65 protein-coding genes and 1 pseudogene (1 of these 66 cut by a window edge) are annotated in these 55,504 nt (G+C 40.2%); 39 read left to right on the forward strand and 27 right to left on the reverse strand.

What is annotated here, in order from left to right; genetic code table 11:
- Together H0913_RS08425 and slyA are read left to right on the forward strand one after the other, a co-directional pair.
- A protein-coding gene (locus H0913_RS08425; protein WP_154638913.1) for a DUF1289 domain-containing protein crosses the window boundary here: on the forward strand, positions 1-114 show its 3' portion. 126 nt of this gene lie to the left of the window's left edge; 114 of the gene's 240 nt are visible here — the last part of the coding sequence; its start codon lies beyond the left edge, outside the window; it ends in the stop codon at positions 112-114.
- 507 nt (positions 115-621) lie between these two features.
- A complete protein-coding gene (gene slyA, locus H0913_RS08430; protein ID WP_154603994.1) occupies positions 622-1,056 on the forward strand; it encodes a transcriptional regulator SlyA in 435 nt (144 codons plus the stop codon).
- A 467-nt stretch (positions 1,057-1,523) separates the two neighbouring features.
- Here slyA and H0913_RS08435 read toward each other — a convergent pair whose 3' ends face one another.
- Complete coding sequence (locus tag H0913_RS08435; RefSeq protein ID WP_036953512.1) at positions 1,524-1,991, reverse strand: glycine zipper 2TM domain-containing protein; 468 nt, start codon at positions 1,989-1,991, stop codon at positions 1,524-1,526.
- 525 nt (positions 1,992-2,516) lie between these two features.
- On the opposite strand from H0913_RS08435, the gene anmK reads away from it, so the two are divergent.
- From anmK to pdxY, 4 genes are all read left to right on the forward strand, one after another.
- Positions 2,517-3,641: an anhydro-N-acetylmuramic acid kinase gene (gene anmK, locus H0913_RS08440; protein ID WP_230088636.1), complete on the forward strand. Its 1,125-nt coding sequence runs from the start codon at positions 2,517-2,519 to the stop codon at positions 3,639-3,641.
- Between the two features lie 20 nt (positions 3,642-3,661).
- A complete protein-coding gene (pdxH, locus tag H0913_RS08445) occupies positions 3,662-4,315 on the forward strand; it encodes a pyridoxamine 5'-phosphate oxidase (RefSeq protein WP_132494870.1) in 654 nt (217 codons plus the stop codon).
- Positions 4,316-4,475: 160 nt separating this feature from the next.
- The gene (gene tyrS / locus H0913_RS08450) at positions 4,476-5,750 is read left to right on the forward strand and encodes a tyrosine--tRNA ligase (RefSeq protein WP_132494872.1); all 1,275 of its coding nucleotides are present in this window, start codon (positions 4,476-4,478) and stop codon (positions 5,748-5,750) included.
- 111 nt (positions 5,751-5,861) lie between these two features.
- Entirely contained in the window at positions 5,862-6,725 is an 864-nt protein-coding gene (gene pdxY / locus H0913_RS08455) for a pyridoxal kinase PdxY (RefSeq protein ID WP_181478514.1), read from the forward strand.
- An 86-nt stretch (positions 6,726-6,811) separates the two neighbouring features.
- Here the strand turns inward: pdxY and gstA are convergent, their stop codons facing one another.
- On the reverse strand, positions 6,812-7,426 hold the full coding sequence (gene gstA, locus H0913_RS08460) for a glutathione transferase GstA (protein ID WP_036953499.1): 615 nt from the start codon (positions 7,424-7,426) through the stop codon (positions 6,812-6,814).
- A 290-nt stretch (positions 7,427-7,716) separates the two neighbouring features.
- Between gstA and H0913_RS08465 the strand changes: the two genes are divergently transcribed.
- Positions 7,717-8,583, forward strand: coding sequence for a DUF817 domain-containing protein (locus H0913_RS08465; protein WP_220127910.1), 867 nt, complete (start codon positions 7,717-7,719; stop codon positions 8,581-8,583).
- 50 nt (positions 8,584-8,633) lie between these two features.
- Here the strand turns inward: H0913_RS08465 and sapF are convergent, their stop codons facing one another.
- From sapF to pspF, 6 genes are all read right to left on the reverse strand, one after another.
- Entirely contained in the window at positions 8,634-9,437 is an 804-nt protein-coding gene (gene sapF, locus H0913_RS08470) for a putrescine export ABC transporter ATP-binding protein SapF (protein ID WP_154603991.1), read from the reverse strand.
- Positions 9,437-10,432: a putrescine export ABC transporter ATP-binding protein SapD gene (sapD, locus tag H0913_RS08475; protein ID WP_036953491.1), complete on the reverse strand. Its 996-nt coding sequence runs from the start codon at positions 10,430-10,432 to the stop codon at positions 9,437-9,439. Before sapD ends, sapF begins: the two co-directional genes overlap by 1 nt.
- Positions 10,432-11,322 (reverse strand): putrescine export ABC transporter permease SapC, encoded by an 891-nt coding sequence (gene sapC, locus H0913_RS08480; RefSeq protein WP_154603990.1) that lies wholly within the window; start codon positions 11,320-11,322, stop codon positions 10,432-10,434. The genes sapD and sapC overlap by 1 nt, the downstream gene beginning before the upstream one ends.
- On the reverse strand, positions 11,309-12,274 hold the full coding sequence (sapB, locus tag H0913_RS08485; protein WP_154603989.1) for a putrescine export ABC transporter permease SapB: 966 nt from the start codon (positions 12,272-12,274) through the stop codon (positions 11,309-11,311). Before sapB ends, sapC begins: the two co-directional genes overlap by 14 nt.
- Positions 12,271-13,956 carry an ABC transporter substrate-binding protein SapA gene (gene sapA / locus H0913_RS08490; protein WP_181478516.1) on the reverse strand — a complete coding sequence of 562 codons (1,686 nt, stop codon included), beginning with the start codon at positions 13,954-13,956 and terminating at the stop codon, positions 12,271-12,273. The genes sapB and sapA overlap by 4 nt, the downstream gene beginning before the upstream one ends.
- 372 nt (positions 13,957-14,328) lie before the next feature.
- Positions 14,329-15,330, reverse strand: coding sequence for a phage shock protein operon transcriptional activator (pspF, locus tag H0913_RS08495; RefSeq protein ID WP_181478518.1), 1,002 nt, complete (start codon positions 15,328-15,330; stop codon positions 14,329-14,331).
- A 285-nt stretch (positions 15,331-15,615) separates the two neighbouring features.
- Here pspF and pspA point away from each other — a divergent pair, with 285 nt between their 5' ends.
- From pspA to H0913_RS08535, 8 genes are all read left to right on the forward strand, one after another.
- Positions 15,616-16,281 carry a phage shock protein PspA gene (pspA, locus tag H0913_RS08500; RefSeq protein WP_006660058.1) on the forward strand — a complete coding sequence of 222 codons (666 nt, stop codon included), beginning with the start codon at positions 15,616-15,618 and terminating at the stop codon, positions 16,279-16,281.
- A gap of 74 nt (positions 16,282-16,355) precedes the next feature.
- Complete coding sequence (pspB, locus tag H0913_RS08505; protein ID WP_006660057.1) at positions 16,356-16,586, forward strand: envelope stress response membrane protein PspB; 231 nt, start codon at positions 16,356-16,358, stop codon at positions 16,584-16,586.
- Positions 16,586-16,942 carry an envelope stress response membrane protein PspC gene (pspC, locus tag H0913_RS08510; RefSeq protein WP_154603985.1) on the forward strand — a complete coding sequence of 119 codons (357 nt, stop codon included), beginning with the start codon at positions 16,586-16,588 and terminating at the stop codon, positions 16,940-16,942. Before pspB ends, pspC begins: the two co-directional genes overlap by 1 nt.
- 92 nt (positions 16,943-17,034) lie before the next feature.
- The gene (locus H0913_RS08515; protein WP_154638908.1) at positions 17,035-18,432 is read left to right on the forward strand and encodes a YcjX family protein; all 1,398 of its coding nucleotides are present in this window, start codon (positions 17,035-17,037) and stop codon (positions 18,430-18,432) included.
- The gene (locus H0913_RS08520) at positions 18,429-19,484 is read left to right on the forward strand and encodes a YcjF family protein (protein ID WP_154638907.1); all 1,056 of its coding nucleotides are present in this window, start codon (positions 18,429-18,431) and stop codon (positions 19,482-19,484) included. The genes H0913_RS08515 and H0913_RS08520 overlap by 4 nt, the downstream gene beginning before the upstream one ends.
- Before the next feature lie 231 nt (positions 19,485-19,715).
- On the forward strand, positions 19,716-21,281 hold the full coding sequence (gene tyrR / locus H0913_RS08525) for a transcriptional regulator TyrR (RefSeq protein ID WP_181478721.1): 1,566 nt from the start codon (positions 19,716-19,718) through the stop codon (positions 21,279-21,281).
- Between the two features lies 1 nt (position 21,282).
- Entirely contained in the window at positions 21,283-21,714 is a 432-nt protein-coding gene (locus tag H0913_RS08530; RefSeq protein ID WP_181478520.1) for a hypothetical protein, read from the forward strand.
- A gap of 273 nt (positions 21,715-21,987) precedes the next feature.
- The gene (locus tag H0913_RS08535; protein ID WP_181478522.1) at positions 21,988-22,362 is read left to right on the forward strand and encodes an ATP-binding protein; all 375 of its coding nucleotides are present in this window, start codon (positions 21,988-21,990) and stop codon (positions 22,360-22,362) included.
- An 87-nt stretch (positions 22,363-22,449) separates the two neighbouring features.
- Here the strand turns inward: H0913_RS08535 and tpx are convergent, their stop codons facing one another.
- The gene (gene tpx / locus H0913_RS08540; RefSeq protein WP_154603979.1) at positions 22,450-22,950 is read right to left on the reverse strand and encodes a thiol peroxidase; all 501 of its coding nucleotides are present in this window, start codon (positions 22,948-22,950) and stop codon (positions 22,450-22,452) included.
- 462 nt (positions 22,951-23,412) lie between these two features.
- Between tpx and H0913_RS08545 the strand changes: the two genes are divergently transcribed.
- Together H0913_RS08545 and zntB are read left to right on the forward strand one after the other, a co-directional pair.
- Positions 23,413-25,035 carry a peptide ABC transporter substrate-binding protein gene (locus tag H0913_RS08545; RefSeq protein WP_154638904.1) on the forward strand — a complete coding sequence of 541 codons (1,623 nt, stop codon included), beginning with the start codon at positions 23,413-23,415 and terminating at the stop codon, positions 25,033-25,035.
- A 360-nt stretch (positions 25,036-25,395) separates the two neighbouring features.
- Positions 25,396-26,379: a zinc transporter ZntB gene (zntB, locus tag H0913_RS08550; RefSeq protein ID WP_108479002.1), complete on the forward strand. Its 984-nt coding sequence runs from the start codon at positions 25,396-25,398 to the stop codon at positions 26,377-26,379.
- A 268-nt stretch (positions 26,380-26,647) separates the two neighbouring features.
- On the opposite strand, the gene ttcA is transcribed toward zntB, so the two are convergent.
- The 4 genes from ttcA to H0913_RS08570 form a co-directional block, all read right to left on the reverse strand.
- Complete coding sequence (gene ttcA, locus H0913_RS08555; RefSeq protein WP_154603977.1) at positions 26,648-27,562, reverse strand: tRNA 2-thiocytidine(32) synthetase TtcA; 915 nt, start codon at positions 27,560-27,562, stop codon at positions 26,648-26,650.
- A gap of 404 nt (positions 27,563-27,966) precedes the next feature.
- The gene (locus tag H0913_RS08560) at positions 27,967-28,617 is read right to left on the reverse strand and encodes a DUF421 domain-containing protein (protein WP_154603976.1); all 651 of its coding nucleotides are present in this window, start codon (positions 28,615-28,617) and stop codon (positions 27,967-27,969) included.
- Between the two features lie 8 nt (positions 28,618-28,625).
- Positions 28,626-28,985, reverse strand: coding sequence for a DUF3290 family protein (locus H0913_RS08565; RefSeq protein ID WP_232368844.1), 360 nt, complete (start codon positions 28,983-28,985; stop codon positions 28,626-28,628).
- A 102-nt stretch (positions 28,986-29,087) separates the two neighbouring features.
- A protein-coding gene (locus H0913_RS08570) for an IS5-like element ISEc68 family transposase (protein WP_000082736.1) occupies positions 29,088-30,069 on the reverse strand; the annotation gives its coding sequence in 2 pieces (ribosomal slippage) (positions 29,088-29,609 and positions 29,611-30,069; 981 coding nt in all).
- Between the two features lie 972 nt (positions 30,070-31,041).
- Between H0913_RS08570 and cspE the strand changes: the two genes are divergently transcribed.
- The 3 genes from cspE (at position 31,042) to H0913_RS18990 (ending at position 32,250) form a co-directional block, all read left to right on the forward strand.
- Positions 31,042-31,254, forward strand: coding sequence for an RNA chaperone/antiterminator CspA (cspE, locus tag H0913_RS08575; protein WP_036954791.1), 213 nt, complete (start codon positions 31,042-31,044; stop codon positions 31,252-31,254).
- A 334-nt stretch (positions 31,255-31,588) separates the two neighbouring features.
- The gene (locus H0913_RS08580) at positions 31,589-32,044 is read left to right on the forward strand and encodes an Hsp20 family protein (protein WP_154603971.1); all 456 of its coding nucleotides are present in this window, start codon (positions 31,589-31,591) and stop codon (positions 32,042-32,044) included.
- 119 nt (positions 32,045-32,163) lie between these two features.
- Entirely contained in the window at positions 32,164-32,250 is an 87-nt protein-coding gene (locus H0913_RS18990) for a hypothetical protein (RefSeq protein WP_420720244.1), read from the forward strand.
- A gap of 616 nt (positions 32,251-32,866) precedes the next feature.
- Here the strand turns inward: H0913_RS18990 and H0913_RS08590 are convergent.
- Both H0913_RS08590 and H0913_RS08595 read right to left on the reverse strand, forming a co-directional pair.
- Positions 32,867-33,100, reverse strand: a complete 234-nt coding sequence (locus H0913_RS08590; protein ID WP_181478526.1) for a DUF1161 domain-containing protein — start codon at positions 33,098-33,100, stop codon at positions 32,867-32,869.
- A gap of 170 nt (positions 33,101-33,270) precedes the next feature.
- Positions 33,271-33,402: an entericidin A/B family lipoprotein gene (locus tag H0913_RS08595; RefSeq protein WP_036954779.1), complete on the reverse strand. Its 132-nt coding sequence runs from the start codon at positions 33,400-33,402 to the stop codon at positions 33,271-33,273.
- Between the two features lie 243 nt (positions 33,403-33,645).
- On the opposite strand from H0913_RS08595, the gene H0913_RS08600 reads away from it, so the two are divergent.
- A complete protein-coding gene (locus H0913_RS08600) occupies positions 33,646-33,852 on the forward strand; it encodes a DUF4113 domain-containing protein (RefSeq protein ID WP_181478528.1) in 207 nt (68 codons plus the stop codon).
- A 45-nt stretch (positions 33,853-33,897) separates the two neighbouring features.
- Here H0913_RS08600 and H0913_RS08605 read toward each other — a convergent pair whose 3' ends face one another.
- Entirely contained in the window at positions 33,898-34,242 is a 345-nt protein-coding gene (locus H0913_RS08605) for a two pore domain potassium channel family protein (RefSeq protein ID WP_154603968.1), read from the reverse strand.
- Between the two features lie 180 nt (positions 34,243-34,422).
- Here H0913_RS08605 and H0913_RS08610 point away from each other — a divergent pair, with 180 nt between their 5' ends.
- Entirely contained in the window at positions 34,423-34,782 is a 360-nt protein-coding gene (locus tag H0913_RS08610; protein WP_181478530.1) for an MmcQ/YjbR family DNA-binding protein, read from the forward strand.
- 88 nt (positions 34,783-34,870) lie between these two features.
- Here the strand turns inward: H0913_RS08610 and ivy are convergent, their stop codons facing one another.
- Complete coding sequence (gene ivy / locus H0913_RS08615) at positions 34,871-35,317, reverse strand: Ivy family C-type lysozyme inhibitor (RefSeq protein ID WP_181478532.1); 447 nt, start codon at positions 35,315-35,317, stop codon at positions 34,871-34,873.
- A gap of 178 nt (positions 35,318-35,495) precedes the next feature.
- Here ivy and H0913_RS08620 point away from each other — a divergent pair, with 178 nt between their 5' ends.
- From H0913_RS08620 to H0913_RS08630, 3 genes and pseudogenes are all read left to right on the forward strand, one after another.
- Positions 35,496-35,945 (forward strand): carboxymuconolactone decarboxylase family protein, encoded by a 450-nt coding sequence (locus tag H0913_RS08620; RefSeq protein WP_181478534.1) that lies wholly within the window; start codon positions 35,496-35,498, stop codon positions 35,943-35,945.
- 128 nt (positions 35,946-36,073) lie between these two features.
- Positions 36,074-36,296: pseudogene (locus H0913_RS08625) on the forward strand (YdcH family protein).
- 133 nt (positions 36,297-36,429) lie between these two features.
- Positions 36,430-36,573, forward strand: coding sequence for a hypothetical protein (locus tag H0913_RS08630; RefSeq protein WP_181478536.1), 144 nt, complete (start codon positions 36,430-36,432; stop codon positions 36,571-36,573).
- A gap of 77 nt (positions 36,574-36,650) precedes the next feature.
- Here the strand turns inward: H0913_RS08630 and H0913_RS08635 are convergent, their stop codons facing one another.
- Both H0913_RS08635 and H0913_RS08640 read right to left on the reverse strand, forming a co-directional pair.
- Complete coding sequence (locus H0913_RS08635; RefSeq protein ID WP_154603964.1) at positions 36,651-36,887, reverse strand: helix-turn-helix domain-containing protein; 237 nt, start codon at positions 36,885-36,887, stop codon at positions 36,651-36,653.
- A gap of 131 nt (positions 36,888-37,018) precedes the next feature.
- The gene (locus tag H0913_RS08640; protein WP_154603963.1) at positions 37,019-37,717 is read right to left on the reverse strand and encodes an aspartate/glutamate racemase family protein; all 699 of its coding nucleotides are present in this window, start codon (positions 37,715-37,717) and stop codon (positions 37,019-37,021) included.
- Between the two features lie 391 nt (positions 37,718-38,108).
- On the opposite strand from H0913_RS08640, the gene sra reads away from it, so the two are divergent.
- The 5 genes from sra (at position 38,109) to H0913_RS08665 (ending at position 41,383) form a co-directional block, all read left to right on the forward strand.
- Positions 38,109-38,327: a stationary-phase-induced ribosome-associated protein gene (gene sra / locus H0913_RS08645; protein WP_230088637.1), complete on the forward strand. Its 219-nt coding sequence runs from the start codon at positions 38,109-38,111 to the stop codon at positions 38,325-38,327.
- Positions 38,328-38,594: 267 nt separating this feature from the next.
- A complete protein-coding gene (locus tag H0913_RS08650) occupies positions 38,595-39,374 on the forward strand; it encodes a YaeF family permuted papain-like enzyme (RefSeq protein ID WP_154603962.1) in 780 nt (259 codons plus the stop codon).
- Positions 39,375-39,860: 486 nt separating this feature from the next.
- The gene (locus tag H0913_RS08655) at positions 39,861-40,289 is read left to right on the forward strand and encodes a universal stress protein (protein ID WP_006660028.1); all 429 of its coding nucleotides are present in this window, start codon (positions 39,861-39,863) and stop codon (positions 40,287-40,289) included.
- A gap of 116 nt (positions 40,290-40,405) precedes the next feature.
- Positions 40,406-40,744 (forward strand): hypothetical protein, encoded by a 339-nt coding sequence (locus H0913_RS08660; RefSeq protein WP_036954745.1) that lies wholly within the window; start codon positions 40,406-40,408, stop codon positions 40,742-40,744.
- 189 nt (positions 40,745-40,933) lie between these two features.
- Positions 40,934-41,383 (forward strand): universal stress protein, encoded by a 450-nt coding sequence (locus H0913_RS08665; protein ID WP_036954742.1) that lies wholly within the window; start codon positions 40,934-40,936, stop codon positions 41,381-41,383.
- A gap of 71 nt (positions 41,384-41,454) precedes the next feature.
- On the opposite strand, the gene H0913_RS08670 is transcribed toward H0913_RS08665, so the two are convergent.
- The gene (locus H0913_RS08670; RefSeq protein WP_154603961.1) at positions 41,455-41,748 is read right to left on the reverse strand and encodes a DUF5339 domain-containing protein; all 294 of its coding nucleotides are present in this window, start codon (positions 41,746-41,748) and stop codon (positions 41,455-41,457) included.
- A 246-nt stretch (positions 41,749-41,994) separates the two neighbouring features.
- Here H0913_RS08670 and H0913_RS18880 point away from each other — a divergent pair, with 246 nt between their 5' ends.
- A complete protein-coding gene (locus H0913_RS18880) occupies positions 41,995-42,402 on the forward strand; it encodes a hypothetical protein (RefSeq protein WP_232368845.1) in 408 nt (135 codons plus the stop codon).
- Here the strand turns inward: H0913_RS18880 and H0913_RS08680 are convergent.
- Complete coding sequence (locus H0913_RS08680) at positions 42,397-43,035, reverse strand: TetR/AcrR family transcriptional regulator (RefSeq protein WP_154603960.1); 639 nt, start codon at positions 43,033-43,035, stop codon at positions 42,397-42,399. The genes H0913_RS18880 and H0913_RS08680 overlap by 6 nt on opposite strands.
- Before the next feature lie 148 nt (positions 43,036-43,183).
- On the opposite strand from H0913_RS08680, the gene H0913_RS08685 reads away from it, so the two are divergent.
- The 4 genes from H0913_RS08685 to phoH all read left to right on the forward strand — a co-directional run bounded on the left by H0913_RS08685 (position 43,184) and on the right by phoH (position 47,019).
- Complete coding sequence (locus tag H0913_RS08685) at positions 43,184-43,996, forward strand: threonine/serine ThrE exporter family protein (RefSeq protein WP_181478538.1); 813 nt, start codon at positions 43,184-43,186, stop codon at positions 43,994-43,996.
- Positions 43,996-44,457, forward strand: coding sequence for a threonine/serine exporter (locus H0913_RS08690; RefSeq protein WP_080675670.1), 462 nt, complete (start codon positions 43,996-43,998; stop codon positions 44,455-44,457). Before H0913_RS08685 ends, H0913_RS08690 begins: the two co-directional genes overlap by 1 nt.
- A 323-nt stretch (positions 44,458-44,780) precedes the next feature.
- Positions 44,781-45,746, forward strand: coding sequence for an endonuclease (locus H0913_RS08695; protein ID WP_220127914.1), 966 nt, complete (start codon positions 44,781-44,783; stop codon positions 45,744-45,746).
- 487 nt (positions 45,747-46,233) lie between these two features.
- Positions 46,234-47,019 (forward strand): phosphate starvation-inducible protein PhoH, encoded by a 786-nt coding sequence (gene phoH / locus H0913_RS08700; RefSeq protein WP_154603958.1) that lies wholly within the window; start codon positions 46,234-46,236, stop codon positions 47,017-47,019.
- Between the two features lie 68 nt (positions 47,020-47,087).
- Here phoH and H0913_RS08705 read toward each other — a convergent pair whose 3' ends face one another.
- The 4 genes from H0913_RS08705 to H0913_RS08720 form a co-directional block, all read right to left on the reverse strand.
- Positions 47,088-47,927 (reverse strand): siderophore-interacting protein, encoded by an 840-nt coding sequence (locus H0913_RS08705; protein WP_181478542.1) that lies wholly within the window; start codon positions 47,925-47,927, stop codon positions 47,088-47,090.
- Positions 47,928-48,081: 154 nt separating this feature from the next.
- Positions 48,082-48,261 (reverse strand): DUF2474 domain-containing protein, encoded by a 180-nt coding sequence (locus H0913_RS08710; RefSeq protein WP_071992173.1) that lies wholly within the window; start codon positions 48,259-48,261, stop codon positions 48,082-48,084.
- The gene (gene cydB, locus H0913_RS08715) at positions 48,218-49,228 is read right to left on the reverse strand and encodes a cytochrome d ubiquinol oxidase subunit II (RefSeq protein WP_181478544.1); all 1,011 of its coding nucleotides are present in this window, start codon (positions 49,226-49,228) and stop codon (positions 48,218-48,220) included. The genes H0913_RS08710 and cydB overlap by 44 nt, the downstream gene beginning before the upstream one ends.
- On the reverse strand, positions 49,218-50,555 hold the full coding sequence (locus H0913_RS08720) for a cytochrome ubiquinol oxidase subunit I (RefSeq protein ID WP_154603956.1): 1,338 nt from the start codon (positions 50,553-50,555) through the stop codon (positions 49,218-49,220). Before H0913_RS08720 ends, cydB begins: the two co-directional genes overlap by 11 nt.
- Positions 50,556-50,799: 244 nt before the next feature.
- Here H0913_RS08720 and H0913_RS08725 point away from each other — a divergent pair, with 244 nt between their 5' ends.
- Positions 50,800-52,218, forward strand: coding sequence for a PLP-dependent aminotransferase family protein (locus H0913_RS08725; RefSeq protein WP_154603955.1), 1,419 nt, complete (start codon positions 50,800-50,802; stop codon positions 52,216-52,218).
- 46 nt (positions 52,219-52,264) lie between these two features.
- Here the strand turns inward: H0913_RS08725 and H0913_RS08730 are convergent, their stop codons facing one another.
- Positions 52,265-52,876 (reverse strand): LysE family translocator, encoded by a 612-nt coding sequence (locus H0913_RS08730; RefSeq protein ID WP_154603954.1) that lies wholly within the window; start codon positions 52,874-52,876, stop codon positions 52,265-52,267.
- 150 nt (positions 52,877-53,026) lie between these two features.
- Here H0913_RS08730 and H0913_RS08735 point away from each other — a divergent pair, with 150 nt between their 5' ends.
- Positions 53,027-53,551 (forward strand): Lrp/AsnC family transcriptional regulator, encoded by a 525-nt coding sequence (locus H0913_RS08735; protein WP_154603953.1) that lies wholly within the window; start codon positions 53,027-53,029, stop codon positions 53,549-53,551.
- A gap of 128 nt (positions 53,552-53,679) precedes the next feature.
- On the opposite strand, the gene H0913_RS08740 is transcribed toward H0913_RS08735, so the two are convergent.
- Positions 53,680-54,138 carry a hypothetical protein gene (locus H0913_RS08740; RefSeq protein ID WP_154638235.1) on the reverse strand — a complete coding sequence of 153 codons (459 nt, stop codon included), beginning with the start codon at positions 54,136-54,138 and terminating at the stop codon, positions 53,680-53,682.
- 116 nt (positions 54,139-54,254) lie between these two features.
- Between H0913_RS08740 and H0913_RS08745 the strand changes: the two genes are divergently transcribed.
- Positions 54,255-55,073 (forward strand): PD-(D/E)XK nuclease family protein, encoded by an 819-nt coding sequence (locus tag H0913_RS08745; protein ID WP_181478546.1) that lies wholly within the window; start codon positions 54,255-54,257, stop codon positions 55,071-55,073.
- Between the two features lie 33 nt (positions 55,074-55,106).
- Positions 55,107-55,490, forward strand: a complete 384-nt coding sequence (locus H0913_RS08750) for a hypothetical protein (RefSeq protein WP_181478548.1) — start codon at positions 55,107-55,109, stop codon at positions 55,488-55,490.
- Positions 55,491-55,504: the final 14 nt, after the last annotated feature.

Consider the following 55,504-nt stretch of genomic DNA (forward strand, 5'->3'; position numbering starts at 1 on the left):
ACTAACGCTGAAAAACGTCATGTCATCCGTTTATGTCGCCAGCGATTTTTAAGAGCAAATAATAAGAAAGTGGTTCAAGAAGACATGAATGACCCTCAACAGTCTCTGTTTTGATTGATAATAAAACCATTCCATGCAAAATGATTCAATAACAAATCAATTCACTTAAATTAATTTCAATGGTTACATTTCAATAAAATTTTATTTATTCAAAATGATGATGAAATTCATATAAATCAACTGTAAATGACATAATTTTAAGAATAACTATATTGCTTTGTTTTTAAAGAGTTTATTTGCTGTTGCATTTTTTATTGTTAGTTGTAATTACTATAAGGGTTAAAATAGATAGATTCGAAAGAAGAGTAAGGCTATTCTTATTAATAAGATAATTGATAGGTTGTCTTATTAAGTGATTATATTATTTTTATATGAAAAAGCATGGAGGAAAACAAGATATATATCACTCAATGATTTATTGATGCTCACTATATATAGGTATTTATTAGGTATTGGATCAATAAAAGGTTGTAAAGATAAAAGGGAATTAATATATAATTTAAAAAATAATATGTATTCGGTATATTTTTTAGACATTATAATTATATAAAGGAGGGTAAATTGGAATCTCAAATTGGAACTGAATTATCTCGTGTAGTCCGTATGTGGCGAGCATTGATTGACTATCGCCTCAAGCCACTTAAACTCACGCAAACACATTGGGTAACACTGCATAATATTAGCCAGTTACCGCCCGAGCAATCACAGATTCAATTGGCAAAAGCAATCGGCATTGAACAACCTTCTCTGGTCAGAACATTAGATCAATTAGAAGAAAAAAGACTCATTTCACGTCATACATGTGCAAATGACCGACGCGCTAAGAGAATCAAACTCACAGAGGAGTCGGAGCCTTTTATCAAAACGGTTGATCAAGTGATTAATAATACTCGGACAGAGATTTTAAGTAATATTAGTCATGACGAGCTAAGCCAGTTATCTTTATTGCTATTAAAACTGGAGAAAAACATTCTACGTTTACAGAACGATTCATAGACTACTAATTATTTTTTCTCATTTAATTTTATTACTATGAATATAATTAACCTAAATATATATTAAACTAATAACTATAGCCACCATGCACGTAATATGTGTTTCTATATAGATGCATGATTTTTTACGTGAGGCGGCTTTGTGTTCTATCACTATGGGTTAATTATTAGAAACATACGGTATTAAGAGGGATTAGAGAGTGAAAATATGAATAAAAAATTTGCTTCAAGAAAAATAGAGAATACATACGGTGTAAATTACATTTTACTTGAATAGATATCAATCAAAATTATTCAATAAAGTTCTGCTATGGAACCCATAAACGAAAAGATAGCGAAGTGCTCAGGGCGATAAAAATATTATTACTAATAAGCTAAAAAAATAAAACACTAATCATGATTTAAATAAAAAATGCGTTCATCGATTAATTAGTCGGTGAACGCATTTTATTTTGAATTTATGTCAAATTAGCGAGGTGATACAGTCACTGTATTTCCGCTGTTTGCGATCATAACACGCTGACCTACACGGAAAGCGGCAGGATCTTGTTTCTGAACAACAACAATGTTTTTACCACTGTCTAAACGGATTTCAAGCTGCACACCTTGGCTTTTGTTTAGAGCCCCTTGTGCTTGTTGACCAGCTAAACCACCTGCGATTGCCCCAGCCGCTGTTGCTAGCGTTTTACCAGTACCACCACCGACGGTATTACCTAACAGGCCACCGATAACTGCACCGCCAATTGCACCAATCACGTTACCATCTTCACCCGCTTGAATGGTCACTGGGCGTGCATTGAGTACCGTACCATAAGTCACAGTTTGGACTTGTTTAGCATCTTGAGCTGAAATAGTATCACCAGAAAGCGTACTTGTATTGACACAGCCAGATAACGCAACAACCGCAGCAACACCTACAAAAACTTTCTTAAGCATAATAACTCCTATGAGACTTGCTGTTCGTGGCAGTAACGTAGCATCGAAGATTTGTTCTTACCATAAGCACAACAACATCAAAAATTTATTTTTAGATAACAGAGCCTAGACTACTAATTTTGAATTAAATAATGCATCAACACTAGGTAAAATATCTCAAATTCCACCGAAAATCCCAATTCAAAGCACCCTTTGCTAAAGAATTATCTATTTTTTGACTATTTTAGAACATCAATTTATAGCAAAGGCTAAATAGGGGATTTTTACCTGTAATAAGAACTACTCACCTTAAGGTGTAGCAGATAATTACAGAATAAACCATTATAAATCAAATAAAATAATCAAGAGATAAAAAAACGATTTATTGCTGCTATTTTGCTCACTATTTTCATCTCTTCTATCAATTATTTATTATTCCTGCGAAGCGCTACGAGAAATTGAATCGATCAGTTGACAAATTTTTCTCTAAAAGCACAATCTTTCCTAGTTTATCTCAGCGGGTGAATAGACACGTTAAAGGGAATAATGATGATTAAATCGGGTCGCTATATCGGTGTTATGTCAGGAACCAGCCTAGATGGTGTTGATGTCGTATTAGCTGCAATTAATGATAAGTTTGTTGCAGAACAAGCTAGCTTGAGCGCCTCATTTCCGATTGAACTAAAAAAGCGCATTCTCAATATTTGCCAAGGGCAAGAAACAACACTTTCTGAATTGGGAAAAATAGACAGAGAACTTGGCACAATATATGCCGATGCCATTAATCAGCTTCTTCATCAAACGGGTCTATCTCCTGAAGATATCATTGCGATTGGTTGTCACGGGCAAACGGTTTGGCATGAACCTGATAGTGAAACACCGTTTACTATGCAAATTGGTGATAACAACCGTATCGCGGCATTAACGGGAATAACGACAGTAGGTGATTTTCGCCGTAGAGACATGGCTTATGGTGGGCAAGGTGCTCCGTTAGTTCCTGCATTTCATTTAGCCGTATTAGGGCATCCGACTGAAAAACGTATTGTGCTAAACATTGGCGGGATTGCTAATGTTACCGCATTGCTACCAAATGCATATGTAAAAGGCTATGACACAGGGCCTGGCAACATGTTAATGGATACTTGGGTCTGGCGTAATAAGCAACAAGCGTATGATAAAGATGGCGAATGGGCAAAAACAGGGACGGTGAATCAGGCATTATTAAATGCGATGCTTAATGATAGCTATTTTAAACGTTCAGCTCCTAAAAGTACTGGGCGTGAATATTTTAATATGCAATGGCTAGAACAGCATTTGGCGCATTTTCAATTGCTATCTCCTGAAGATGTGCAAGCAACATTGTGTGAATTGACCGCCGTATCTATCGTAGATCAAGTTAAGTTATGTGGTGGCTGCGAGCGTTTAATTGTTTGTGGCGGCGGCGCTCAAAATAAATTCTTAATGTTGCGATTAGCGACATTACTGCCGGGGATTGAAGTCGCGCCAAGTGATAAATATGGGCTGAGTGGTGATGATATGGAAGCACTGGCATTTGCTTGGCTTGCCGCTCGTACAGTTTCAGGCTTATCAGGTAGTCTTGCATCCGTAACGGGTGCAAGCAGAGATAGTATATTAGGTGCGATATACCCCGCAAATATTGATATAAAATAACCGCTTGAAAGGACAGTAAAATGAACGAACTTGAAGAGATCGATCTTGCTGCGGTACGACGTGAATATACAAAAGGTGGATTGAGACGCAAAGATTTAACGCCAGATCCTATTCCACTATTTGAGCGCTGGTTAAAACAAGCTTGTGAAGCGCGATTAACTGACCCGACAGCAATGTGTGTGGCAACAGTCGATGAAACGGGGCAGCCTTATCAACGGATCGTGTTATTAAAGCACTTCGATGAAAACGGATTAGTCTTTTATACCAATCTGGGAAGTCGTAAAGCGCAGCATTTAGAGCATAATAATAAAATCAGCCTGCATTTCCCGTGGTATCAACTGGAACGCCAAGTTCATTTTACAGGTGTTGCTGAGCGTTTAAGCCCGATTGAAGTACTGAAATATTTCCATAGTCGCCCAAAAGATAGCCAAATCGCGGCTTGGGCGTCCGCTCAATCTTCACGGATTTCGGCACGTGGAATCTTAGAAGGGAAATTTTTAGAACTTAAGCAGAAATTTCAAAATGGCGAGGTTCCATTACCGAGTTTTTGGGGGGGGTATCGCGTTGTTTTTAATAGTGTCGAATTTTGGCAAGGTGGCGCTCACCGCCTGCATGACCGCTTTCTATACCAAAGAGAAGGGGATGGCTGGGTAATTGACCGATTAGCCCCGTAATAAATGGTTTTTTAGCTGGCACTTAATTGATATGCGCTTTATGCTATAGCCTCGTTTAAGAAAATTGACAAACCATACTGGCGAGCCTTTGAGCGACGTCTCATTCTGCCAATTTTCTACATTAAAATAGATAGACAAAATTCAACTGATGGAGTCATTGATGTCTAGCAATAACCTGATTAAACAATTGCAAGAGCGGGGCCTCGTTGCCCAGGTAACGGATGAGGATGCGTTAGCAGAGAGACTGGCGCAGGGCCCTATCTCTCTCTATTGTGGCTTCGACCCTACCGCCGATAGCTTGCACTTGGGACATCTGGTTCCTTTGCTGTGTTTAAAACGATTCCAACTAGCCGGGCACAAGCCTGTGGCGTTGGTCGGTGGCGCAACGGGCCTTATTGGTGACCCGAGCTTCAAAGCTACTGAACGTAAATTAAACACCACAGAAACCGTTCAAGAGTGGGTAGAAAAAATCCGTAACCAAGTTTCACCATTCCTTAGTTTTGATTGTGGTGAAAACAGCGCACGCCTAGCTAACAACTATGATTGGTTTGGCAAAATGGACGTGCTGACATTCTTACGTGATATTGGTAAACACTTCTCTGTTAACCAAATGATCAACCGTGAGTCTGTTAAACAGCGTTTAAACCGTGATGATGTTGGTATCTCTTTCACTGAATTCGCCTATAACCTATTACAAGGTTACGATTTTGCGAACATGAATAAAGAGATGGGTGTTGAGTTACAAATTGGTGGCTCAGACCAATGGGGTAACATCACTTCAGGTATCGATTTAACTCGTCGTCTGCATCAAAACCAAGTGTTTGGTTTAACTGTTCCACTGATCACCAAAACAGACGGTACCAAGTTTGGTAAAACTGAAGGTGGTGCGGTGTGGTTAGATCCGAAGAAAACTAGCCAATATAAATTCTATCAATTCTGGATTAACACCGCGGATGCTGATGTTTATCGCTTCCTGAAATTCTTTACTTTCATGGAATTAAGCGAAATTGATGCGTTAGAAGAAGAAGACAAAAACAGTGGCAAAGCTCCTCGTGCACAGTACGTATTAGCTGAAGAAGTGACTAAATTAGTTCACGGCGAAGCGGGTCTAGCGGCTGCAAAACGCATTACTGAAAGCTTATTCTCTGGCGCAGTATCTGATTTAACTGAAGCTGACTTTGAACAGCTAGCTCAAGACGGTATGCCATGCATCACCCTAGAAGATGGTGCAGATCTCCAGCAAGCATTAGTTGATTCAGAGCTGGTACCTTCTCGTGGTCAAGCAAGAACGGCAATCAGCTCAAATGCAGTCTCTGTCAATGGTCAGAAACAAACTGAACCAATGTATGTATTCACTGATGCTGACCGTTTATTTGGTCGTTATACACTTATCCGCCGCGGTAAGAAAAATGACTGCTTAGTTAACTGGAAATAGCTCTGACGAACCTTTGTAATATATAGCCCGGAAATTTCCGGGCTATTCATATTGGCAAATGGCTACTCACTGATTTCTCTTCATTCGACATAACAATTCTCTGGGTTTTCAATGAAAAGCGTATTATCAATTCAATCCCATGTTGTTTTCGGCCATGCAGGAAACAGTGCTGCTGCATTCCCTATGTGCCGTATGGGCGTAGATGTGTGGCCACTTAATACAGTGCAATTCTCCAACCATACTCAGTATCCACAATGGACGGGCTCAGTATTTCCTGCTCAGCATTTGACAGATATTGTCGAAGGATTAGCAAAAATCCATAAACTGGCAATATGTGATGCCGTGTTAAGTGGCTATATTGGTTCTGCTGAGCAAGGCAATGATATTCTAGCGATTGTTCAAAAGGTTAAAGCGGCGAATCCGCAGGCACTCTATTTTTGTGACCCTGTGATGGGGCATCCAGAGAAGGGATGCATTGTTGCACCAGGTGTTGCTGAGTTTCTTTGTCAACAAGCGCTAGCGGCGAGTGATGTGATTGCTCCTAACTTGTTAGAGTTAGAAACGTTAGCGAATGAGAAAATAGCAACGGTAGAGCAAGCTGTTCAAGCTGCACGTCGACTATGTCAGCAAGGCCCTAAAACTGTATTAGTTAAGCATTTAAGCCGTGCAGGCTATCGTGCAGACCGCTTTGAAATGATTTTAGTCACTGCGGAACATAGCTGGCATGTTAGCCGCCCATTAGTAGATTTCGGTGAAAAACAGCCTGTGGGAGTTGGTGACTTAACGAGTGGTTTAATGTTGGTCAATATCTTAAAAGGTGAGCCACTAGATAAAGGCTTAGAGCATGTTGCTGCGGCAGTCTATGAAGTCATGCTGAAAACCAAAGAAATGGGTGAGTATGAACTTCAGTTAGTTGCAGCTCAAGATTTGATGGTTAACCCTCAACATAAATTCTGCGCCACTCAGTTAGACTGATTGAGCATAGTAGTAACTTATTAAATATAGTAATAAAAAACAGCGCCGAATAGCGCTGTTTTTGTAAATGCATTTCATACAATAGATTACTTTTTCAGTAACCCTTCCGCTTCTAATGCTTCTTGTACTTTTGGGCGCTTCGCAATCTTCTCACAATATTCGTTCAGATGGCTCAATGCGCTGATATCAACGCCAACTAAACGAGTCCAGTTGGTGACGGTAAACAGATACGCATCAGCAACACAGAAGTCACTTTTAGCGACAAAATAAGGCTGATTTTTCAGAATATCATTCACATACTGGAATTTTTTCAGTAAATTTGCGCGAACAACATCTTTATATTCTTCAGGGGTATTTGGCGCAAATAATGGGCCAAAATTCTTATGCAGCTCAGTAGAAATGAAGTTTAGCGCTTCTAACTGATGGTAGCGCTTCATTGAACCTGGCAGGGCAATTAAGTTTCTATTTGGGTTTTGATCTGCAATATATTGGACAATCACAGCACCTTCAGTTAATTGCTCATCATCATCTAAAACGAGAGTAGGAACTTGACCTTTAGGGTTAATTTCTAAGAAGTTTTCACCCGTTTCTGTGATTTTCTCTTTTAAGTTAACACGAACAATACTGAAATCTAATCCTGCTTCACGCAGAATAATATGAGGAGAAAGTGAGCAGGCACCGGGAGCGTAATACAATTTCATCATAAAACTCCTAAGTCATAGAATGGTCATCATTATTGTTCTTTCAAGTATACACTAGATTTAAAAAGAGAATTGCCAAAGGATGCGGGGCGGCTCCCAATATCTAAAATCACTCTAATGTATGGCAAGATTACGGGAGACGAGTATTTCTCAGGGGAATTATCTATTTAATTGATATTCCATTAAAATTAAGAATGTTACGGGATAGGTATCTGAGAGGGTTTTGTTATAATTTTGCCTCACATTGAGCTATTCTCTCAATCCTTAGCCACATTTTATGAGCTGTCAAAATGGCATCCATTTTTCACAATCTTAATTACTTAACCAAGCTAGATGCCATCTTAATGGCTCATAAACCGAATAGTAGTAAAGGATTAAAACGCTTTATTCTTGAATTTTGGTTTTTTGGTTTAATTAATGCTCGTTCTTGTCTGTTTGCTGGTTTCTTCTTTTTGGCTTTATTCCTAGTGCCAGCGAAAGGGATTCTAGGTATTCCTCGTTATGATGTTTTACTGATTTTCGCAGTCTCTTTTCAAGCGCTCTTGGTATGGTCAAAATTAGAAACATGGGATGAGCTAAAAGCCATTTGTGTATTCCATTTAGTGGGTTTTATGATGGAATTATTTAAAACCTCAGCGACAATTGGTTCATGGCAATATCCTGATGAGGCGTACACCAAACTTTGGGGAGTTCCTCTGTTCACAGGGTTTATGTATGCGGCAGTTGGTAGCTATATCATTCAATCTTGGCGTTTTTTTAATGTCAGGATTGAACATTATCCACCTTATTGGATGGCGACATTAGTGGCTTTAGCCATTTATATTAACTTTTTTAGCCATCACTATATTGATGATTATCGTTGGTACTTAACGGCGTTTATATTTGGTTTGTATGCCCGCAGCGTGGTGTTTTATACCCCGTTAGATAAAGAACGTAAAATGCCGCTATTGCTTGCATTTATGCTGATAGGATTCTTCATTTGGCTGGCGGAAAATTTCGGAACGTTCTTTGGTGTTTGGCAATATCCAAATCAAATCGGAGCATGGTCTATGGTACATGCAGGGAAGTGGGGGGCATGGTCGTTACTGGTGATCGTGACTTTCACGATTGTGGTACACCTCAAACACATAAAAAGTTGTGTATCCATAGCGCGCTAGCAACAAACAGTTTGTTAAAGACGGAGGTTATTTCCCCCGTCTTTTGGTCATTACAAATCTTGTCGCCACGCATCAATGGATAATGGCTCTCCAAAGTGACTTTCAATCAGACGACGCGTCACGTCATGAAGTGGAGCCGCTAAAACCTCCGCTGTATTTCCTCGCTCAACCACTTCGCCTTTATCCATTACGAGCATTTTGTCACTAATATGCTTCATCATGCCTAAATGTTGGGTGACGTAAATATAAGCGATATCTTGCTTAGCTTGTAAGTCGAGCATTAAGTTGATTATCTGTGAGCGCATCGACATATCCAGCGAGGCAAGTGCTTCATCAGCCACGATAATTTCTGGTTGCAGAATTAACGCACGGGCGAGGGCGATCCGCTGTTTTTGACCTGATGCGAGCATGTGTGGGTAATATTCTGCGTGATCGGCCAGTAATCCTACTTGGCGTAATGTCTGGATAATGCGTCTTTCCCGCTCAATACCGGTAAGGTTAGTATTCAGTTTTAAGGGTAATTCAAGGGTTTGTCCAATACGCTGGCGCGGATTTAAGGAAGTACTTGGATCCTGAAATATCATGCGAATACGTTGGCTTCGGTAGCTATAATCGCCAAAACTTAGCCGTTGGCCACGGATTAAAATCTCTCCACCAGAAGGCTCCGTCACCCCTGACAACATGCGAGCCAAGGTGGATTTTCCTGAGCCGTTAGCGCCGATGATGGCTAAAGTCTGCCCTGCTTGTAGGTTGAAACTCAACGGCTTGACGGCTTGTAATTCATGGCGACGAAATAACCCTTCACGAAAACGGAACGTTTTTGTCAGGTTACGTACCTCAAGTAACGTTTCCATTAGGGTTGTTCCTCGGTATTCAGTGGATAATGACAAGCAACTAGGTGCCCTTTAATGCTGCGCAGTGGTGGTGCATCGATACAGGTTCGTTGCGCGTAAGGGCAACGAGGACCCAAACGACAGCCAATTGGTAAGTGTTCCAATGAAGGAATAGCCCCTGGGAGTGTATTTAAACGACCTTTATGGGGGATCGGGCTTTCAAAATCAGGAATAGAGCGAATTAATGCCTGCGTATAAGGGTGGCGTGGTCGCTGCAAAATATCATTCGGTGTGGCACTTTCTACAGTCTGACCGCAATATAGGACATTAATTCGGTCAACCAATTTAGACATCATTTCCATGTCGTGGCTGATCAGCAAAATTCCCATGTTATTGTTTTGGTTTAATTTATCTAATAAACGGAAAATTTGAGCCTGCGTGGTGGATTCCATCGCGTTGGTAGGCTCATCCGCAATTAACAAGCGAGGCTGATTAGCAATCGCAATGGCGATCATTACTTTTTGGCATTCACCATCCGTCAGTTCGTACGGATAACTGTGCATGATATCTTTGTGATCTTTGATACCCACTCGGTGCAATAATTCGATAGCGCGGCGTTTTCGCCAATTAAAGCGCTGCCACCAGCGCCCTTTGTATGTCCAGCCGGGGATTGATTGGATCAGCTGTTTCCCAATATCGGCCGCAGGGTCAAGACAGGATTGTGGCTCTTGGAAAATCATCGAAATATTATGGCCAATCAGGCGACGACGCTTGCGTGGACTTAGCTTTAAGAGGTCAATATCTTGGAAGCGAAAACGGTCCGCAGTGACGCGGATATTATCTTTGGTGATCCCACAAATGGCTTTCGCAATTAGGCTTTTACCGGAACCCGATTCACCCACTAAGCCACGAACTTCACCTTCAGATAAGGTCATGGAAACACGGTCAACGGCTTTGACGGGGCCGTTAGCCGTCATAAATTCAATGGTTAAATTACGAATATCAAGTAATGGCATTATTCCACCCCCGAATTAATCGCTCGGTGCAGTCCATCACCCAGTAAGTTCACAAATAAGACACTCGACATAATCGCAACACCGGGCAGAATGACTGTCCACGGTGCCACATAAATCAATTCTAACGTATCGCCTAGCATAGCGCCCCATTCAGATGATGGGAGTTGCGCCCCTAAATCTAAAAAGCCTAATGCCGCAATATCCAAAATTGCAATGGAGAGGGCACGGGTTAATTCAGTGACCAAAATAGGGGTAATGTTTGGCAGTACGGTGTACCACAAAATAAAGATGTTTGAAGCGCCATCTAAACGTGCCGCCACAATATACTCTTTGTCTAGCTCATCGTGCACGGCAACGTAGATGGTACGCACCATACGAGGGATCAGCGCGAGGCAAATCGCAAGCATCGCATTGGTTAAACTGGCACCCATAAATGCCACTACGATAATCGCCAGTAATAGAGAAGGGATCGAGAGTAAGGTATCCAGAACGTGGTTAAACACAGCGGATTTTAGTCCGCGGGTCATGCCCGCAAGACAACCTAACACTAAGCCGATTATCGTCGCAATCGCAGTGACCAACAAGGCTGAGCCGAACGTGGATTTAGTACCAATCAAGAGACGGCTTAAAATATCGCGTCCTAAATCATCCGTACCAAAGAAGAATGCCACTTCACCATAGTGTGACCATGATGGCGGTGTAATTTGGTAACCCAAAAATTGTTGGTCGATGGCATAAGGTGCTAAATAAGGGCCAGCAAAACAGAGGACGATTAAAAAAATCACCCCAAAAAAGCCGGTCATTGCCAGTATGTCGGAGGAGAAAATATTCCACACCACCCGTGTCGGGGATGGCATTTTCTGTTCACGATAAAAATTATCTGAGGACATACCAATCCTTATGTTTTAACGGGTCCATCATTGCGCCTAAAATATCGGATAACACGTTCACGGTGATCACCAATGCGCCAATTAACATCACACCTGCAGAAATCGCCGAGTAGTCTCCTTGGCGGATTGCAGTGACCAACCAGCGACCTAATCCCGGCCAGTTAAACACTAATTCTGTCACCATGGTTAATGTTAGCATCGTGGAGAATTGTAGCCCTAATTTCGGGATAATCGGCGGTATAGCGTTATGAAAAATATGGCGGCGAATAATTTTAAAGCGAGAAAGCCCACGAGTGGCGGCGGCTTTGACATAGTTACTGCTAGCCACTTCATCCGTACTAATGCGAACTAAGCGAATGACTTCCGTGGTTGGCGCTAATGCGAGTGTGAGTACTGGCAGGATCATATGTTCTAACACATTGATGATCATATCTTTACGGTATGGCGAATCCGAAAGCCACGCATCCACAAGGGCAAAGCCTGTCACAGGCTTCAAGTTATAAAGCAAGTCGATTCGCCCGGAAACGGGGAGCCATCCTAAGTGAAGCGAGAAAAATAGGGTTAGTACTAACGCTAAAACGAATACAGGCACGGAAAAGCCTAATAGTGCAAACGTGCTGATCGCGATATCAACGGGTTTGTTTCGCCAGAATGAGGCAATCATCCCTAACGGGATCCCAACAAATAACGCGAATAAGAAGGCGAGAATGCACAGTTCCATAGTGGCAGGGAATGTGTCTTTAAGTTGCTCGGTTATAGGCTCCCCGTTAATGCTAGAGACGCCGAAATCGAAATGCAGTAAGCCATCAAAGTAGAAGATATACGCATCAATAAGTGATGCGCCGCTAAGAGGCGCATTGGGCGTGAAATAGCTTAAGCTGAAACTGACCAGCGACAAAAAGAAGACCGTCACCAGCAATAGCAGAAATCGTCTCAGTGAGTAGATGATCATGGTTGCGGCTCCTGCTGCCGAGGTGGTGCTTTTTTCGGCTCTTGCATCTCGCGATAAACGCCAGCAAATGAGGTATTGCCGAACGCGCTGATCACCAATCCTTTCATATCAAAACGATAAGCTTGTAAACGCAGCGAGTAAGCTAATGGCAATATGGGCAGTTCTTCCGCGAGAATTTGTTGTGCTTGATGATAGTAATCAATACGGTCTGCCAGCTCTTGCGTTAGTAAGGCCTTATGCAAAACATCATCAAATTTAGAATCACACCAATGGCTTAAGTTGGTTTGTGAGCCAATGGCGGCACAACTGAGCAGTGGGCGGAAGAAACTATCTGGGTCATTACTGTCTGTTGTCCAGCCCGCTAGTGTCATATCGTGGGAGCGATCCATTAATTGATTTTCTTGGAAGCGACCTTCCACTGAGCGGATACTCATGACGATACCCACTTGAGCGAGGTCAGCTTGGATTAATTCCGCCATTTTCAATGGGCTAGGGTTATAAGATTGGGAAGCGACAGGAACCCATAACTCTAATTTCAGGTTTTCTAATCCCATTTCCTGCAGCATTTTTTTGGCAAGTTCAGGGTTGTAATCAGTTATTTTGGTTTGATTATCAAATGCCCAAGATGCACGGGGGAGAATCGATGACGCCGTCTCTGCGGTACCATAATAAATGGACTGCATGAGTCGCTCATTATTAATGGCATAAGAAATCGCTTGGCGAACCTTGAGTTGGTCGAGAGGCGGCTTACTGGTATTAAACGCAAGATATGCGATATTCATTCCCGAACGCATTGAAATACGTAGGCGAGGGTCATCACGTAGCACTTTTAACTGACTTGCGGCTGGGTACGCGAGGACATCGCACTCACCAGTGAGTAGCTTAGAAATACGTCCGGTACCCCCCGCGCCCATATCTACCACCACTTCTTCCATGCGTGGTTCACCTTTCCAGTAATCTTTATTACGCAATAAACGGACAAACTGCCCAGCTTGGTAATCATCAAAGTAGAATGGACCGGTACCGACAGGGCGCCAATCTATCATCTCTTGGCGATTGCTAGCAGAAAGCTCATCTGCATATTCCGCAGATAAAACGGGCGCGTAGTGAGTCGCCAAATGCCATAAGAATGAAGCATCCGGGGATTTTAATCGAAATTCCACGGTGTAGTTATTCAGTTTTTTAATACTTTCGACGCTGCTCGCAAATTGCAAGCTGTCAAAATAGGGGTAGCGCCCGCCATTAATGAAATGGTAAGGATTGCTGGTTTCAAACATGCGGGAAAAACTGAATACCACATCATCCGCATTCATATTACGCGTTGGTGTAAACCAAGGTGTAGTTTGGAATTTAACGTCCTTTCTCAGATATAACCGATAGGTCGCACCATTATCTAAAACTTCCCAACGGGAAGCCAACTCTGGGATCAGGCGATACGTAAAGGGGTCAACATCCAGTAAGCGGTCATACAGTTGTGCGCCTAGGGGATCAATAATTAACCCGCTACTGGCGAGTTGTGGGTTAAATGTGGTGACAATGCCATTGACGCAGTAAATAAAGCCATTTTGGCGAATATCGGCCGGGACATCATTGGCAATGGTGTCTTTGTAGCTTATGTCTGTTTGCTCTGCCAATGTTGAAAGAGAAACAGTAAATAAAAACCAAAGAGTTAAAAGGCGCATAGAGCTAATATCGTTGACCTGAATTGCCTTATTGTAGCGTAAAAATAGGCTAACTGGGTATAAGCAAAATTTGTGATTATATTTTGCTCGCAATGCTGGCGGAAGTGCGAGCTTTCAACTGTAAATGAGAATCAATAAGACTCTATCTATATGTAATGGTTACTATTATTTTTAATTTAATCTTAATGAGAAATAATCGCATTAAAATGCTTTACAAATGATACTAATAACTATTATCATTAACTCAGTCTCTTGAGTGCTTAGCTTTAGCAGACAAGGCATGACATTGCTCACATTGCTTCCAGTGTTTTATTGCTTTCAGTGTTTTAGTTATATAGCCAGCTCGGGTGCTGGCTTTTTTTTGCGTAAAAATCAGCTTTCCAAGCTAATTTGATGTTTCTTTATCAATCCTCGAAATTGGTCATAGCTCAGCGATAGATATTGAGCGGCTTTACGTTGATTAAAATTAGCGTGACGTAGCGCCTCTTCCACATACTGTTTTTCCGATTCTAATTGCCATTGACGTAAATCAAAAGGAAATGCGGGTGCTAATTTTGGGTTTTCTGATGATGCCGTTGGTATATCATGTAGCTCTGCGAGCTTCTCACCGAAAGGATCTAAAATAATCGTATCCACTGGTAAGTCACTGTCACCATGTCGATAAACTGAACGCTCGACAACATTTTTCAGTTCGCGAATATTACCTGGCCAAGAATAGCGCATCAGTGTTTGCTGGGCGTTGTCAGAAAACCCAGTGAAGTAAGCTCGTTTAAGCTCACGTACCATGCCAATGGCAAAGTGCTCAGCCAATAACAGGATGTCAGGAACACGTTCACGTAATGGCGGCATACGGAGTACTTCAAAGGCAATCCTGTCGAGTAGGTCAGCGCGAAACAGACCTTGGCGAGCCAATTCTGGAAGATTGGCGTTAGTGGCACAGACCAAACGAACGTCTACTTTCAATGACTGACTTCCGCCCACACGCTCTAATTCGCCATATTCAATCACACGTAACAGTTTTTCTTGGACAGACATCGGCGCGGTTGCCAGTTCATCAAGGAATAACGTACCTTTATCAGCACGTTCAAAGCGGCCTTGATGACGTTTCTGCGCTCCCGTAAACGATCCTGCTTCATGTCCAAATAATTCAGAATCCAGCAAGTTCTCATTGAGTCCGCTGCAATTTAAGGAGATAAAAGGCTCTTGCCAGCGGGGAGATAGATAGTGAAGACGATCCGCGATTAACTCTTTACCGGTTCCTCGCTCGCCAATAACAAGGACAGGTTTATTTAGCTTGGCAAGTTCAGAAGCACGTTCTAGGACATCGAGGAAATTACTCGATACACCAAGAATAGTATTGTTAGTCTCTTTCATGGTTATTTTTACCAAATTTTGGTTAATTTTACCTGTGATTAACTATAGTACAAATAACCATCGATAGATATCGAAATAATATTTTTGTTATTTATTAGTTGGTTATGTCATTCTGAAAAAGTTGGCACGCCAATTGCTATCTTAAAGTTGTAAAAGATTTTGATTGAAATAATTATCGATTTAATAATTTCAATTTTATATTCATGGAGCATCACGTATTGGTTGGACGCCAACATCGGGTTGAGGCTCTACAGAAAGATAACATCCATCAAGAGGATATAAATTATGGGTATTTTTTCACGTTTTGCCGACATCATTAATGCCAACATCGCTTCACTGCTTGATAAAGCTGAAGATCCGCAGAAAATGATCCGCCTGATGATTCAGGAAATGGAAGACATGTTAGTGGAAATCCGCTCCACCTCAGCACGTACTCTAGCTGAGAAAAAAAGTTTAGAGCGCCGCGTCGAAATGGGCGAAAAACAAATTGCAGAATGGCAAGAAAAAGCGGAACTGGCATTAATCAAAGATAAAGAAGATTTAGCTCGCGCAGCATTGATTGAAAAGCAAAAAGTCAGTGCCATGGTCGATACGCTAAAGCATGAACTGATTATTGTTGATGAAACACTGACTCGCTTAAAAGGCGAAATCACGGAATTAGAAAATAAACTGCAAGAAACGCGTGCAAAACAGCAATCAATGACCGTACGTTTAGAAGCTGCACAATCAAGCCGTAATGTTCGTCGCCAGTTAGACAGTGGTAAACTGGATGAAGCAATGGCGCGTTTTGAACAGTTCGAACGTCGCATTGACCATATGGAAGGCGAAGCGCAAAGCTACGGTATTGGTAAACAACGCTCTTTAGAACAGCAATTTGCTGAGTTAAAAGCAGATGACGAAATTAGTGCACAGTTAGCCGCGCTTAAAGCTAAAATCAATAAAGACGAATAATATTCAACACGCAAGGCGCAGTGATTTCATTGCGCCAGTGCGCTAGGCTAAATAACCATAAATAAGGAAATGTGATGGGCTACGTTTTACTGTCTCTCGTATTAATCATCTTTGTCATTTTTGTTCTGCCGATTTGGTTGTGGCTCCATTATGGTAAGAAGAACAATGGGCAGGGAAGTCAGCTTACTGAAAATGAAGTACAACGTTTGATGCAATTGGCAGAGCAGTCATCGCGTATGCAGCAACGTATCAAAACACTGGAAGATATTTTAGATGCCGAGCACCCAAATTGGAGGCAAAAATAATGACTAATTTTCGCAACCGCAAGTTATATCGCTTAACGGATAAACGTGTTTTTGGTGGTGTTTGTTCCGGTCTCGCTGAATATTTAGAGTTACCGGTTGCTTTGGTCAGAGCATTGGCTGTACTTGCCCTGTTTATGAGTTTTGGATTGACCTTGATTGTCTATGTGGTGATGTGTTTCTTTGTGGAAGCTGCGCCAAGCGGTTACCGAAGCGAGCAGGATATCGGACCAGAAGTGACGACACTATTAAACCAAATTGATGCTCAGCTACAAGCTGGGGAAATGAAACTGCGCCAAATGGAGCGCTATGTCACCTCGGACACTTATACCGTTAACAGCAAGTTTCGTCATCTATAACAACTGATTTGCACCATCACATAAATGGGAATAGAGTTTAATGACTGTATTCCCTTTATATTTTTATTGGGAGAGCGAGAACTAGGAGCATTATGAAACGGCTACAAAATGAATTAACTGACTTAATGAACCGTAGCGTTGACCGCCATGTAAGGCTTGCTGTCACTGGATTAAGTCGCAGTGGAAAAACCGCATTCATCACTTCTCTCGTTAACCAACTTCTTAACACCACCACGGGGGCGCGTCTTCCGCTATTTTCAGCAGCGAGAGATAAACGAATTTTAGGGGTAAAACGTATTCCACAGCGCGATATGTCAATCCCACGCTTTGCTTATGACGAGGGAATTGCATCGCTTTATGGCGATCCGCCGCAATGGCCGACGCCTACCCGTGGAGTGAGCGAAATTCGCTTGAAAATTCATTACCGTTCAAATGATTCGTTTGTTCGCCATTTTGTCGATAACTCCTCCCTGTACTTAGAAATTGTCGATTACCCGGGGGAGTGGCTACTGGATTTACCGATGCTAGATCTGAACTATTTAACCTGGTCTAGCCAAATGAAAGTGCTACTTAAAGGTAAGCGTGGGGAGCTCGCTAATGAATGGCTACAGCTTTGCCAAAAATGTGACCCATTAGCCCCCGTTGATGAAAATCTATTGGCTGAAATTTCCAATGCTTACACCGCATATCTGCATGAATGTAAGCAACAAGGACAGCACTTTATTCAACCTGGTAGATTTGTTTTACCCGGAGAGTTAGCGGGAGCGCCTGCATTACAATTCTTTCCATGGCCAAACATCGAAAAACAGGGTGAAAAACAGTTAACGCAAGCGGATAAAAACACCAATATCGGCGCATTACAGCGTCGCTATCAATACTATTGTGACCATGTGGTGAAAGGGTTTTATAAGGATCATTTCCAGCGTTTTGATCGACAAATTGTGCTGGTGGACTGTTTACAGCCTTTAAATAGCGGCGCAGATGCCTTCAACGATATGCGAATGGCGCTCACTCAGTTAATGCGAAGCTTTCATTATGGAAAACGCACATTGCTCAGACGCATGTTTTCACCATGCATTGATAAGCTACTCTTTGCCGCCAGTAAATCGGATCATGTAACGCCAGACCAACATGCAAATTTGGTCTCGTTATTGCAGCAATTAGTCCAAGATGCTTGGCAAAATGCGGCATTTGAAGGGATCAGCATGGACTGTGTGGGGCTGGCTTCTATTCAAGCAACCGAAAGCGGCATTGTGGACTACAAGGGGGAAAAATTACCGGCTTTAAAAGGTGAACGACTCAGCGATGGGCAACCCTTAACGTTCTATCCCGGTGATGTCCCAAAACGCTTGCCTAATGAACAGTTTTGGCAGCAGCAAGGCTTTCAATTTGAAAATTTTCGCCCTCGGCCAACGCCGTTAGATCAACCGTTGCCACATATTCGCATGGACAGTGCTCTGGAATTTTTGTTAGGAGATAAACTGAAATGAGTGAACCTCTAAAACAGCGCGTGGACTTTGCCGATAAAGCCGATAAGCCGGCCATGGAGCCATTAAAACAAGCGCAAACTTTTGATGAAAAAGCGTTTGAAAAATTTGTACCGGTCGATATACAAGAAGAACAAGATAGCCAAGATGGCGAAGTTGAAAGTCTCATCAATGAAGCCTTAAAACCTAAACGCAGTTTCTGGCGCAAGCTAGTCGGTGCGGCGGCAGGTATTTTTGGGGTGAGTGTAGTCGCTCAATTAGGACTTTGGATCCATCAATCATGGATAACTCAAGACTGGACCGCGTTAGGCACCGCAGCGGCGGGGGGCTTAATTGTGGTCGCTGGTGTGGGTTCAGTCATCGGCGAATGGCGTCGTTTGTATCGGCTCAGAGAACGTGCAGAGGAGCGTGATTTTGCACGTGAATTACTTCATAGCCACGGCATGGGGCAGGGTAAAGCATTCTGTGAAAAGCTCGCCAAACAGTCTGCATTACCGATGCAACACCCTGCAATTCAAAGCTGGCAAGCCACGGTTCACGATTCACATAATGACCGCGAGGTTATTGAACTTTATAGCAAATTAGTGCAACCGATTTTGGATGAGCAAGCACGTAAAGAGATCAGCCGTTCGTCGGCAGAGTCGGCCTTGATGATAGCGGTTAGTCCATTGGCAATTGTCGATATGGCATTTATTGCGTGGCGAAACATTCGTTTAATCAACCGTATTGCCGCCATTTATGGTATTGAGCTGGGCTACTATAGTCGGATCCGCTTATTCCGTATGGTACTGATTAATATTGCATTTGCAGGGGCTTCTGAGCTTATTCGCGAGGTCGGAATGGATTGGCTATCGCAGGATATTACCGCACGGTTATCGACACGTGCTGCGCAAGGAATTGGTGCAGGTCTTCTGACCGCTCGATTAGGTATTAAGGCGATGGAGTTATGCCGTCCATTACCTTGGATCGAAGACAAACCGAAATTAGGTGATTTTCGCCGTCAATTAATTGGCCAACTGAAAAATGCCATTCCCTCAAAAAAAGAGAATCCATAAGCTGTAAATTTTGCTGGCAGGATGAGTTGACAGTTTTAATTATCCTGCCAGTTATGCCTAAAAGGGCAATTCCCTGTCGAATTAATCCACAATCCTCGAGTTAAAGAAAGAAATGCTGCTGATATTTATTAGAAACTAGACGAGTGTCAACAATATGTGACACGGCTCTGTATTACTGGCCTGTTTAACGCTAAAATATTAGCAATTATGTTCTCTACAAAAGGTTTCATCATGCGCCTCGAAGTGACCTGCCAAGACCGAATCGGTTTAACGCGTGAATTACTTGATCTTTTAGTCCTACAAAACATTGACTTAAAAGGCATTGAAATTTCAGCTCAACGTCGAATTTACCTGAATTTTGCACCGGTAGATTTTCAGGTTTTCAGTACGTTAATGGCAGAGATCCGCCGTATAAACGGGGTAATTGATGTTCGCCGCATCTATTTTATGCCTTCCGAACGTGAGCATAAAGCGGTGTGGGCTTTACTGAATTCGTTCCCTGAGCCAGTTTTATCCATTGATAATAAACTGAATATTGAGCTGGTTAACCCAATGAGTTTGCAACTTTTTGGGGTTGATGAAACGAAAATCAAACAAAAATCCTTCTCCCAGTTAATCCCTAACCATGGTTTACATCGTTGGTTTGAACGTGAGTCTCCAGAACCATACACTGAACGAATTTCGGTCAAAGGCAGTGACTATTTAATGCAGGTTACGCCAATTATTCTCGCCGATGAAGATGGAAAATCTCACTGCACAGGGGCGGTGATCTTACTCAAATCCGTGGCAATTCTTGAAAATCAACGTAAGCAAGTAGCTGAAGTTGATATTGAAAATCGTGGATTTAGCCAGATTGTGGCGGTCAGTCCTGCGATGATCCAAGTCGTTGAACGTGCTAAACGTGTTGCTATGCTGGATGAGCCGTTATTGCTTGTCGGGGAAACCGGAACGGGTAAAGATATTCTGGCAAAAGCCTGCCATTTACACAGTGCTCGTGGTAATGCGCCATTTTTAGGATTGAACTGTGCTTCTATGCCTGATGATGTCGTTGAAAGTGAATTATTTGGTTATGCAGCAGGGGCTTATCCAAATGCGATTGAAGGGAAAAAAGGCTTTTTTGAGCAAGCGAATGGCGGTACTGTCTTACTGGATGAAATTGCTGAAATGTCCCCTCAAATGCAAATTAAACTATTACGTTTTCTGAATGATGGAACTTTCAGACGTGTTGGCGAAGAACATGAAGTCAAAGTCAATGTACGGGTGATTTGTGCGACACAGAAGAACCTACCTGAGCTAGTGGAACAGAAAAAATTCCGTGAAGATCTCTATTACCGCTTGAATGTTATAACGCTCACGATCCCTCCATTAAGAGAGCGTAGCGAAGACATTAAACCGCTCACGAAAGTCTTTGTGTCTAATTTTGCCAAAGAATTGAACATTGATGAGCCAAAAATCTCACCAGCATTAATTGAATCACTCAGCTCTTATTATTGGCCGGGTAATGTTAGACAATTACGCAATGCGTTATATCAGGGACTATCTCAATTTAATGGCAATATTTTGGATGTTGATGATATCCAACTTCCTGATGCAGTTAACGCGCCTGCGATTGCTTTAGATACATTAAATGGGTCACTGGATGAAATAACCAAACGCTATGAAGCCTCGGTGTTGGCGAGGTTATATCGTGATTATCCGAGTACGCGTAAATTGGCTAAACGTTTAGATATTTCTCATACCGCTATTGCGAACAAATTGCGAGAATACGGGCTCAGTACCAAGAAAGAGCAAGATTAACATGATAAAAAAGCTGTTTAAATTGTGTCTACTTAGCGTATTAATGAGTGTGAGTATTAGCGCTGTTGCACAAGAAAAACCAAATAATAAGTTGATTGATAAACTCTGTAAAAATGCAGAGCAATCCATGGAAGACGTGTATGAAAATGGCGCGCTGACTCAGTGTCATTTCCCTAATAGTTCGCTACTAAGCGCTTATCAAGAATATCGTAATCTGCTTGGTGATGATAAAAAGTTTTTAGAGGCTAAGTTAGAACCTAACAAAAACAAAGAAGTGATTTGCTCGGATGATAACTGTCAGTCGATTATTTATCGATGGAGTGGCGACAAAAAATTAGAAATTGAGCAAAGTTTTCCGGGGGGAGAAACTTACCTCCAATTTATTCAAGATAATAAAGAGACTTCGCTCGAAATAAGATATTTCCCTGACTAACGCCCATTCAGTCACTATCAATAAAACAAGCCACATAAATAAGCTCACTTATTCCAAATCAGTTAAAAGAATGGAGTGAGCTTACTCGATTAAACTAAATTTACATATTTTTCATCGTAAAACGACGTCCTGATCATTGCGGGTTGGTTGTTTTTTCTGCTATAAAAATGGTGAGCAAAGCTTTAATTTTTAAATTAACGATAAAAAAATGCTTAAGTCGTGCATTGATTATTAATATTAGCAACGCGGGTTTTATACCTTTAAGGAGTTGCAATGGAACAATTTACGATTAATTTTATTGTCAATTTCAAGCTACGTGAATATATGTCTAAATGTCACTATCAAGGTGATATGTTTGAATCCGCGAATACCGCCGCAGAACTTTATTTAATGAATAAGGCAGCGGCCAATTATTTAGCGAAAAAAAATCGTTTTACGTGGGATGCGTTAGTCAAAAATGGCGTTAAACCACGGGATTTGATTATTGATATTCTTACGTCTTGTTGCCCTGTGACCCAAGAGCAGGCTCAACGGGTATTAAGTACGTTGTCGCACTCGTTAGTGAGTATGATGAAGGAAAATATAATTTTTACGAATGTGGTCAACGCGAAAAATCACAAACCACTATTTTGGGCTTATGTTGATTAAAAACATGATTGATAACCCCTCAACCCCTATCAAATGAAGCCACAATCACCGAAAGCATCGGCGATTGTGGTTCATCATAATTTAAGATTATTTCAGGCTATTTAGCGCATTATCATAATCAGGTTCTTCAGTAATTTCAGGCACTAATTGGCTGTAAATCACTTTGTCGTTCTCATCTAATACAACGACAGAACGAGCCGTTAAACCTTTTAATGGACCAGTGGTCATTTCAACGCCGTAATCTTGGGCAAAATCACTACGGAATGAAGATAATGTCACCACATTGTCTAAGCCTTCTGCACCACAAAAACGTGCTTGAGCAAAAGGTAAGTCAGCAGAGATACATAACACAACAGTGTTGTCTAAACCGTTGGCTAATTGATTGAATTTACGCACAGAAGCGGCGCAAACACCGGTATCTACACTTGGGAAAATATTCAGAACTTTGCGCTTACCTTGGTAAGTTTCTAAGGTTGCTTCACTTAAATCTTTAGCGACTAAAGTGAAAGGTTTAGCTTGTGAGCCCGCCTGTAAAAAAGTACCTGCAAGTGAAATGCTATTGCCTTTGAGTTTTACTGTCTGTGACATTCGTTTTTCTCCCGTTTTATAGATTGAGTTACAGAAGATGAAAATATCAAATAATTTTTAAAATCAAATTATTACGTAATTTCACATTCCTAACTTTCTGTTTTTAAATCCTATTATTGACCGAATTGCATTGTTGCCTTCTCGGCGTGATAAGTAAGAAGGTTACGCTGCATTATACAAGTAATAAGCCCTATTAAGAGTTTATGTTTTTTATTATGTATCATCCTAAAATACCATATTCAACGCGATAAAAAGAGCGCTTTGTGCCGTGTTTTACTTGTTATATGATGAAGCGAAAGCTAATTTTAAACTGACAATCAAGTCAATGAGTTATTCGCCTATCACGGCTAATACCTTGGCATGTCAAATATCAATTTAGCAGTTTGTAATGGGTTAATTCATCAAAGCTTAGCGAATAACGCTGAGTAATCCTCTTTTTGATTAATAGATAGAAATAATAATATGCATAAACGTTCATTGACCTCTTTAGCTGTATTCATTTCATCACTTTTCCTTTCTACACCGGTTATCAGTGCTACGGTTCCTGCTGGTACTGTTTTATCCGAAAATCAAGAAGTTGTGCGCCATCTGAAAGATGAGCCAGCATCGTTAGACCCAATTAAATCTGTTGGACTGACTGAAGCTCAAGTGATGCGTGATTTGTTTGAAGGCTTAGTTAATCAAGATAATCATGGGAAGCCGATACCGGGTGTTGCACTAAATTGGCACACCGATGACAACCGCACTTGGATTTTTCAGTTACGCCCTGAAGCGTCATGGTCGAATGGCGAGCCTGTTACCGCTGATGATTTCGTTTACAGCTGGCGTCGTTTAGTCACGCCAACCAATACATCGCCATTTGCTTGGTTTGCAGCATTAGCAGGAATTAATAATGCGCAGGATATTATTGATGGTAAGTTGCCGCCAGAACAGTTAGGGGTGGAAGCTGTCGATAAACACACATTGAAAATTGTGTTAAATAAGCCAGTTCCTTATTTCCCGTCATTAACCGCAAATTTTAGCTTATTTCCGGTTCATCGCGGAACTATTGAACAATATGGAGCAGATTGGATTAAAGTCGGTAATTTGGTTGGAAACGGGGCATTTGAGCTGAATGACCGCGTTGTTAACGAGAAAATCGTATTAACACCAAATCCGCACTATTGGGATCATAAAAATACAGTGATCACTAAAGTGACTTTTGTTCCCATCAACCAAGAATCTCATGCGACTAACCGCTATTTAGCGGGGGATTTAGATATCACGGAATCCTTTCCAAAGCAGCGCTATCAAAAATTATTACAAGATATTCCTAACGAAGTTTTTACTCCGGACCAACTAGGTACCTATTACTACGCATTTAATACCCAGCGCGCGCCGACCAATGATGTCAGGGTTCGTCAGGCATTATCAATGGCAATTGACCGCCAATTGATTGCTAGCAAAGTCTTAGGGACAGGGGAAAAACCCGCGAATTATTTTACACCCGATGTGACAGCAGGTTTTAAGCCACAAAAAGGGCTGTATCAGACTCATAAACAAAAAGAGTTAGACCAACAAGCTAAAGCATTATTGAAACAAGCAGGGTACAGTGAAGCGCATCCTTTGGAATTGACGTTGCTGTATAACAGCTCAGAAAACCATCAAAAAATTGCCATTGCGATTGCTTCTATGTGGAAGAAAAAACTCGGGGTACAAGTTAAATTAGTTAACCAAGAGTGGAAAACCTATATTGATAGCCGTAACACCGGAAATTTTGATGTGATCCGTGCTTCTTGGATTGGTGATTTTAATGAGCCATCGACATTCTTATCACTGCTAACTTCTCAACATAGTGGCAATATTCCTAAGTTTAATAGTCCGCAATATGACGCATTAATGACTTCAGCCAGTATTGAAACGAATGATGCGCAGCGTAATGTGTATTACAACCAAGCAGAAGCCATTATTGCAAAAGAAGCGCCAATTGCGCCAATTTATCAATATACGAATGCGCGCTTGATTAAACCGTGGTTAAAAGGTTATCCGATTGAAAATCCAGAGGATGTGGCATATAGCCATAGCTTCTATATGATTAAGCATTAGAATGATATTTAGCCAGTGCAGATGTGCTGGTTAAATTTTGGGAGCCCCAAAATAAAAAAAACTCCTTCCACTGGAGAGTCGGAAGGAGGACCAAAAAGGAATAAACACTACAGAGCTAATAATAGGAAAAAACTTTGCTGTTTTATTGCTAATTTGTGTCAATCAAATGGGATCTCTCTAGCAAAAAGTGAGAAATTTCATTGGGCTATAAATTTTACATAACATCTTATTTTACTGTTTTTATTTTCCTTTGCTTAACACCTACTTAAACTTTGTATTTTGATTTTGTTATTGAAATCATTGCAATATTCCCTTTAATCAACTAAAAATACCTTACTTTTCAATTTAAGGAGATATTGCATGGCGTCGACCTATGGATCGCAATTTCAACACTCTAACCCCGTTCATGCCTTTCAGTTAGATGGAGACGGTGGTGTTCTTCCAATCGATTTAAATGCCACTGCAACACAGCAATCTCCATTTTGGCTGCATTACGATTATAAAAATAAAGAGACGTCTAGCTGGATCCAACAGACTGATTTGTTTAATGACCAAGTGAAATCGTCACTGACGGGTAAAATGAATCGTATGCGGATGGTGCGTATTGGTGATGGCGTTCTACTGACATTACAAACTCTGAATAACACGGCAGGACAACGCCCTGAACAATTGGTGGCCTTTCGTATTTTTATGAATAGCCGTTTGATTGTTTCATGTCGTCACCGACGTGTTCACTCATTGGATTCTGTTATTGATGATCTTAAAGAAGGCGTCGGTGCTCAGAGTACCGGTGAATGGCTTGCCGATGTCACCGATGCGATGACCGATGAAATTAGTGATTTCACCGATTCTCTTCACGAGCGTCTTATTGAAATGGAAGACTTGATATTACATGGTGAAATTCCTGAGCGTGGGGAATTAGCGTTATTGCGTAAACAGATTATTGTCGTACGCCGTTATATGGCGCCGCAGCGGGATATGTTCTCTCGATTAACCGCTGAAAAATTATTATGGTTAGATGATAACGACAGACGTCGTTTACAAGAAATTTCAGACAGATTAGGGCGCTGTATTGAAGATTTAGATGGTTTTATTGCTCGTACTGCCATTATGTCTGATGAAATTACGAATATGATGACGGAAATGATGAATCGCCGAATTTATACCATGTCATTAATGGCGATGATATTTTTACCAACCACATTTTTAACCGGTTTATTTGGTGTGAACTTAGGGGGGATCCCCGGTAATGAATTTAAGTTTGCTTTTAGTGCGTTCTGTTTATTACTCGCCTGCTTAATCGCTACAGTATTTTGGTGGTTAAAAAGAAGTCGATGGCTATAAGAAAGGTGAATTGTTCTGGATAATGGGCGCTAGTTTGAGATAAATCAATAAAGGGTATAGGGTTTTAAGGCAATATTACTCCCGCAGGTGAATGCAACGTTGAGCGATGAACGTTGTGCTCCATAATTGTAGTTTTTCTCATATTGAGTTCTTATACAGAATAATTGACCACTGTAATGCCGATGTATTTTACATCGGCTTTTTTTTTGCATAAAATCTGACGCCACCCCTGAATTTCTCCAGAGATAGCGGATCAATTTTTATTATCTTACTTAACTTCAATCACATCTAAGCGCTCAGCACTGTAGTCTGGCTGATCATCTTCATCAATCATTGGCTGAGCAGGCAATTCTTCGCGGTCAAAAGCCATATCACCACCATTGATCACTGCATCACCATGTGAAATATTTTTGAAATCAAATAGTTCAGTATCACATAAGTGAGATGATACAACGTTTTGAGTTGCTCTAAACATGGTTTCAATACGTCCAGGGTAACGTTTATCCCAATCGCGCAGCATCTCTTTAATGACTTGGCGCTGTAAATTAGGCTGGGATCCACACAAGTTACAAGGAATGATAGGGAATCCTTTAGCTTCAGCAAAACGCTCAATATCTTTTTCGCGGCAATAGGCCAGAGGGCGAATAACAATGTGTTTGCCATCGTCACTCATCAATTTTGGTGGCATACCTTTTAATTTACCGCCGTAGAACATGTTTAAAAACAGGGTCTGCAAAATATCGTCGCGGTGATGGCCGAGTGCAATCTTGGTCGCGCCTAACTCTGTCGCGGTGCGATATAAGATACCGCGACGTAAACGAGAGCACAGGGAACAAGTGGTTTTCCCTTCAGGAATTTTTTCTTTTACGATGCCATAGGTGTTTTCTTCGACAATTTTATACTCAACACCGAGTTCGTCTAAGTAAGCTGGCAAAATGTGTTCAGGGAAGCCCGGTTGTTTTTGGTCTAAGTTAACAGCGACCAAAGAGAATGAAATTGGGGCACTTTTTTGCAGGCTTTGCAAAATAGACAGCAGGGTATAGCTATCTTTTCCCCCAGACAGGCAGACCATGATACGGTCGCCTTCTTCGATCATATTAAAATCGGCGATGGCTTGCCCAACATCACGACGAATTCTTTTTTGGAGTTTGTTTAAGTTGTATTGTTCTTTCTGTGTATTCATTCTGTACTATTCTGTGTTGTCGCTGAGTATTTAACTTTATAAAAAATAAAAGAAATTTTGTTTTTTCTGTTATCGCTTTGCAGGCTAAAGTCGCTAGAGACAAAAGCTACGATGCATAAAGGCATTTACGAAACAGATAAAAAACAGAAGCTCATTTATGGAGGTGAAGTTTTCAGGGGCACATGATAGCAGATGGATGAGGATTTTTGATACAGGTTAGTGAAAAAGGTTCTATTCCATGGTCATACTCTTATAGATTTGAAGGTAAGTTAAGTAGGATAATATCCTGATTTATCGCTAAAATAGGCGCGAGACAAGCTTAGAGTGATTTTGGTTTAAGGGCATGACCCAAATACCAAAAGCGGTAAGTGTTCTGTCAGTGCTATACAAGGTGTGAATCTAACTTAATCTGCGTTATTCTTTTTTTCATATCCATATAAATTAATCCTACCAGACAAATACTCACCTAAATACACTTCACTGATTTTACTGAAACCTTGTTTCGAGATATTGTTTTCTAACCACTCAATGTCTTTGTTGATGATTTCGAGTAAGTCATAGTTAGCTAAGCCGTCAACTATAATTGGATAACGTATATTTTCATCGCCACTTTGGATAATGGTCAATTGCCCATTTTGTTCGAGAACAACGCGTTTTAGTTGCTCTATTTCGTATATGCCATTTGATCTTAGTTTGAACATCAAATCATTAGCGGAAACACCATTTTTTAGACATTCTTTAACGTTAACGCTGCCATTATGTACCAAGGTTATAGGCTTGCCGTCAATAATTCGTTTAATGAACGGATTATTTTCTTTTAAAAATTTAAGGGCAAAAACAAGCAAAGTCCAGATGATTAACACGAGTATAAATTGCAGTACTGTTATTGATTCATTGTAAATGACGCCACCGATAATACCGCCTAGAACATAGTTTTGGACTTGATCCATTGCGGATGAGGGGGCTAAATTCCCTTTGCCCATAAGGTTTATTTGAACAATCAGACATAGAATCCCCAATCCAAGTTTTATAATAATAGGTGTATAAATAATCATTTCATGCCTTATTTTTTTATGATTTTAATTTCGGGATTTGTTAACCAAACTTTTTCTAAGCTGTAAGTTTGTTGATCTAAGCTTAAATGAATGCGGTAATACCGGTCATCAATTTTAATGATGATGCCATCGGATAATTGTACAGAGTTAGAAAATATAGAATTTATATCTACACCTTTTTCTTTTGATAATAACCTTACGAAATTAACCATTTGGGATGATTTTGAGTGTATATTTTGACTATCGGTATAATCTTGATACTGAATACCTGAAATGAAAAGTAAAAATAGGAAGGCGATAATCGTTAAATCCCGATATTTAGGGAAGCTGCGATTAAGTGGTCCGCAGCTCCCGATATGACGCCCCAAACCGTCCTTTATCGACGTCCTGTGGCTCAATTTTCCAATTTTCAGCCCAAAATCGTCTCTTCGTGGCTGATTTTGGCCCTGTTTCAGGCCAATTTCCTCATTTCAGGTAGATCTCGCCTGTGCCCGTATCAATTGGTCAACTCGAACCAGGTTCGCCAGGGTGAATAACATCGCCAGTTGACTGTCATTTTTAGCCAGCCCCTTGTACCTGGCTTTGACGAAACCAAACTGACATTTTACTATCCGAAATGGATGCTCAACCTTCGCTCGGATACTCGCTTTCAGGTATTCGTAACGGATGGCCAGCTTGTTCTTGCGCGGGTGTTGCTTCAATGCATTCACTTTGCCGGGACGCTTGGCGATAAGCCAGTCTGCGCTGACATCGCTGAGCTCATCGCGCTTTTCGGCCCCCTGATAACCAGCATCGGCTGAGATAAACTCTTCATCGCCATGCAGTAACTTGCCAACCTGATTGAGGTCGTGCTCGTTAGCCGCCGTGGTCACCAGACTGTGGGTCAGGCCACTTTTGGCGTCCACGCCAATGTGCGCTTTCATGCCGAAGTACCACTGGTTACCTTTCTTGGTCTGGTGCATGTCTTCATCACGGCTGTTGTGTTTGTTTTTTGGTAGAGCTGGGGGCTTGAATGATGGTGGCATCCACCAAGGTGCCCTGGGTCATTAGAACGCCACACTCTGCTAGCCAGTGATTAACGGTACTGAAGATTTTGCGGGCCAGTTCATGCTGCTCCAGCAAATGCCGGAAATTCATGATGGTAGTGCGGTCTGGAATGGCTTTATCCAGTGACAGGCGAGCAAATTGGCGCATGGAGGCGATTTCATAGAGGGCATCTTCCATGGCCTCATCGCTCAGGTTGTACCATTGCTGCATGCAGTGAATACGCAGCATGGTTTCCAGCGGATAGGGCCTGCGACCATTACCGGCCTTGGGATACACAGGCTCGATAACGCCAAGTAATTTGTCCCAGGGAAGCAAGTCATCCATTCTGCCAAGGAAAACTTCTTTGCGGGTCTGGCGGCGTTTACTGGAAAACTCACTATCGGCAAAAGTCAGTTGCTGGCTCATCCGGTTACTCATTCTGGGTTCAGGTTACAATACGATGATCTCACATCTCGGACTTATTCGCACCTTCCCAAGAACGAGTAAAGAGATTTAGACAAGAAAGTGAATAATACTGCTGGGGTCATCTTAATCTGACAGTATTGAATAAAATAACTGAGTTTTATTAGAATGTAATTTATTTAAATGATAGCAATTATTATTAATGAATAATTAAATCAATATGCATTGTATTATATAAAGCAGATAATTATGCTGAGATCGTGACAAGAGTGACTACAACATCAGAAGCTTAAGAGTCTCACTTCAGTCGGGCTTTTGGGGATTTGTATACATGATGCGCTTAAGTAAGTCGAAGGCTATTCTGAACAACTGATTTTAATTGTCAAAATGAATGGTGTTTTTATTGATTAATGAGATTAATTATCATATTGTTTTCGGCTTAACTTATGAAGGAAAAGGCATGAAAAAGATAATTGATTCATTTTTTGTTGTAGCTTCATTTGTAATTGTTGCACTGTCATTTGTCTTTGCAGGTGGAATGCCTTTTGACCCAACAGAAGATGATAGTATCAAATAATTAATGGATAGAGTTTTGTCCGAGAGGTCGTCTAGTGCGACCTTTTTTATTAAATTGTATTTTATGTATGGATTGATGGGATTTAAAATTATTATTTATCATTGAGTTATCTATATATTCTGGCATTGAATATATTGTTAAATCCATATTGATTATTAAAATAATCGTAGTATCTATGAAAAAAACCTTGCTATACGTAAGGATGTATGAGTAAATGCACTCATCGGTTTGGAAGTACAGACCTATTTATGAAAGCAAGTTTTGAAAAGTTCCCCCGTCTAGCGTTATCCTATAGATACCCATTCGTAGTGAATTCCTTCTAATTAGTTCCATAAGTATCAAGAAAAATCAAACCTATATGCCATGTGGCAACAATTAAAAATTCAAAGGAATTCAATATGTCTAATACAATGACTGGTTTAGTAAAATGGTTTAACGAATCTAAAGGCTTTGGCTTTATTTCTCCTGAAGATGGAAGCAAAGATGTGTTTGTTCACTTTTCTGCAATCCAAAGTGATAGCTTCAAAACCCTTAATGAAGGGCAAAAAGTCAGCTTCTCAGTAGAAAATGGCGCAAAAGGTCCAGCTGCTGTAAATGTAGTGGCACTTTAAGATCGATATCTTTATGAGATGTCCTTGAGATAAAGACACTCTATCATTTTGAAGCAACCTAAAGTAACCATTCCGGTGTTAAATGTACTTTTGCAAAAGTACTATGAAAACTTAGACGTGTTAGTTACTTGATTGGTTATTATTAAAAACCTCGCTATGGCGGGGTTTTTTTATGCTTGCTTATATTTAATGTAAAGAATTGTAAGTGCTAGATTGAAATTTTCACTAGCGACACTATATAAGTGATGCACCAAGATAAAGAGTTAATCCATACGGGCAAATGGCTAATGGTGCTTATGTAATAGGTAGTTAGTTTTATATTGAAGGAGAAATTATGTCTAACATTAGATCTTTTTCATTATTTCCAGCATTATCTGATAACCTGCTTTCTAGCAGATTTGACCAAATGGATCGTTTATTCAGCCAATTAACTGGTAATCGACCATTAACCTCAGAACATCCATATAATTTAAAACAAATAAATGAATCAAATTATCAATTAACAGTCAGTGTTCCTGGTTATAAAGAGGATGACTTAAGCGTATCCTTAAAAGGTGGGAAACTCTATGTACAAGGTGAGCAATCAACTGAATTAGTTAATGATTCAGAGAAATGGATCCATAAAGGGATAACACAAAATAAATTTTCTCTTGAATTTAATCTCGGTAAGAATGTAAAAATTGAAAGCGCAGAGTTATCAAGCGGTTTGTTAACATTAAATATTGAATATGAAATTCCGGAAGAAGAGAAACCTCAGATCATAGCTATTGAAAATAAAGATACAAAATAATTTTTCTGTATTTTCTAACCCGTCAGCAATGGCGGGTTTTTTTTCGCCTAATATTTGTTAGTGCAGGGAACATCAAAGCCAGCTGTAAAAAATCGTAATTGTTGCTGCCACCAGCTTGGATGGTGCAATCACTGCCCGACCTACTGACTCCGTTATCCGAAATTATTGGCTACTCAGACAACGAATCGCGAAGTTCAAGCAAATGATACTTGGTTTGCAAGATAACACTAGAACGGAGCGCTTACGTTAATACCAATCAGTGAACGCTCTTGCGAAAAAAATTAAATTTATGAAAGCCAGAGTGCTTAACAAGTAGATAGAGAACTTTAAAAAGAGTGTCACTGTATCTGGTTGTTTTTTATCTTGAGCAATAATGAATAGGATGCAGGCAAGGGCAGGGATAAATATGAGTAAGAGAGTAATGGGGTTAGTATACATATATATTTATTAATACAGCTCTCTTATGTAATGAAAATTTTATCTTATAGTAAAGTATATTTTTAACAGGAAAGCAATATGGGAAACTGAGCAACAACGATTTGACAATAAAGTGGTCAACAAATCCAACTAGTTAAGCTATTAATATGTTAACGATTAATATAAAAATCTCACCAATGCACAGATATCACCCCATAGCGGGTTGGATAATTTAACTTAAATTGGATAACCATGACTACAATCACAATAGTGGTAGCGAACTTTACAAATGCCATTAACACAAATCAATTTGTGGTTGGTGAGCATTTGCTGGAAGATGATTGCGTCTTATTGCGTTGGCAATGAGAAATGAAAGGGCTTTGAAACAAGCCCTTTTTGGGGGAATTATTTTTTTGTATAAATAATTTTTTGTGTTTCATTAGAACAGTTACCTACAACAGTACCTTGTTGTGAGGCTGCTTCTTCATTTGAAACGACGGTAATGGTAAAGCTCTCTTCAGGCACGCCATTGTTAATAATTTTTTGCATAATTTCTTCAACAACGCTTTCACATGACGCACTCGCAATGGTTGGAATAAATAATGTTATTAATGTAGCAATAATTATTCTTCTTTTCATATGTAATATTCCTTATAAGCTGGAGTCAGTTAATAGAAATTCTTTTAAAAAAGCTTAATAAGTATACTTAAATGAAATATTTAAAGCTATCCATTGATAGTCGTAAAACACTAGAAGATATCTTTATCTCTAACCCGCTAGTGTTTTATTAATCTGTTAAATGTAGGCTTTTACTGGGCTACTCTCTGTATTGCCTTACCTCCAGCCTCTATGTCTTCGCCAACACCTTTAGTGGTATTACAGGCAGTTAATGTGAAAACAACAGCTAATGAGCAAATGAGGAAACTGATTTTTTTCAACATATTTTCTTCCTTTTAGGTGTGAAGTTATAAGTTACAAAAGATCATTTTTAATTATAGCAGAACAACTTGATTGATATTTTCATTTGAATAGAGCTGTAATATTAGCTTCTATCATTGATGTTGAATCATAAGGTCAGTGATATCTGACAAATGAAAATGAGTTGCTATATTTTTAGTATTAATACTTTAAGTGTTAACACTTATTTCGCTATCAATCAATATTAGCAATGAAGGGTACATTCTATGATATTAGAAGAGATATTTATCCGTATGCTTAATGTTTCTCAATGCTTATTAATCGGTCTTCTTTTAATATTATCATCCATCACTTTACCACTCTGGTTGGGGTTTTCTGTGAAAGGAAGAGATAGTGGATATCAGATGAAGAGTGAAATGATGTCACTAGCATACACGACAAATTTTGATGAATTGCCAGTGGCGAGAGCTTGAAAAGATCATGCTTTAGGTCATGGCGTTTAACCAGACGAGGTTTTTTTACTCATCATCTAAATGGAATTTGTGTAACATTCGATGCGCAATAGGCGCAAATATCAATCCTAGAGTGGTCATAAAAACCAGACTGGTGAATACACCATAAAAAGCGAAAAAAATCTTTCCTGAAATGTTTTGCGGAACAATGTATGGACCAATTCCATTAGCGATAAAGGCACTGTTGAATGTAGCATCATGCCAACTTATGCTTGAATCAAAAGCTATATGCCCGACAATGCCAATGAATAAAGTGGTAACGATAAGTGCAAAAGCGTAGCCAAAATGTAATAGCATTCGTTTTAAAAAAGAGCGGAAAGAAATTAATGGCATATTTTTAGATTCAAACATAATTTTTCCTAAAAAATAATTTAATGAAGTAATTACATAATAAACTGATGTAAGATTACCTAAAATTTTTATTTTGACAATAGTGTCATAAGTTAGGCGAAATTCGGGCATTTTTTCGTTTGTTGCAATTTATATTCTCGCCAAGTTAGCAGAATTGAAACTTATTAGTAGGATGGTGAGATGAAAAAAAATGAACTTATGGAGTATATCCAGAGTAATTATGGTGCAGTTGCTGAGTACCCATGGGCTAAATTTCCTAGTTACATCATTTATAGGCATAAAAATAACGCAAAGTGGTTTGCTGCCATTCTGACGATTTCATCAAAGAAATTATATGAAAGCGAGCGTGATGAGATGGTAAATATTGTAAACCTCAAATCTCCTCCTGAATTAGTGGGTTCGTTGAGGTTAAAGGAAGGGGTATATCCAGCATATCATATGAATAAAGAGCACTGGATTACTATAAAGTTGGACAGTGGATTTCCAGAAGATGAGCTTAAAGCGTTGGTTGATGAGAGTTACAAATTGACTGCAAAGTAATTAATCTAGCCCGTCCTTGGGCTTCTACTTTAATGCCATTCGATTGGCATCGGTGGGCTAATTTTGCAAGTAACCTCTTTAATTTTAATTACTTATAGTTGAAGTCATTAGGGTGATTATCGAGGCTACCCGTAAGAGCCGCAAATAAAACTGTTTTCCCATCGATTGATAAGTCATCGGTGATATTAAACCAGAGTAAATCCTCAGTATTGTTCTTTTCATCATTTGAAGAGAATACACCTGCCATCACATTCTTTTCTTTAGAGTACATAATCGCAATTCGCTCTGCTGGGCAATTGTGAGGTTTGCACGCTGTTGCTACTTGGTATTCATTACCGTTTAAAGTCACAGTATTTGATGGGGATTCAGTGCCACCAGTTAAGATCCATGACGGGAGGTCGTTGTTTTTTACAACTTGTTGGAGTGCTGTTTTAGTATTTGCATCACTAGCTAACTTACTGATAGTTAAATCGTTGCCAGCATGAGCATTGGCTGCGATGAAAAGAGCTGCGATGAGTGTCAATTTTCTAAGCATGTTAATAATCCTTTGTGTGTTTAAAGGTTATCTGGTTAGTGAAAAAGGTTCTATCTCGTGTTCTTATCGGTTTGAAGGGAGGTGTAGCTTCACCGGCGATTGTGCAACACTAAATCGATAGATGAGTTTTATTGAAGCTGGTTATATATATTTCATTTCAATGTAACTTGGAGTGTATATGAACAGAGCATCATTATCTAAAAGTTCTCCTGATGCGTATAACAAGCTGATTGAGATTAGCAATCATATTGATCAGCAAGCAGTATCATTAGGAATGGAAAAAGGGTTTATTCATCTACTTAAATTGAGAATATCTCAGATTAATGGGTGTGCTTTTTGTGTGAGGCTTCATACGCAAGATGCTCAAAAATGCCATGTTAATATTGATAAAATCGCATTGGTCGCAGTATGGGAAGAGGCGGATTATTTTTCTGAAAAAGAAAAGGCCGCATTCTTATTGGCTGAATCAGTCAATATGGTTCATTCCGGTCATATTCCTAGTGATATTTATAAAAAAGCTGCGGAATACTGGAACGATGAACAACTAGCATTAATTGAATGGATATCTATCATCATTGGTTCTTTTAATCGCATCGCTATCGCGAGCCGCTATAAAGTGAAGCCGTAAGTCTCTAGTCGAATCACAGGTTAATATTAGTGATACTTGTCCTATATTTACAATAAGTAAAGTGACTTCATTTTCAATCTACGTGACACTGGATCGTGCGTATTAATCAGCTAATGGAGTAATGACTTATGTTCCCAGAGTATCGTGATTTAATCTCGCAGCTTCGTCAGTCAGATCCGGATTTTAGAGCCTTATTTAATCGGCATAATCAACTCGATCATGAAATAGCCAGACTGGAGCATCCAGACAGAAGTGGGTATGGCACTGATGTTATAGAGTTAAAAAAAAGAAAAACTGCGCCTTAAAGAAGAGATTCATCAAATATTGAAAAACCCACCAGAACTAAGCTAACTCGATAGATTACTACAATTCATAGCCTCGCCAAGTGTGGGGCTTTTTATTGATTTTATTGGAAGCAATTTGCACTTAATCCTATAGGCGAAACTACCTAGCTAAGATAGTGTGTCTAAAAAGGAGAATAAACATGCCTGCATTTAACCCAGTAGAAATGATCGCTGAAGCGATGTTAAACACAATTAGTATGATTGCAACACCTGTGGAATACCTACTTTATAGTGGAAAAATAGCGGAAATATTTATGATGAGTGTATTTTATATTCAACACTAAGAAGTAAATTCATCAAAAAACGATACTTAGCATAAAGTGAAAGCTAGGAGCTTTATGCTAAGAGGATGACATAAATATTATTGTTCTGGTTTTAAATAAGCGTCGAGCAGTATTCGAAGCTCAACATCTAATACTGAGCTCAGTGCAATAAGATGCCCAACATATATCGAGGAGGAACCATCTTCATATCGGGAATATGCGCGCTCTGAAACTGAAATGGCTTCAGCTATCTCGGTGACCGTTATTTGACGAGCGAGACGCTGTTCTTTGATGAATTGTCCTAAAGAGAGGTTGTTAAGTTTTCTTTCGTTCATCGGTACAGCCCTAAAATTAGTGGTGGACAATAAATAACATAGATATGTTAAACGTTAATAGGGAAGTATCTGTATTTTGGTAATGATAGGATAATTTTATGATAATTATCCTAATGTATGGAAACTCACTATTACTGGTTTTTTAGTGCGTATTTAACCGCACTCTGCGCATGAATTGCTGTGGTATCAAAAACGGGAACGGAAGTATCATCGTCATTTACCAGCAACGTGATTTCAGTACATCCAAGAATAATACCTTCAGCGCCTTGTTCAACGAGTGATTTCATGATGCGTCGATACTCGGTTCGTGAAGTCTCAGAGATAACCCCTAAACACAACTCATTATAGATAATATCGTGAACGATTTTTCTGTCTGCCTCATTTGGTGTGACCACCCTTAAGTTAAATTTATCAATCAGACGATCTTTATAAAAAGCTTGCTCCATGGTAAATGCAGTACCTAACAACCCAATAGTTGTAATGCCTGATTGTATTATTTGTTCACCTGTTGTATCTGCAATGTGAAGGAGAGGAAGGTTGGATTTTTCTTCGATTTGTGGGGCGACTTTGTGCATGGTATTTGTACACAAAACCAAAAAATCAGCGCCGGCCGCTTGTAATCTCATTCCTGCTTTTGCTAAATGGTCGGCAGCAAGATCCCATTGACCGTGAGATTGAAAATATTCAACTTCAGCAAAATCAACGCTGTATAAAACAATCTTAGCGGAATGTAACCCTCCAAGTTTCTGCTTAATACCTTCATTTATTTGCTGATAATAGAGTTGGGTTGATTCCCAGCTCATTCCCCCGATAAGTCCAATCGTCTTCATTGATAAGTACCTCATATGTGTTGTTTTCTTACTATACTGAGCGTATTTATGGGGAGTCAATCCGGTAATATCAGTTTTTATCGATAATATAAATAAAGCCGAGATTATTTTTAACTGATATCTATCTTATCAGTTTTAATATTGGAATTATCTTTCTGTAATTAATCACATATTAGAGATTTATTTTATTATTACTCTTCGAGAAATTGATTAGTAACGCCATGAGACTGTTCAGTAAATCTTCATTAAATAATATTTTATTGCTGCTATACTACTAAAGTTACTTATTTTATTTTTTAGATAATGCGGGAATAAAATAAACCTAGTGACCTACACTGACTATTTTTTTGATGTTCAGTTTATGAATTTAAATTTTTTAGTTAAGGAGTTTATGATGGTAAGTAATAACCAAGCTCGTCGCTTATTAGGGATGCCGTTCAAGTTAAGTCGTTCTAAGCGTAATATTCAAGTTTCTGTGATTGCAAAGGAAAATGCTACGGCTTTACCTGAAGAGCTAAAAGATAAGCCGTTCGTTGCGGTACAGAAAAATAAAGCTACAGAAAAGAAAACCTATCACTCTATCAGCGTATTTTATCCGGAATATATCTAAGTTAATTTCAGGGTAAGATGTGACCCTCTAGATTGGCTAGAGGGTTTAAGTAATGCAATAATAAATCCCTTTCATATATCCATATCTTTTTTTGAATTATCTGATGGTGTTTTAGCATTGGAATGGTTCATGATCATTCAGCGATTTTTTGTGATCGCCACTCAGTTTCTATCTATTAAAGAAAATAAAATAGTGTGATAGTCATATTCTCTCGATAAAATCGAGATCGAGGATAATGATAAATACAACTAAAATGGATATGTGTAGATGAAATTATGCCAATGGATGCTATTTTTTTGTTTTCTATTTATAAATGGTTGTTCAACACAATTTAAAACTGACGATGAGTCAAATAAGCTGAAATTTAGTATTCAGCATGCAAACACGATCCCGATTAAGGATTCAGTTGAAACATTGACGGTGGCAGATATGTTGCCTGGAGATATCCTTTTATCTTCAGCTACGGGGATGAACTCGTGGGGGATCCGCTTATTTAGCGTGAGCGGGGTGAGTCACGCTTCTATTTATTTAGGGTTTGGTCAGGTGGCAGAATCGGTTGGGAGTGGGGTCAGAATTATTCCTCTCGACCAAGCAATCACAGATTCTAATAATATGGTTGTATTACGGCATAACTTATTGACGTCATTTCATGCAGAAAAACTGCGTGAGTTTTCTACTGCTAATGATGGAGGCAAATACAACATGAAAGGGATTATCATGATTGCGCCATGGATGCTGACAAAGCGCGTTTGTGAATTACCGCTGATTGGCCAGACTATCCGTAATTTTTGTCTTAAAACATTAGCTACAGTGCAATTAGGGGATGATATTGAACAAGCCAACGGTTTCTTTTGTTCGCAGTTTGTCCTAGATGCGTATAAATATGCCGGTGTGCCGCTATTTGAGGGGAACTCATCATGGATTACACCTGCCGATATTTTGCATATGCGTTCAGGGGACGTACCTACCTTTATGCCAACAGAGCGTTTAACTTATGTCGGACATTTAAAAAACTGGAGCTTTGGAGGCGCTATCCTCAATAAATGACGGATATTGCAGGTTAAGTTTTGATGAAATATTGCTAGCCAATAAAATAAAAAAAAGGCCAACTCAAATGAGTTGGCCAGCTAAACTGGAAGCAATGTGAGCAATGTCGTTGTGAAAAGACCGAGTAATTTACTCAACTATTCACGAGATAAAAGATAACTATTCTCATTTAAGAAATCAACCCCTTTTTTCATATAACTATTAAAATTTTTTATCTCATCGAAAATCCAAAAAGTGCTTAAAAAACAAATTGATTAATGGTTTTATTGGTTCATTTTGCTACAATCTCATTTAATTCTGGCGAAAAATATTTAGTATTTTTCGCTTTTTCTCCGAGTGCTGAAGTGAATTTAGATGCTGATAAAGGAATAATGTTGTGAATTTGTAGCCGGAGATCTCATTTATCTTTTGAGATAAGAGACATTTACGTACAGTTGATTATAATTTTACTGTTAATGTTTATTCGATAATTTATCAGGAGGGCTTATGTACAAAACGATTTTGGTCCCTATCGATCTCACTGAAGAAGAGTTGACCAGTAAAGCGGTTCGTCATGCGGTAAATTTAGCGAAACAATCTGGCGCAAAAATTCATCTGATCCACGTATTGCCTATCTCTTCGGCGATTATTAATGCGTATGCGTTGGGTTATATGGAAATTAAAGACCGAGCGACAGTGAAAGCAGAAGAAGACATGAAAATGTTGATGGATTCGATTGATCTTCCTCATGATGATGTCAGTTACACTATCACGTTTGGTTCACCTCGTGATGAAGTGATTAACACCGCAAAGGATATTAATGCTGATATTATTGTGATTGGTTCTCGCCGTCCAAATATTACGACCCACTTGTTAGGTTCTACAGCGGCAGGAATTGTTCGCTACGCAGAAACATCCGTACTGGTTGTTCGTTAATTTATTTTTTTTAAAACCTATGCAATGAAGTTTCCATAATGTTGCATAGGTTTTTTTATGTCGTTTACAAGATTATTGTTGAATTGGCATATCGGTATGGATTGAGTAGGATTTTTATGGAGAAATTCACTAAAGAATTAATGCGCATGGAACATTTTGTTTTGCGAGTTCTGCGTTTTTATTTTTTAGCGTTATTAGTGTTTTTTATTGGCTTACTACCTGGGATTATTGGTTTTTATTTTATTGAAGGGCATTCGATAATGGAATCTATGCTAAACGCATTATCAATGCTGAGTGGCCAAGCGATTGAGCCTGCACCAATCACCCAAACAGGCCGTTTCTTTATTGCTATTTATGGTTTATTTTTACAAAGTGTATTCATTATTAGTATTGGCTTAATCGTCACGCCATTTATTCATCGAATATTACATAAATGGCATCTAGAAGAGGATTAGATTGAATAAGTTGCCAAATGTTGTGATTATTTTACTGAATTGATTGTCAGATTAGTAAACCAGTTCACGACATTTTCATTTTATTCAGACTATACTTTTCTTGGCAAAACAATAACCATTAAACCGCTATCTCATCTATTCAAAAAACGAATAAATTGAATGAGAGATACATCCTTGAGAGGGGCTTATATGAATAAAACTATTTTGGTTCCCGTTGATATTTCTGAAGATGCATTGACCGATAAAGCGTTAAAGCAAGCCATTCATTTAGCAAAAATGGATAACGCTAACATTCATCTATTTCACTCAGTGCCGGATGTTTCAAGATTTTCGATGAGTTATAGCTATCATTATGATTTGCTCGCCTCATTTACGAAAAAGGCCATTGAACGCTCGGAAGAACAGCTGGTTGAACTGGTTAATCACATTGTGAAAGATATGGATTTCCCCGCGGATAGGATCTCTTATAAAGTGGAGTTCGGTTCGCCAAGAGAAAAAGTATTAGACGAAGCTGAGAAAGTTCATGCCGACCTTATTGTGGTTGGCTCACGTAACCCAAGTATCTCAACCCACTTATTGGGTTCGAATGCTTCAGGGATCGTCTCTTATGCAAAAATATCCGTTTTAGTCGTAAGATAGTTTTATTATTTAATCCACAGACTGGATTCATAAAAAAGACCTGGGCTATCAGGTCTTTTTCTTTGGAGCAATTAGGGTTTATTGACAGTTTCTTTTGCCTGTTCAATAGCTGTTAATGCCTGGCCGCATGCTTGCTCTTGCGTATCTTCAGGATAACTTGCGAGGGTTTTCCTCGCGTCTTCTAATTGCGACTTCATTAATGCGATTTGTTCACTCGCATTAGGCTCATTTTTATATTGTTCTTCCGCTTGTTGAACTAGCGCATTCATTTCTTTGAAATATTTGTCACAAACTTGTCCTGCATTTGCATTCAATGCAGTCAGCGAAACAAATAGGCCCAATGCAATTGGCAGAATATTCTTCATTATATTTTCACTTTCAAAAGTCATATTTCGGCCAGCATAGCATCCCATTTTTTAAAAAGACATCGGCCAATGATGAATATTTCAATGAGTTTTAATTTTTATCAAATTAATCATACCAATATTAAAGGAAGTGGCTATAGCATAAATTGCAAACTATAAATGAGAATCATTCTTGACTGCCTGTAATGATAAAGTGTACATTTCAGTACACTTTATTGAGATAACAAACCAACGTAAGGAATGATAATGAATAACAGTATTATGATTAATACTCAGAACTGGCCTGTCTGCGCGATGAATACGTTTCCAACGTCAATGGTGGAAACTCAGTCATGGTTATCGGAACTTGAGCAATTATTAGCGAAAAAGACCCCGTTTGTTTTAATTTATCCACCTATGGAACAGAAAGGGAAACCAACAGCAGAAGATATGGAATGTATGAAATTCGTGCGTCGTTGGTTGAAAGATGGAAGAGAGGCGATGGCAGAATATTGTCGAGCGATGGTGATCACGTTACAGCCAGATGGGGGGGATAAAGATGAAATGGAGCGCACTGCACCTGTTATTTCATCTCTGTATGGGCCTGAAGTTTTTTTAGTGGAAAGCTCTCTAGTTGCGCAACAGCGAGCCACTGAAATTTTAAATGGGCTATGATTTACTAGCACTAATTTTACGAATATAGCTAGCGATGATATCCACGGAAAGCCCGATTTGTTGATGGATAAATTCATCGCTAGGTTTAAAGTTTTCGACACAGAAGGTTTTGATAAAAACATCCGCTTTTAGCATCTCTAGATAACGGGATGAAATACTTAACAGTGTGGCTTTATCGACTTTGACAGTCGGAATTTGTGCAAGCTTTTCGGCAAGGCGCTGATAGCTTTGCACGGGGCCTTGTTCGAAAAAGAGTTGGCTAATATCAGGGAAGCGGTTGTATTCACCCAATATTAGGCGATATAGCCCGATAGATTGGGGTTTAATCACATTGATTAAAAAACGCGAACCATAAAACGATAATACCGCTTCTATGTTGTTTAAAGGCGGCTCTTTATGGTCTGGTTCGGTAAAAATATCGTCTATCATATGTGCCACGACTGCGGCAAATAAGCCTTCTTTATCTCCAAAGTTTTTATATAACGTCGACCGGGAACCGCCCGCGCGTTCGATGATCATATCTAATGTCGTGCCTTCAAAACCGTATTGCAGAAAAATATCCGCCGCAGCCATAATAAGTGCTTGATGGCGGCGCTGTCCTTTTGGTGTTTTGGCTGAACTTGTCTGGTTCATGAAATCAATTTCCTAACAAAATGGCGACACGGGACTAAATTATCTGAAAGAAGTCATAATTCAGTTTGTTATTTTCCTCTATGATGTATATGAATATTATCATGTTTAAATCAATATCTGAATTTTTGTCAAATCCTTGGGGGAGAGAATGAAGGATTGCATAGCGGATGAAAAAACGCAGGGAAAAGAAGTGCTTGTTGATACACAGAGAGAAATTACAAAGCTGTGTATTGAATGCGGTTTGCTGCTATTACAGCATGGTGCTGAGAGTATGTTGGTTGAGCAGTTAACAACACGTTTAGGCATCGCTTTGGGCGCTAGTCAGGTAGATAGTGCAATTTCATCTAACTCACTTGTATTAACCACAATCATCGATGGGCGTTGTTTAACATCGACTCGGCGGATTATTGACCGTGGTATTAATATGCATGTGGTGACTGAAGTTCAGCATGCAGTGATCCTCGTTGAACACCATTTACTTGACCGTAAACAACTACAAAAAAAATTAGCGGGCATCAAACCACTACGTTATCCCCGCTGGCTAATGGTGGTGATGGTGGCGCTTTCTTGTGCTTGCTTCAGTTCCCTTAACGGAGGTGGTTGGGAAAGTGCGTTGATCACCTTTATGGCGAGTGGCTGTGCGATGTATATCCGGCAAGTGTTAACATCTCGCCAGATTAACCCATTGATTAACTTCTGCATTACAGCATTTGTCGCGACATCCGTTTCGGGTTTATTACTCAAAGTGCCCTATTTAAATGTGACTGAAACCATTGCGATGGCGGCAAGCGTGCTGCTGTTAGTTCCCGGATTTCCATTAATTAATGCGGTGGCGGATATGTTCAAAGGCCACGTGAATACAGGAATTGCTCGTTGGATGATGGCCAGCTTATTAACGCTGGCAACCTGTATCGGCGTTGTATTGGCGATGATCATTTGGAATCTGAGGGAGTGGGCCTAATGTTTTTCATTGAGCTAATTGAGAAAATGGTCTTAGCGGCTGTCCCTGCTGTTGGTTTTGCAATGGTGTTTAATGTGCCAGTGAGGGCATTGAAATATTGCGGGTTATTAGGCGCGATTGGTTATGGTTCACGAATGATTTTAATGTCGCTGGGGTTGCAAATTGAATGGGCGAGTTTTCTTGCCGCGATTTTAATTGGCATGATAGGGATTCAGTGGTCGCGTTGGTGGTTGGCTCATCCGAAAGTTTTTACCGTTGCAGCGGTTATTCCTATGTTTCCGGGGATCAGCGCCTATATCGCAATGATTTCTGTGGTGAAAATTTCTCAATATGGCTATACCCCAGAGTTAATGGAAACGCTGGTTACTTACTTTTTAAGGGCATCTTTTATTGTCGGTGCGCTCTCTATCGGCATTTCGTTACCTGGATTGTGGTTATATCGAAAAAAGCCAAGTGTTTGATACTCACAAATGTTTTACTGTTAGAGCCCTTTAAGCAATAAATCACGCAATAGTAAAAGCGTTAGTTGATAGCAATTAGCGCTTTTTGTTAGCCAAGCTCGTTATCTATTCTTTGTATATTATTGCACAAATTCCGATATTGCTTTTGATGTAATAAAATTGAGTACCAATTGATATCAAAAAGACTTATATTTCATCCAACTAGCGAGTATACATAGTGCATTCGGCAATTTTTGCATGAATAACTTACGTGTTGTATTTAATAAATTGCTTTTTTTCCTATCAATGGTGTTATTTTGAAACAGATTTTTTATTTTTCGCGCATGATCATTGCGTTAGTATGTTTTTCCTCGTTATTTATCTCTTCCGTTTATGCTGCACCGAACAATTTCACTGAAGCGAAAACGTCCAGTAAAAGCCTCGTTTATGGTGATCAAAATCATCAGGGACAAGGAACGCTATATTGTGGCTGTGAGTGGGAATGGACAGGTAAAAGTGGTGGGCAAGTTGATTTAGCTTCATGCGGCTACCAAGTGCGTAAGCAACAGAGCCGTGCTGAGCGTATTGAATGGGAACATATTGTTCCTGCTTGGGTGTTTGGTCATCAAAGACAGTGCTGGCAGAATGGCGGTCGTAAAAATTGCGTCTCAACTGACCCTGTGTTTTCTCGAATGGAGGCAGATATGCATAACCTCGCGCCTTCAATTGGGGAGGTGAACGGTGACCGCAGTAATTGGAGCTATGGCCAGTTACCGGTTAATGCGCCTTATTCTTACGGTGCATGTCGTAGCCGCATTGATTTTAAACAGAAAATCTTTGAGCCACGCGACGAGGTGAAAGGGCAGGTTGCTCGGGTCTATTTCTATATGCATGACCGCTATAATTTATCCATGTCACGCCAACAGCAGCAGTTATTTATGGCGTGGGATAAACAGCATCCGGTGAATGAATGGGAACAAAAACGTGATCAGCGCATTGCTAAAGTGATGGGGCACCATAACCCATTTGTGACGGGCGAAAGAGCGTGGAGTTTAGGGCACAAGAATAGCGGTGATGGCTTAAATATGAGTGATAAGCCCAGCGAAAGAGTCCCTCAGCCTGTAACTCAATCTTCCCCAAACAAGGACGGTGTGATGCAGGTAAAAGGTAACCGTAATTCAAAGAAATATCATTTATCCCACTGTTCAGGGTTTAAAACCTTATCGGATAAAAATGCGGAATTATTTGCGAATGAAGCAGATGCTCAGGCAAAAGGTTATCAATTAGCGGGTAACTGTAAGCCTCGTTAATAGTATTGGACTGTAATAATTCAGTAAATTTAGCGAGTTATTACAGTTTTCTATATGCAATTTTTCACAGATTATCTGATAGATACGTGTATTTACACATTTTTTGTTAATTTAAAGTTGTCATTCAAAAAAAACTCGCGCTATATTTATTGTATGGAAACGTTGTAGGTTGATGATATTCGGGCCAATGCAATATTTTGTCGTGAGTTCGAGTATTTTTTATATTGTCATAATATTGTCACGCAGATTCTTTAGTTTACGAGTATCGCCTTTATAGGAGAAACTAATGAGAACTAGGTGTTTGTTAATCAATATGCGAAACCGGTTACCACTCCATCATGAAACTGACATGATGAGATTGCTAACCGGTTTTTTTATACCTGAATTATCAACCTAGGCAACACAAGAGCTTGAAGGGAGCTCCTCTCTGTTTTGAATAGTTCGTCATCTGAAATTGACATCATCGATACCTGGAAGGGTTAATACTATGAGTAGACAGAAAGCTGCAACAAAAGCACGTCGTGAAATGAAACGTACATCACGCAAAGACCGTTCAGGGAGGTATGATATGAACAACGTTACCTCCTTCGCTGAGTTTACAGGCATTGAGCCGATAGGCATGGCGAAAGAACGTCGCGATGAAACTCCAATAGCACCACGTAATGAAGCCCAGAAGCTCTATATTAATTCCATCAAGCACAAGCAGTTGATTTTCGCTAACGGTGAGGCAGGGTGTGGGAAAACTTATATCAGTACTGCATTGGCTGCGGATGCCTTGATTAACAAGGAAATTAGCAAAATCATTGTCACGAGACCCGTGTTGCAAGCGGAGGAAGATCTTGGTTTCTTACCGGGAGATATGTCTGAAAAGTTCGCGCCTTATTTCCGACCTGTTTATGACGTATTAATGAAGCGATTAGGCGCTTCGTTCCTACAGTATTGTTTACGCCCTGAGATTGCTAAAGTTGAAATAGCGCCATTTGCTTATATGCGTGGTCGCACATTCGAAAATGCGATTGTGATCCTCGATGAAGCACAGAACGTCACAGTCACTCAAATGAAAATGTTTTTAACTCGTTTGGGTGAGAACGTAACGGTAATTGTAAACGGTGACGTGACCCAATGTGATTTACCAAGCGGTGTTCAGTCAGGTTTAGGGGATGCGTTACAGCGCTTTAGTAGCGATGAAATGGTCTCGATGGTCAATTTCACGATTGATGATTGTGTGAGATCTCAGCTATGTCACAAGGCCCTGCTGGCTTACAATGACTAACAACTAGTTTAACTAGCTACACAGGCTAATTAATGCATGAAACTGCCCCATATAGGGGCAGTTTTTTATTAGTCGTCAGGGTTGTCCATGACGGCGTGACGTTCATGATGATAACCTTCTTCATCATAGCCATATCGCCAGTAAGGAATTGCGTAGATATCATCGCGACCAAAACCTTTCTCACGTCTAATAAAACGGCGTAATTCACGGATAATTTGATCTTCACCGGCAATCCAAAAGCCCACATCGGATTCTGGAATATCCCACGATTTGAATGTATTAATCAGATTGGTAGTTTGGCTAATGTCTCCGCAGATCCAATCAATTTCGATGCCTGCTGGCTTGGCTAACTCGCGAATATCCGCTTGGTGGTCAAGGCGTAGAACGACGCGTCCCGTCGCGGTAGCAGGCATTTTTTCCAGTAACGCCGCAATCGCAGGCAAAGAGCTTGAATCACCCGCCATAAAGTAATGTGCGCGGATAGGCAATAGTGGATCTGGGCCACCAGGGTTGGTGATCCCCAGCCAATAACCCGGTTTTGCATCACGAGCAAACAGATAAGCAGGACCTGTTACCCCTTCGTGCATGGCAAATTCAATATCGATTTCATTGAGTTCAGGGCGAATAGCGCGAACGGTGTAAGTGCGCACAAAAGGGCGCGGCTTATCTTCTGGCCAGCTACGTCCTTTTTCAGTGAGGAAAGGAAGCGCGGGTTGGCTTTGATGGTCAGGGGCAATAAAAATTTTGAGATGACCACCTTCACACTCCGTTGGGTAATTGGCTAACTTTTCACCCGTAAATGTGATGCTGCGAATAGAAGGGCTGATATCGACAATGGATTTAACTTGAATAAGCTGTGGGGGCGCTGGGCGGTAGATATTTTTTTCAACAGTCTGTTCACTAGCCACTAACCGTCTCCTTTCTTAATGATAATATTATTATATGTTAATTATTATCATTATCATATCATGAATGTTTATAGGAAAACTATTCAAAAGATGCAGGATTATTGAGCGTCTAATTATAAACATGCCGCAGCATTTTAATGCTGCGGCAAAGGGCTTACTTCACTTTCATGCCAGCGGCGGTCATCAACAATCTAAATAAGGAAGAGAATGCGAATAGTGCCAATACACTTCCTAACCAAATTGCTGCCATCCAACCGAGTTTCTTCCACCAAGGTGAGCGGAGAGTTGTATCAGTGATAGCCTTGGTCTGGGGTAATTTTTCCTCTGAAGACATAGTAACTCCAATAGGTATAAACCAAAATAACAGGGATAATGAATAGGGCGCCAACTAGCATAAAGCCTAAGCTTTCTGAAGGACCTGCCGCATCGCGGAAGGTAATTGCTGGCGGAATTAAATTTGGCCAAACGCTGATGCCTAATCCTGTAAACCCTAAGAAAATCAGCATGAGTGCAGCGAGAAATGGCACGCTATCGTGACGTTGACGTTTGGCGCTTTTTAAAATGATCCACACACAGCCGAGCACTAATAAAGGAACAGGTAAGAAGAAAAACAGGTTTGGTAAGCTAAACCAACGCGTATAAACCGCCTCATTTAACATTGGCGTCCATAAACTGATCACGCCAATCACTGCTAACATGACCAGTGTTAATGGAGTTAGCACGCGATACATGGTTTTACGCAGGTGTCCTTCCGTTTTCATGATCAACCAGCCACATGCCAGTAAGGCGTAAGCGATGACTAATCCAAATCCACAGAACAGAGGGAAAGGTGCGAACCAGTCAAAATAGCCACCCATATACACACGGTTTTCAACATGGAAGCCTTGAATAAACGCACCAATCACAATCCCTTGGGAGAATGTGGTTAGGATTGAGCCCCAAATAAAGGCGTGATCCCAGCGGCGGCGATGAGATTCATCGGCGCGGAAGCGGAACTCAAAGGCGACCCCACGAAAAATCAGTGCTAGCAACATAAAGGTAAGGGGGATGGATAGCGCATCTAAAACAATGGCATAGGCTAATGGGAATGCCCCAAATAGCGCCGCACCACCAAGCACTAACCAGGTTTCGTTACCATCCCAAACCGGTGCCACACTGTTCATCATTAAATCTCGGTCTTGGCTCTCTTTTAAGGCTGGGTACAAAATACCAATACCTAAGTCAAAACCGTCCATCACGATATACATCAACATACTGAAGACGATGATGACAAACCAAATTAGTGGTAAATCAATGCCCATGAGTTGCCTCCTCGGAGATACCTTTACGAATTAATTTCATCATGTACATGTAGCCGATGCCAAATACGCCGCCGTACACCACAAAGAAGGCTAGCAAGCTCACGCTCATGTGCATTTCACCATGGGCGCTCACGGCATCTGCTGTACGCTGTAAACCGTAGACAACCCAAGGCTGGCGACCAATTTCGGTGGTAAACCAACCGGCTAAGATGGCGATTAAACCTGATGGCGCCATGACGAACATAAAACGGAGGAACAATTTGGAGTCATACAGTTTTTTACGTGAACGTAGCCATAGCCCCCAAACACCGGCGGCAATCATCAACATGCCTAAGCCCACCATCACGCGGAATGACCAGAACACCATAAACACATTTGGCCTATCTTCCGGCGGGAACTCTTTCAGTGCAGGAACCTGTTTGGTGGTGCTGTGCGTCAAAATCAGGCTCGCCATATAAGGAATTTCAATGGCATATTCGGTTTTTTCTTTTTCCATATTTGGAATGCCGAAGAGGATCAGTGGGGTGGCTTCGCCAGGTTTATTTTCCCAGTGTCCTTCCATTGCTGCGACTTTAACAGGTTGATATTTTAAAGTATTTAATCCGTGAGCATCGCCGATGAAAGCTTGAACAGGCGCTAAAATCAGGATCAACCACAAGGACATGGAGAACATTTTCTTCATGGCAGAGGATTTATTGCCTTTGAGTAAATGCCATGCGCCGGATGCACCAATAAAAAACGCCGCAGCCAAGAATGCCGCAGTGGTCATGTGGAGTAAACGGTATGGGAATGATGGGTTAAAGATAACCGCTAACCAATCGACAGGGACAATTCGCCCATCGATAATTTCAAAACCTTGTGGTGTTTGCATAAAACTATTGGATGCAAGGATCCAGAAGGTTGAAATGATGGTACCGAGTGCAACCATGCACGTCGCAAAGTAGTGAAGCTTTTCGCCCACGCGGTTCATACCAAATAGCATGACACCGAGGAAGCCAGCCTCTAAGAAAAAGGCGGTGAGCACTTCATAGGTTAAGAGTGGGCCGGTGATGCCACCTGCAAAATCCGAGAAGAAACTCCAGTTAGTCCCAAATTGGTATGCCATCACCAATCCAGAAACGACCCCCATACCGAAATTGACGGCAAACACTTTTGACCAAAAATGGAACAATTTTATATAGTCAGTATCGCGGGTTTTGAGCCATAAACCTTCGAGAACTGCCAAAAAACTGGCAAGCCCGATGGTGATGGCAGGGAAGATAATATGGAACGATACCGTAAACGCGAATTGAATACGGGCAAGCTCCAGCGCAGTTAGTCCAAACATATTGACCCCTGAATGGAATTGATTTCGACACGCCACATTTCCAGCCATTGCGAAGCAATTGTGGGCTGTTCCTTAGCAATAAATAATTGATTTCGCTGGATTGTTAACACTCATAAATCCAACTAAAAATGTTTTGTGGTTATAGTTAAAAAAAGTCAGGTGAATGTGTGGATAAGTAGAACATGAGACGATAAACTATAATAGTAACAATTTTTAGCAAATCACCTATAACAGTGAGGCGGGAATGACGAGATACGAACAGTTAGCGGCACAAATTCGTCAACAGATTGAAGATAATATTTGGCAAGTAGGTGACAGGCTACCTTCACTAAGAGAGAGCGTTAAACAATCGGGTTTAAGCTTAATGACAGTGGTGCAAGCTTATCAATTACTGGAAAGTCAGGGGTGGGTCGCTGCGCGCCCGCAATCTGGCTATTATGTTGCAAATCGCAATAATGCATTTGCCGCCGCAAAAGGGGGGAAAGGGCTCCATTTAAATGAAAATGTGGAGATCAACGCCTCGATTTTCGGTGTTCTACAAGCTTGCAAAGACCCAGATATTATCCCATTTGGCTCTGCTTTCCCAGAACCCGCTTTACTGGATGATCCAAAATTAGCCAAGTCTCTCGCGTCGGTGGCGCGCCGTTTATCGAAAACCAATACCACCACCAACTTACCACCAGGAAATGAACAGCTGCGCCGCAATATTGCCCAGCGTTATGCAACTCAAGGGATCCACGTCGCCCCTGATGAAATAGTGATTACGGCCGGGGCGATGGAATCATTAGTGCTGAGCTTACAAGCGGTTACTCAACCGGGTGATTGGGTAGTGATTGAATCCCCTGCATTTTATGGTTCTTTGCAGGCAATAGAGCGCTTAAAACTTAAAGCGATTGCCATCAAAACTGACCCATTATTTGGGATTGACCTAGATGCATTAGAGGACATTGCGGATAAATACCCGATCAAAGCTTGCTGGCTGATGACACACTACCAAAACCCGTTAGGCGGCACGATGCCTCCTGCCAATAAAAAGCGGTTAGTGAATATTTTGAACAGTCACAAAATTGTGTTGATCGAAGATGATGTGTATGGCGAGCTTTACTTTGGTAATCAGCAACCTATTCCTGCAAAATCACTCGATTCACAAGGAAACTTTTTCCACTGTTCATCATTTTCGAAATGTTTAGCGCCGGGATACCGTGTCGGGTGGGTGGCAGCAGGTCATCATGCGAGCAAAATTCAGCATCTACAAATGATGAGCACCGTTTCTGCCAGCGTACCAACCCAATTGGCGATCGCGGAATACTTATCTCAAGGGGGATATGATAACCATCTGCGCAAACTGCGCCAAACCATGGAGCAGCGGCAACATATCATGCTGAGTGCAATCGCGAAATACATGCCGTCCACGGTTAAAGTGAATACCCCAAAAGGGGGCTATTTTTTATGGCTAGAATTTGAACCGCCATTTAACGCCATCCAACTGTATCAATTGGCGTTGAAGGAAGGCATTAGCATCGCGCCGGGGAGCATGTTCTCTACCAGCGATCAATTCAATCATGCATTTCGACTAAATGCGTCATTTGCATGGAATGACCGGCTTGAACAGGCGATGCAAGTTCTAGGTCGTTTATGCCATCGATTAACGGGGCTTAAATAGGGAAAATAGGGTGAGGGCGAAAGTCGCGTTCACCCTTGAAAGTTGATTAGCTGCTTGCAAGTCCGATGGCAGCAAAGGTTAACATTCCTCCTGCAACACCTTCTGTAATGCGACGTTTTTTATCGCTATATTGTTGGCGATTATGCATCGATGCGAATATCATGCCGATAGCACCGTAAATAATGATGCATGATGTGATGAAAGTCGCTGATAAGATTAAAGATTGTATTGCAACGCTTTCGGAAACATGGATAAAATTAGGCAGAATTGCGAAATAAACCAGTAACCCTTTAGGATTAAGGAAGCTAGTGAGAAACGCTTTGCCAATCACAGCTTGCGTGGAAACGACGTTAATCTGGAACTTTCTCGATTTCATGGCCGATAACAGCATACGAACAGCTAAGTAAGCGACGTAGGCGACTCCCACCCATTTGATGGTTTGGAAGATAATCGGTGAAGTTGCAACAATAGCTGCGAGGCCAAGTGCCGCTAAAATGGCATGGGTCACATAGCCGAGGATAATACCCAAATTGGCTTTCCATGCAGCAGCGATACCGCCTGATAGCCCTTGCGATGAGATAAATAAAATATCGGGACCTGGTGTGCAAATCAAAGGAATGACCGTTGCACTAAACAGCAATAACGTTTGTAGATCCATCCAAACACCTCTATTTATTATTATTTTCTTATGAAGAGAAAAAAGTTTGGTTATTATAGCTATTTCCCGTTGAAATTTGGTTGTTTTGTTGCTTTTCATGGATGTTTATTTGACATTTAATATCAAAAAATAAAAGCAAAAGAGGTTCGCATGCCAAAGAATACTGGCTCGCATTATGCAGAAAAACATGAGCTGGAACACAGTAGCTCATCCGCAATCAAATTAGATGCGATTGATAAACATATTTTGCAGGTGCTGCAACGTGATGGAAAAATTCAAAACGTTGAACTGGCAAAAGAGGTCGGCTTATCCCCCTCACCTTGCTTAAGACGCGTTAAGTTGCTGGAAGATGCTGGCGTAATTAAACGTTATGTTGCGGTGTTGGATGGTGCAAAGATTGGCGCAGGTTTGTCCCTGTTCGCACGTATTTGGTTTAAAACTCAAGATGCGCAAACCATTAATCAATTTGTTGCCGATATTCAGCAAATGCCAGAAGTGGTAGAGTGCCATTTAATGGCAGGTGAGTGTGATGCACTGATCCGTATTGTGACGGAAGATATGGCTTCCTATCGCCGTTTTCATGCCGATTATTTGACGCAAATAAGCAGTGTGCAGAGCATCAAAACGGAAGTGCCGATGGAGACAGTCAAAGTGACGTATGCACTTCCTTTATAAGTTTTATAAGCTTATGAAATCCACTTATTTACCCTTCTAGACTGCTCAATAATCATAATGGATATTATTGAGCAGCTTGCCAATTTGTATTGACTACTTATTCATGAGCGGATATAGCGCCAGAGATATTATTCTGGACGCTCAGGAATTTCAGCAAGGTGCTCATAAATATTGTCAACAACGGTATTTGGCACACAGACAATCTTTGTCAGTTTCTTATCTTTGTTATAAACCTCAACCCCTGATTCTATTTTAGAGCCTGAATGAGTTGTAAAAATGGTATAGGTATAAGTGCCGTTTTTAAAATCGATTTCTTGGGAAGCTGCATAACCAGTATCTGTATCCGCATAGCGGGTTTGGAAAAAGCCCTGCGTAAGTTGTTTAGGACTACGGGTAATTTCAATATCAGGCTGTTGATTTAATTTTCCAAACTGGTACTGATACTGACCATTAATCAACGTCACTTTGACCTGACGGTCATTTTTGTTAACGCATTGAAATACAGTCACTGTGTGTGAATCAGCCAGTGCTGGGGTAGACATGAGTACAGGTAATGCTAGAGCAAGTAGTGTACGGCGAAGTTTCATGGGATCCCTACCAATAAAAGAGTTATCAATATTTATGTTATCGGCATCGTATTCGGATGCTCAAGAGAGAGTTTAGCATTTAAAATAAATCCGATAGAATAAAATGAATTTAGGAAATGAATGAGTTTTGGGGATGCATGAATATATCGGAATTTTATGATAACTATCAGAAATATAAAGAGATCAGAGAACAAGTTTATTATGGGGTGTGTAATAAGCATAAATCTATAAAAAAATTAGCTGCTGATGTCAGAAAAATGAAGGCACAGCTCAGTTATTTACAGCCTTATAATGCAAATTTACTGGATATTTTAGGTGTTAGTGAAAATGGGCATAGTGCAATTATTGGGAAGATTTTGCAGTTTAAACATGATGGTGTTAATGAGTTTATTCCGTCATTTATTTACCGTCTCCTACAGCAGCCGTTAGATTTTAATGATAAGAAAATTAAAATTACAGTAGAAAAACATCGTATCGATATCATGATAAGAGATGATAAAAAGGTATTGATTATTGAAAATAAAATACACGGTGCCTGTGACCAACATGAGCAACTGAGGCGTTATATTGATATTGCAAAGCATTATAGGTATAAAGACGAAAATATTTATCTTATCTATATTCAGGGAAGCAAGTCAGACTATTATCCTAAAGAAAGCCTTTCCCATTATTATGAATCTTTTAAAGACCGTCTACGAGTTGCATCATTTCATACTGATATACTTTCGTGGATAGAAAACGATGTTGCACCTAATATTCAGGAAAAGGATGAACAGTTATATTACTTTATCAACCAATATATTGACCATTTAAAAGGCATTTATTCCATAAGAATAAAGGATGAAAGTATCAATATGAAATTAAATGATTATATTTTTGAATCTATGCAGTTGGATATCAATAACAAAGAACAGAATATCATTAAGTTACAATAGGATATTAATGTTATCTCGGATCTACAAAATAGATTGAATCGCTTGCTTCAAGAACAAAAAGAATCAATTTTTGATGACTGGTTTGATAGTTTGAAAAATAATTATCCCGAACTAGATGTTAGGAAAAATGTGGGGGATCAGTTAACAAAAGTTGGGGTTATCTTTAATTTTAAAGGTAATAAAATATCTGCATTGATTGAGAAAAATAATAGTTCTATTTATTTTGGATTAGGGAAACATTTCACAGAAGATAACAATCTAAATGCTGAAATGAAAAAGATAAGTACAATTATTTTAGATGGTGGATTTAAATTATCAGAATGGTGGTATGGGTGGAAGTATACTAGCTATGAGAATGCATTTTCGGATCTTTGTCATGTAATTGATGAAACATTAAATATGATTAAAGAAAATTAGAATTTTGGCTTTTA

Origin of the sequence: Providencia rettgeri, from assembly GCF_013702265.1 — a bacterium.
GTDB lineage: Bacteria > Pseudomonadota > Gammaproteobacteria > Enterobacterales > Enterobacteriaceae > Providencia > Providencia zhijiangensis.

What these genes read in the sequence shown, in the direction of transcription:
- H0913_RS08435 (WP_036953512.1), bottom strand. Translation starts at nt 1,991, where the DNA reads ATGCTTAAGAAAGTTTTTGTAGGTGTTGCTGCGGTTGTTGCGTTATCT.
- anmK (WP_230088636.1), top strand. Translation starts at nt 2,517, where the DNA reads ATGATGATTAAATCGGGTCGCTATATCGGTGTTATGTCAGGAACCAGC.
- pdxH (WP_132494870.1), top strand. Translation starts at nt 3,662, where the DNA reads ATGAACGAACTTGAAGAGATCGATCTTGCTGCGGTACGACGTGAATAT.
- tyrS (WP_132494872.1), top strand. Translation starts at nt 4,476, where the DNA reads ATGTCTAGCAATAACCTGATTAAACAATTGCAAGAGCGGGGCCTCGTT.
- pdxY (WP_181478514.1), top strand. Translation starts at nt 5,862, where the DNA reads ATGAAAAGCGTATTATCAATTCAATCCCATGTTGTTTTCGGCCATGCA.
- gstA (WP_036953499.1), bottom strand. Translation starts at nt 7,426, where the DNA reads ATGAAATTGTATTACGCTCCCGGTGCCTGCTCACTTTCTCCTCATATT.
- H0913_RS08465 (WP_220127910.1), top strand. Translation starts at nt 7,717, where the DNA reads ATGGCATCCATTTTTCACAATCTTAATTACTTAACCAAGCTAGATGCC.
- sapF (WP_154603991.1), bottom strand. Translation starts at nt 9,437, where the DNA reads ATGGAAACGTTACTTGAGGTACGTAACCTGACAAAAACGTTCCGTTTT.
- sapD (WP_036953491.1), bottom strand. Translation starts at nt 10,432, where the DNA reads ATGCCATTACTTGATATTCGTAATTTAACCATTGAATTTATGACGGCT.
- sapC (WP_154603990.1), bottom strand. Translation starts at nt 11,322, where the DNA reads ATGTCCTCAGATAATTTTTATCGTGAACAGAAAATGCCATCCCCGACA.
- sapB (WP_154603989.1), bottom strand. Translation starts at nt 12,274, where the DNA reads ATGATCATCTACTCACTGAGACGATTTCTGCTATTGCTGGTGACGGTC.
- sapA (WP_181478516.1), bottom strand. Translation starts at nt 13,956, where the DNA reads ATGCGCCTTTTAACTCTTTGGTTTTTATTTACTGTTTCTCTTTCAACA.
- pspF (WP_181478518.1), bottom strand. Translation starts at nt 15,330, where the DNA reads ATGAAAGAGACTAACAATACTATTCTTGGTGTATCGAGTAATTTCCTC.
- pspA (WP_006660058.1), top strand. Translation starts at nt 15,616, where the DNA reads ATGGGTATTTTTTCACGTTTTGCCGACATCATTAATGCCAACATCGCT.
- pspB (WP_006660057.1), top strand. Translation starts at nt 16,356, where the DNA reads ATGGGCTACGTTTTACTGTCTCTCGTATTAATCATCTTTGTCATTTTT.
- pspC (WP_154603985.1), top strand. Translation starts at nt 16,586, where the DNA reads ATGACTAATTTTCGCAACCGCAAGTTATATCGCTTAACGGATAAACGT.
- H0913_RS08515 (WP_154638908.1), top strand. Translation starts at nt 17,035, where the DNA reads ATGAAACGGCTACAAAATGAATTAACTGACTTAATGAACCGTAGCGTT.
- H0913_RS08520 (WP_154638907.1), top strand. Translation starts at nt 18,429, where the DNA reads ATGAGTGAACCTCTAAAACAGCGCGTGGACTTTGCCGATAAAGCCGAT.
- tyrR (WP_181478721.1), top strand. Translation starts at nt 19,716, where the DNA reads ATGCGCCTCGAAGTGACCTGCCAAGACCGAATCGGTTTAACGCGTGAA.
- H0913_RS08530 (WP_181478520.1), top strand. Translation starts at nt 21,283, where the DNA reads ATGATAAAAAAGCTGTTTAAATTGTGTCTACTTAGCGTATTAATGAGT.
- H0913_RS08535 (WP_181478522.1), top strand. Translation starts at nt 21,988, where the DNA reads ATGGAACAATTTACGATTAATTTTATTGTCAATTTCAAGCTACGTGAA.
- tpx (WP_154603979.1), bottom strand. Translation starts at nt 22,950, where the DNA reads ATGTCACAGACAGTAAAACTCAAAGGCAATAGCATTTCACTTGCAGGT.
- H0913_RS08545 (WP_154638904.1), top strand. Translation starts at nt 23,413, where the DNA reads ATGCATAAACGTTCATTGACCTCTTTAGCTGTATTCATTTCATCACTT.
- zntB (WP_108479002.1), top strand. Translation starts at nt 25,396, where the DNA reads ATGGCGTCGACCTATGGATCGCAATTTCAACACTCTAACCCCGTTCAT.
- ttcA (WP_154603977.1), bottom strand. Translation starts at nt 27,562, where the DNA reads ATGAATACACAGAAAGAACAATACAACTTAAACAAACTCCAAAAAAGA.
- H0913_RS08560 (WP_154603976.1), bottom strand. Translation starts at nt 28,617, where the DNA reads ATGATTATTTATACACCTATTATTATAAAACTTGGATTGGGGATTCTA.
- cspE (WP_036954791.1), top strand. Translation starts at nt 31,042, where the DNA reads ATGTCTAATACAATGACTGGTTTAGTAAAATGGTTTAACGAATCTAAA.
- H0913_RS08580 (WP_154603971.1), top strand. Translation starts at nt 31,589, where the DNA reads ATGTCTAACATTAGATCTTTTTCATTATTTCCAGCATTATCTGATAAC.
- H0913_RS18990 (WP_420720244.1), top strand. Translation starts at nt 32,164, where the DNA reads ATGGTGCAATCACTGCCCGACCTACTGACTCCGTTATCCGAAATTATT.
- H0913_RS08590 (WP_181478526.1), bottom strand. Translation starts at nt 33,100, where the DNA reads ATGAAAAGAAGAATAATTATTGCTACATTAATAACATTATTTATTCCA.
- H0913_RS08595 (WP_036954779.1), bottom strand. Translation starts at nt 33,402, where the DNA reads ATGTTGAAAAAAATCAGTTTCCTCATTTGCTCATTAGCTGTTGTTTTC.
- H0913_RS08600 (WP_181478528.1), top strand. Translation starts at nt 33,646, where the DNA reads ATGATATTAGAAGAGATATTTATCCGTATGCTTAATGTTTCTCAATGC.
- H0913_RS08605 (WP_154603968.1), bottom strand. Translation starts at nt 34,242, where the DNA reads ATGTTTGAATCTAAAAATATGCCATTAATTTCTTTCCGCTCTTTTTTA.
- H0913_RS08610 (WP_181478530.1), top strand. Translation starts at nt 34,423, where the DNA reads ATGAAAAAAAATGAACTTATGGAGTATATCCAGAGTAATTATGGTGCA.
- ivy (WP_181478532.1), bottom strand. Translation starts at nt 35,317, where the DNA reads ATGCTTAGAAAATTGACACTCATCGCAGCTCTTTTCATCGCAGCCAAT.
- H0913_RS08620 (WP_181478534.1), top strand. Translation starts at nt 35,496, where the DNA reads ATGAACAGAGCATCATTATCTAAAAGTTCTCCTGATGCGTATAACAAG.
- H0913_RS08630 (WP_181478536.1), top strand. Translation starts at nt 36,430, where the DNA reads ATGCCTGCATTTAACCCAGTAGAAATGATCGCTGAAGCGATGTTAAAC.
- H0913_RS08635 (WP_154603964.1), bottom strand. Translation starts at nt 36,887, where the DNA reads ATGAACGAAAGAAAACTTAACAACCTCTCTTTAGGACAATTCATCAAA.
- H0913_RS08640 (WP_154603963.1), bottom strand. Translation starts at nt 37,717, where the DNA reads ATGAAGACGATTGGACTTATCGGGGGAATGAGCTGGGAATCAACCCAA.
- sra (WP_230088637.1), top strand. Translation starts at nt 38,109, where the DNA reads ATGATGGTAAGTAATAACCAAGCTCGTCGCTTATTAGGGATGCCGTTC.
- H0913_RS08650 (WP_154603962.1), top strand. Translation starts at nt 38,595, where the DNA reads ATGAAATTATGCCAATGGATGCTATTTTTTTGTTTTCTATTTATAAAT.
- H0913_RS08655 (WP_006660028.1), top strand. Translation starts at nt 39,861, where the DNA reads ATGTACAAAACGATTTTGGTCCCTATCGATCTCACTGAAGAAGAGTTG.
- H0913_RS08660 (WP_036954745.1), top strand. Translation starts at nt 40,406, where the DNA reads ATGGAGAAATTCACTAAAGAATTAATGCGCATGGAACATTTTGTTTTG.
- H0913_RS08665 (WP_036954742.1), top strand. Translation starts at nt 40,934, where the DNA reads ATGAATAAAACTATTTTGGTTCCCGTTGATATTTCTGAAGATGCATTG.
- H0913_RS08670 (WP_154603961.1), bottom strand. Translation starts at nt 41,748, where the DNA reads ATGAAGAATATTCTGCCAATTGCATTGGGCCTATTTGTTTCGCTGACT.
- H0913_RS18880 (WP_232368845.1), top strand. Translation starts at nt 41,995, where the DNA reads ATGAATAACAGTATTATGATTAATACTCAGAACTGGCCTGTCTGCGCG.
- H0913_RS08680 (WP_154603960.1), bottom strand. Translation starts at nt 43,035, where the DNA reads ATGAACCAGACAAGTTCAGCCAAAACACCAAAAGGACAGCGCCGCCAT.
- H0913_RS08685 (WP_181478538.1), top strand. Translation starts at nt 43,184, where the DNA reads ATGAAGGATTGCATAGCGGATGAAAAAACGCAGGGAAAAGAAGTGCTT.
- H0913_RS08690 (WP_080675670.1), top strand. Translation starts at nt 43,996, where the DNA reads ATGTTTTTCATTGAGCTAATTGAGAAAATGGTCTTAGCGGCTGTCCCT.
- H0913_RS08695 (WP_220127914.1), top strand. Translation starts at nt 44,781, where the DNA reads ATGATCATTGCGTTAGTATGTTTTTCCTCGTTATTTATCTCTTCCGTT.
- phoH (WP_154603958.1), top strand. Translation starts at nt 46,234, where the DNA reads ATGAGTAGACAGAAAGCTGCAACAAAAGCACGTCGTGAAATGAAACGT.
- H0913_RS08710 (WP_071992173.1), bottom strand. Translation starts at nt 48,261, where the DNA reads ATGTCTTCAGAGGAAAAATTACCCCAGACCAAGGCTATCACTGATACA.
- cydB (WP_181478544.1), bottom strand. Translation starts at nt 49,228, where the DNA reads ATGGGCATTGATTTACCACTAATTTGGTTTGTCATCATCGTCTTCAGT.
- H0913_RS08720 (WP_154603956.1), bottom strand. Translation starts at nt 50,555, where the DNA reads ATGTTTGGACTAACTGCGCTGGAGCTTGCCCGTATTCAATTCGCGTTT.
- H0913_RS08725 (WP_154603955.1), top strand. Translation starts at nt 50,800, where the DNA reads ATGACGAGATACGAACAGTTAGCGGCACAAATTCGTCAACAGATTGAA.
- H0913_RS08730 (WP_154603954.1), bottom strand. Translation starts at nt 52,876, where the DNA reads ATGGATCTACAAACGTTATTGCTGTTTAGTGCAACGGTCATTCCTTTG.
- H0913_RS08735 (WP_154603953.1), top strand. Translation starts at nt 53,027, where the DNA reads ATGCCAAAGAATACTGGCTCGCATTATGCAGAAAAACATGAGCTGGAA.
- H0913_RS08740 (WP_154638235.1), bottom strand. Translation starts at nt 54,138, where the DNA reads ATGAAACTTCGCCGTACACTACTTGCTCTAGCATTACCTGTACTCATG.
- H0913_RS08745 (WP_181478546.1), top strand. Translation starts at nt 54,255, where the DNA reads ATGAATGAGTTTTGGGGATGCATGAATATATCGGAATTTTATGATAAC.